Origin of the sequence: Blautia sp. AM29-29 (assembly GCF_003480555.1) — a bacterium.
Lineage (GTDB): Bacteria > Bacillota > Clostridia > Lachnospirales > Lachnospiraceae > Fusicatenibacter > Fusicatenibacter saccharivorans.
The window spans coordinates 115,343-172,812 of the sequence record NZ_QUJD01000005.1 but is presented as its reverse complement, the minus strand read 5'-3'; the positions used below and the strand labels follow the sequence as shown (position 1 = coordinate 172,812).

The 57,470-nt window shown below is 49.8% G+C and carries 55 protein-coding genes, 1 pseudogene and 1 other annotated feature (2 of these 57 running past the window's edge); of the genes and pseudogenes, 13 read left to right on the top strand and 43 right to left on the bottom strand.

The features are described 5' to 3' along the window. A protein-coding gene (ispG, locus tag DW769_RS05400; RefSeq protein WP_117509872.1) for a flavodoxin-dependent (E)-4-hydroxy-3-methylbut-2-enyl-diphosphate synthase crosses the window boundary here: on the bottom strand, positions 1-788 show its 5' portion. The gene continues 268 nt to the left of window position 1, outside the view; only the first 788 of its 1,056 coding nucleotides appear in the window; it begins with the start codon at positions 786-788; its stop codon lies off the left edge, out of view. Positions 789-956: 168 nt separating this feature from the next. Between ispG and DW769_RS05395 the strand changes: the two genes are divergently transcribed. After that, on the top strand, positions 957-1,544 hold the full coding sequence (locus DW769_RS05395) for an AAA family ATPase (protein WP_117802383.1): 588 nt from the start codon (positions 957-959) through the stop codon (positions 1,542-1,544). Positions 1,545-1,625: 81 nt separating this feature from the next. Here the strand turns inward: DW769_RS05395 and DW769_RS05390 are convergent, their stop codons facing one another. The 9 genes and pseudogenes from DW769_RS05390 to DW769_RS05350 form a co-directional block, all read right to left on the bottom strand. Further along, the gene (locus DW769_RS05390; protein WP_055219923.1) at positions 1,626-1,979 is read right to left on the bottom strand and encodes a hypothetical protein; all 354 of its coding nucleotides are present in this window, start codon (positions 1,977-1,979) and stop codon (positions 1,626-1,628) included. 3 nt (positions 1,980-1,982) lie between these two features. Further along, positions 1,983-2,984, bottom strand: coding sequence for an ABC transporter ATP-binding protein (locus tag DW769_RS05385; RefSeq protein WP_055219925.1), 1,002 nt, complete (start codon positions 2,982-2,984; stop codon positions 1,983-1,985). Continuing rightward, positions 2,984-4,015 carry an ABC transporter ATP-binding protein gene (locus DW769_RS05380; protein ID WP_022462667.1) on the bottom strand — a complete coding sequence of 344 codons (1,032 nt, stop codon included), beginning with the start codon at positions 4,013-4,015 and terminating at the stop codon, positions 2,984-2,986. Before DW769_RS05380 ends, DW769_RS05385 begins: the two co-directional genes overlap by 1 nt. 18 nt (positions 4,016-4,033) lie before the next feature. Next, positions 4,034-4,951, bottom strand: coding sequence for an ABC transporter permease (locus DW769_RS05375; protein WP_022462668.1), 918 nt, complete (start codon positions 4,949-4,951; stop codon positions 4,034-4,036). A gap of 10 nt (positions 4,952-4,961) precedes the next feature. Next, on the bottom strand, positions 4,962-5,918 hold the full coding sequence (locus tag DW769_RS05370) for an ABC transporter permease (protein ID WP_117509869.1): 957 nt from the start codon (positions 5,916-5,918) through the stop codon (positions 4,962-4,964). A gap of 116 nt (positions 5,919-6,034) precedes the next feature. Next, positions 6,035-7,786, bottom strand: a complete 1,752-nt coding sequence (locus DW769_RS05365) for a peptide ABC transporter substrate-binding protein (protein WP_118750071.1) — start codon at positions 7,784-7,786, stop codon at positions 6,035-6,037. 358 nt (positions 7,787-8,144) lie between these two features. After that, entirely contained in the window at positions 8,145-8,936 is a 792-nt protein-coding gene (locus DW769_RS05360) for a shikimate kinase (RefSeq protein ID WP_117761637.1), read from the bottom strand. A 183-nt stretch (positions 8,937-9,119) separates the two neighbouring features. Then, complete coding sequence (locus DW769_RS05355; protein WP_330425652.1) at positions 9,120-11,270, bottom strand: diguanylate cyclase; 2,151 nt, start codon at positions 11,268-11,270, stop codon at positions 9,120-9,122. A gap of 191 nt (positions 11,271-11,461) precedes the next feature. Beyond that, a pseudogene (locus DW769_RS05350) lies at positions 11,462-11,713 on the bottom strand (TIM-barrel domain-containing protein); the annotation flags it as partial. Positions 11,714-11,953: 240 nt separating this feature from the next. On the opposite strand from DW769_RS05350, the gene DW769_RS05345 reads away from it, so the two are divergent. Then, positions 11,954-13,168, top strand: a complete 1,215-nt coding sequence (locus tag DW769_RS05345; RefSeq protein ID WP_022462381.1) for a GNAT family N-acetyltransferase — start codon at positions 11,954-11,956, stop codon at positions 13,166-13,168. Positions 13,169-13,235: 67 nt separating this feature from the next. On the opposite strand, the gene DW769_RS05340 is transcribed toward DW769_RS05345, so the two are convergent. Then, complete coding sequence (locus DW769_RS05340; protein WP_117802377.1) at positions 13,236-14,462, bottom strand: dicarboxylate/amino acid:cation symporter; 1,227 nt, start codon at positions 14,460-14,462, stop codon at positions 13,236-13,238. 162 nt (positions 14,463-14,624) lie between these two features. After that, complete coding sequence (locus DW769_RS05335) at positions 14,625-15,956, bottom strand: MATE family efflux transporter (protein WP_118697619.1); 1,332 nt, start codon at positions 15,954-15,956, stop codon at positions 14,625-14,627. A gap of 212 nt (positions 15,957-16,168) precedes the next feature. Between DW769_RS05335 and rfbD the strand changes: the two genes are divergently transcribed. Together rfbD and DW769_RS05325 are read left to right on the top strand one after the other, a co-directional pair. Continuing rightward, positions 16,169-17,014, top strand: a complete 846-nt coding sequence (gene rfbD, locus DW769_RS05330; protein WP_117802376.1) for a dTDP-4-dehydrorhamnose reductase — start codon at positions 16,169-16,171, stop codon at positions 17,012-17,014. Continuing rightward, positions 17,014-18,312 carry a dicarboxylate/amino acid:cation symporter gene (locus DW769_RS05325; RefSeq protein ID WP_117802375.1) on the top strand — a complete coding sequence of 433 codons (1,299 nt, stop codon included), beginning with the start codon at positions 17,014-17,016 and terminating at the stop codon, positions 18,310-18,312. The genes rfbD and DW769_RS05325 overlap by 1 nt, the downstream gene beginning before the upstream one ends. Before the next feature lie 150 nt (positions 18,313-18,462). On the opposite strand, the gene DW769_RS05320 is transcribed toward DW769_RS05325, so the two are convergent. The 4 genes from DW769_RS05320 to DW769_RS05305 form a co-directional block, all read right to left on the bottom strand. Further along, positions 18,463-18,966, bottom strand: a complete 504-nt coding sequence (locus tag DW769_RS05320; protein ID WP_118750070.1) for an NUDIX hydrolase — start codon at positions 18,964-18,966, stop codon at positions 18,463-18,465. 74 nt (positions 18,967-19,040) lie between these two features. Next, positions 19,041-20,744 carry a proline--tRNA ligase gene (locus DW769_RS05315; RefSeq protein WP_022462387.1) on the bottom strand — a complete coding sequence of 568 codons (1,704 nt, stop codon included), beginning with the start codon at positions 20,742-20,744 and terminating at the stop codon, positions 19,041-19,043. A gap of 180 nt (positions 20,745-20,924) precedes the next feature. After that, positions 20,925-21,227: a binding site (T-box leader), on the bottom strand. 79 nt (positions 21,228-21,306) lie between these two features. Beyond that, on the bottom strand, positions 21,307-21,579 hold the full coding sequence (locus DW769_RS05310; RefSeq protein ID WP_022461797.1) for a hypothetical protein: 273 nt from the start codon (positions 21,577-21,579) through the stop codon (positions 21,307-21,309). Positions 21,580-21,599: 20 nt separating this feature from the next. Then, on the bottom strand, positions 21,600-22,430 hold the full coding sequence (locus DW769_RS05305; protein ID WP_055219937.1) for an alpha/beta hydrolase: 831 nt from the start codon (positions 22,428-22,430) through the stop codon (positions 21,600-21,602). A gap of 331 nt (positions 22,431-22,761) precedes the next feature. On the opposite strand from DW769_RS05305, the gene DW769_RS05300 reads away from it, so the two are divergent. After that, positions 22,762-23,577 (top strand): Cof-type HAD-IIB family hydrolase, encoded by an 816-nt coding sequence (locus DW769_RS05300; RefSeq protein WP_117804931.1) that lies wholly within the window; start codon positions 22,762-22,764, stop codon positions 23,575-23,577. Between the two features lie 55 nt (positions 23,578-23,632). On the opposite strand, the gene DW769_RS05295 is transcribed toward DW769_RS05300, so the two are convergent. From DW769_RS05295 to DW769_RS05240, 11 genes are all read right to left on the bottom strand, one after another. Next, on the bottom strand, positions 23,633-24,673 hold the full coding sequence (locus DW769_RS05295) for a YeiH family protein (protein ID WP_118750069.1): 1,041 nt from the start codon (positions 24,671-24,673) through the stop codon (positions 23,633-23,635). Positions 24,674-24,739: 66 nt separating this feature from the next. Next, entirely contained in the window at positions 24,740-26,089 is a 1,350-nt protein-coding gene (locus tag DW769_RS05290; protein WP_117509858.1) for an MATE family efflux transporter, read from the bottom strand. Positions 26,090-26,205: 116 nt separating this feature from the next. Next, a complete protein-coding gene (locus DW769_RS05285; RefSeq protein ID WP_117802370.1) occupies positions 26,206-26,763 on the bottom strand; it encodes a hypothetical protein in 558 nt (185 codons plus the stop codon). Positions 26,764-26,983: 220 nt separating this feature from the next. Beyond that, positions 26,984-27,466 (bottom strand): hypothetical protein, encoded by a 483-nt coding sequence (locus DW769_RS05280; protein WP_055219945.1) that lies wholly within the window; start codon positions 27,464-27,466, stop codon positions 26,984-26,986. 25 nt (positions 27,467-27,491) lie between these two features. Beyond that, on the bottom strand, positions 27,492-27,974 hold the full coding sequence (locus DW769_RS05275; RefSeq protein WP_055219947.1) for a hypothetical protein: 483 nt from the start codon (positions 27,972-27,974) through the stop codon (positions 27,492-27,494). A gap of 540 nt (positions 27,975-28,514) precedes the next feature. Then, complete coding sequence (locus DW769_RS05265; protein ID WP_055219951.1) at positions 28,515-29,234, bottom strand: N-acetylmuramoyl-L-alanine amidase; 720 nt, start codon at positions 29,232-29,234, stop codon at positions 28,515-28,517. Continuing rightward, positions 29,231-29,650: a phage holin family protein gene (locus tag DW769_RS05260; RefSeq protein WP_118640481.1), complete on the bottom strand. Its 420-nt coding sequence runs from the start codon at positions 29,648-29,650 to the stop codon at positions 29,231-29,233. Before DW769_RS05260 ends, DW769_RS05265 begins: the two co-directional genes overlap by 4 nt. A gap of 95 nt (positions 29,651-29,745) precedes the next feature. Beyond that, positions 29,746-30,231: a hypothetical protein gene (locus DW769_RS05255; RefSeq protein WP_055219954.1), complete on the bottom strand. Its 486-nt coding sequence runs from the start codon at positions 30,229-30,231 to the stop codon at positions 29,746-29,748. A gap of 81 nt (positions 30,232-30,312) precedes the next feature. Continuing rightward, positions 30,313-31,881 carry an RHS repeat domain-containing protein gene (locus DW769_RS05250; RefSeq protein WP_118750068.1) on the bottom strand — a complete coding sequence of 523 codons (1,569 nt, stop codon included), beginning with the start codon at positions 31,879-31,881 and terminating at the stop codon, positions 30,313-30,315. Positions 31,882-31,991: 110 nt separating this feature from the next. Then, a complete protein-coding gene (locus DW769_RS05245) occupies positions 31,992-33,545 on the bottom strand; it encodes a DUF3794 and LysM peptidoglycan-binding domain-containing protein (RefSeq protein WP_117761625.1) in 1,554 nt (517 codons plus the stop codon). A gap of 15 nt (positions 33,546-33,560) precedes the next feature. Next, the gene (locus tag DW769_RS05240) at positions 33,561-33,983 is read right to left on the bottom strand and encodes a protease complex subunit PrcB family protein (protein WP_117509843.1); all 423 of its coding nucleotides are present in this window, start codon (positions 33,981-33,983) and stop codon (positions 33,561-33,563) included. Positions 33,984-34,160: 177 nt separating this feature from the next. Between DW769_RS05240 and DW769_RS05235 the strand changes: the two genes are divergently transcribed. Further along, complete coding sequence (locus DW769_RS05235) at positions 34,161-34,892, top strand: lysophospholipid acyltransferase family protein (RefSeq protein WP_055228029.1); 732 nt, start codon at positions 34,161-34,163, stop codon at positions 34,890-34,892. A gap of 131 nt (positions 34,893-35,023) precedes the next feature. Here the strand turns inward: DW769_RS05235 and DW769_RS16790 are convergent, their stop codons facing one another. The 6 genes from DW769_RS16790 to DW769_RS05210 form a co-directional block, all read right to left on the bottom strand. Beyond that, on the bottom strand, positions 35,024-35,140 hold the full coding sequence (locus DW769_RS16790) for a putative holin-like toxin (protein ID WP_226906323.1): 117 nt from the start codon (positions 35,138-35,140) through the stop codon (positions 35,024-35,026). A gap of 81 nt (positions 35,141-35,221) precedes the next feature. Further along, on the bottom strand, positions 35,222-36,601 hold the full coding sequence (locus DW769_RS05230) for a UDP-N-acetylmuramoyl-tripeptide--D-alanyl-D-alanine ligase (protein WP_117509842.1): 1,380 nt from the start codon (positions 36,599-36,601) through the stop codon (positions 35,222-35,224). After that, on the bottom strand, positions 36,598-37,647 hold the full coding sequence (locus DW769_RS05225) for a D-alanine--D-alanine ligase family protein (protein WP_118750067.1): 1,050 nt from the start codon (positions 37,645-37,647) through the stop codon (positions 36,598-36,600). Before DW769_RS05225 ends, DW769_RS05230 begins: the two co-directional genes overlap by 4 nt. A gap of 55 nt (positions 37,648-37,702) precedes the next feature. Then, positions 37,703-39,121 (bottom strand): L,D-transpeptidase family protein, encoded by a 1,419-nt coding sequence (locus tag DW769_RS05220; protein ID WP_117802359.1) that lies wholly within the window; start codon positions 39,119-39,121, stop codon positions 37,703-37,705. A gap of 130 nt (positions 39,122-39,251) precedes the next feature. After that, complete coding sequence (locus DW769_RS05215; protein ID WP_118640478.1) at positions 39,252-40,538, bottom strand: aminotransferase; 1,287 nt, start codon at positions 40,536-40,538, stop codon at positions 39,252-39,254. Positions 40,539-40,755: 217 nt separating this feature from the next. Next, positions 40,756-41,622 carry a class I SAM-dependent methyltransferase gene (locus DW769_RS05210; protein WP_118750066.1) on the bottom strand — a complete coding sequence of 289 codons (867 nt, stop codon included), beginning with the start codon at positions 41,620-41,622 and terminating at the stop codon, positions 40,756-40,758. A 145-nt stretch (positions 41,623-41,767) separates the two neighbouring features. Here DW769_RS05210 and DW769_RS05205 point away from each other — a divergent pair, with 145 nt between their 5' ends. Both DW769_RS05205 and DW769_RS05200 read left to right on the top strand, forming a co-directional pair. Continuing rightward, complete coding sequence (locus tag DW769_RS05205) at positions 41,768-42,166, top strand: DUF3783 domain-containing protein (RefSeq protein ID WP_226911627.1); 399 nt, start codon at positions 41,768-41,770, stop codon at positions 42,164-42,166. A gap of 110 nt (positions 42,167-42,276) precedes the next feature. Then, positions 42,277-42,870 carry an ECF transporter S component gene (locus DW769_RS05200; protein WP_022461779.1) on the top strand — a complete coding sequence of 198 codons (594 nt, stop codon included), beginning with the start codon at positions 42,277-42,279 and terminating at the stop codon, positions 42,868-42,870. Positions 42,871-42,952: 82 nt separating this feature from the next. Here DW769_RS05200 and DW769_RS05195 read toward each other — a convergent pair whose 3' ends face one another. Continuing rightward, a complete protein-coding gene (locus DW769_RS05195; protein ID WP_082424949.1) occupies positions 42,953-44,065 on the bottom strand; it encodes an NUDIX domain-containing protein in 1,113 nt (370 codons plus the stop codon). Positions 44,066-44,343: 278 nt separating this feature from the next. Between DW769_RS05195 and proB the strand changes: the two genes are divergently transcribed. Together proB and DW769_RS05185 are read left to right on the top strand one after the other, a co-directional pair. Then, on the top strand, positions 44,344-45,426 hold the full coding sequence (gene proB, locus DW769_RS05190) for a glutamate 5-kinase (RefSeq protein WP_226906324.1): 1,083 nt from the start codon (positions 44,344-44,346) through the stop codon (positions 45,424-45,426). 175 nt (positions 45,427-45,601) lie between these two features. Further along, positions 45,602-46,804, top strand: a complete 1,203-nt coding sequence (locus DW769_RS05185) for a MalY/PatB family protein (protein WP_118750065.1) — start codon at positions 45,602-45,604, stop codon at positions 46,802-46,804. A 99-nt stretch (positions 46,805-46,903) separates the two neighbouring features. Here DW769_RS05185 and DW769_RS05180 read toward each other — a convergent pair whose 3' ends face one another. From DW769_RS05180 to spoVAD, 3 genes are all read right to left on the bottom strand, one after another. Next, entirely contained in the window at positions 46,904-47,566 is a 663-nt protein-coding gene (locus DW769_RS05180) for a methylated-DNA--[protein]-cysteine S-methyltransferase (protein WP_055220159.1), read from the bottom strand. A gap of 157 nt (positions 47,567-47,723) precedes the next feature. Then, complete coding sequence (locus DW769_RS05175; protein WP_117509897.1) at positions 47,724-48,080, bottom strand: SpoVA/SpoVAEb family sporulation membrane protein; 357 nt, start codon at positions 48,078-48,080, stop codon at positions 47,724-47,726. 13 nt (positions 48,081-48,093) lie between these two features. Continuing rightward, on the bottom strand, positions 48,094-49,113 hold the full coding sequence (gene spoVAD, locus DW769_RS05170) for a stage V sporulation protein AD (RefSeq protein WP_055219982.1): 1,020 nt from the start codon (positions 49,111-49,113) through the stop codon (positions 48,094-48,096). Positions 49,114-49,270: 157 nt separating this feature from the next. On the opposite strand from spoVAD, the gene DW769_RS05165 reads away from it, so the two are divergent. The 3 genes from DW769_RS05165 to spoVAC are packed head-to-tail and all read left to right on the top strand — an operon-like array spanning position 49,271 to position 50,811. Beyond that, a complete protein-coding gene (locus tag DW769_RS05165; RefSeq protein WP_118640476.1) occupies positions 49,271-49,939 on the top strand; it encodes a stage V sporulation protein AA in 669 nt (222 codons plus the stop codon). Further along, positions 49,896-50,318 (top strand): stage V sporulation protein AB, encoded by a 423-nt coding sequence (locus DW769_RS05160; RefSeq protein WP_055219986.1) that lies wholly within the window; start codon positions 49,896-49,898, stop codon positions 50,316-50,318. The genes DW769_RS05165 and DW769_RS05160 overlap by 44 nt, the downstream gene beginning before the upstream one ends. A 19-nt stretch (positions 50,319-50,337) precedes the next feature. After that, positions 50,338-50,811 carry a stage V sporulation protein AC gene (spoVAC, locus tag DW769_RS05155; protein ID WP_022461770.1) on the top strand — a complete coding sequence of 158 codons (474 nt, stop codon included), beginning with the start codon at positions 50,338-50,340 and terminating at the stop codon, positions 50,809-50,811. A gap of 1 nt (position 50,812) precedes the next feature. On the opposite strand, the gene DW769_RS05150 is transcribed toward spoVAC, so the two are convergent. The 6 genes from DW769_RS05150 to DW769_RS05125 form a co-directional block, all read right to left on the bottom strand. Then, positions 50,813-52,192: a DUF4129 domain-containing protein gene (locus tag DW769_RS05150; protein ID WP_118750064.1), complete on the bottom strand. Its 1,380-nt coding sequence runs from the start codon at positions 52,190-52,192 to the stop codon at positions 50,813-50,815. Then, entirely contained in the window at positions 52,183-53,313 is a 1,131-nt protein-coding gene (locus DW769_RS05145; protein WP_118741989.1) for a DUF58 domain-containing protein, read from the bottom strand. Before DW769_RS05145 ends, DW769_RS05150 begins: the two co-directional genes overlap by 10 nt. A 6-nt stretch (positions 53,314-53,319) precedes the next feature. Continuing rightward, entirely contained in the window at positions 53,320-54,264 is a 945-nt protein-coding gene (locus tag DW769_RS05140; RefSeq protein ID WP_055219993.1) for an AAA family ATPase, read from the bottom strand. A gap of 187 nt (positions 54,265-54,451) precedes the next feature. Continuing rightward, a complete protein-coding gene (locus tag DW769_RS05135) occupies positions 54,452-55,636 on the bottom strand; it encodes an iron-containing alcohol dehydrogenase family protein (protein ID WP_118750074.1) in 1,185 nt (394 codons plus the stop codon). 78 nt (positions 55,637-55,714) lie between these two features. Then, a complete protein-coding gene (locus tag DW769_RS05130; protein ID WP_055219995.1) occupies positions 55,715-57,238 on the bottom strand; it encodes an APC family permease in 1,524 nt (507 codons plus the stop codon). Positions 57,239-57,241: 3 nt separating this feature from the next. After that, a protein-coding gene (locus DW769_RS05125) for a cytidylate kinase-like family protein (RefSeq protein ID WP_118750063.1) crosses the window boundary here: on the bottom strand, positions 57,242-57,470 show its final stretch. Its footprint extends 392 nt past the window's final position; the window shows 229 of its 621 coding nt (coding positions 393-621); the start codon falls outside the window, past its right edge — the gene reads right to left on this strand; it ends in the stop codon at positions 57,242-57,244.

Below are 57,470 nucleotides of genomic sequence, written 5' to 3'. Positions count from 1 at the left end.
GATACGACCTCAATGCCGCCTTTTCGAAGTCCCAGGGTCTTTAAGATCCGTTTTGCGGATTTGATTTCCTCGAGCGGATCGCCGGTCAGGGAAACACGGATCGTATCTCCGATGCCCTGATATAAAATAATACCGAGCCCCACTGCCGATTTGATGTTGCCGGAATACAGCGTTCCTGCCTCCGTAATGCCGACATGAAGCGGATGATCCGTCTGGTTCGTGATCAGCTCATGCGCTTTTGCACACATCATCACATCAGACGATTTGATACTGATGACGAGATTGTCATAGCCCATCTCCTCAATGATCCGCACTTTGTCGAGCGCGCTCTCCACCAGGCCCTCTGCCGTTACGCCGTTGTATTTTTCCACCAGCTCTTTTTCGAGTGAACCGCTGTTGACGCCGACGCGGATCGGAATCTGGCGTTCTTTTGCTGCATCTACAACCGCCTGGATCCGGTCGCGGCTGCCGATGTTGCCCGGGTTGATGCGGATTTTATCGGCTCCGTTTTCGATCGCGGCGATCGCCAATCGATAGTCAAAATGAATATCTGCTACAAGCGGAATCGAGATCTGCTTTTTGATCTCGGACAGCGCCCTGGCTGCCTCCATGGTCGGGACGGCGCATCGGATAATGTCACATCCGGCTTCCGTGAGCGCCTGGATCTGCTTTACGGTTGCCTCCACATCTTCTGTTTTGGTATTCGTCATGGACTGGATCAGAATCGGATTTCCGCCTCCGATGACCCGGTCGCCGATTTTCACAACTCGTGTATTTGCTCTGCTCATTGTCTTTCCTCCATTTATTTTCTCCGTGATGGCATAAAAATCTTATTTTATTATAAGACAATTTTTTCTCTGGCACAACCGTCTTTTCTCTTGCAATTTTTTCCCAAATTTTCTATAATGCTAGGAGTGATTTTTTTTGATTCAGCTGGAAAGGAAGACATACAAACGATGAAAAAGATGATCCTCGTAACCTCGCCGCCGGCGTGCGGAAAGACATACATTTCAAAACAGCTCGCCAAGGAGCTGAAACACGTTGTTTATCTCGACAAGGACACAGTCATTCCGCTGTCGAACCGCGTTTTCAAAGCGGGCGGACAGGAAATCAACCGCAGTTCTGATTTCTTCGAGGAGAATATCCGCGATTATGAATATGAAGTAACGGTCAATTTCGGACTGGAAGCACTCGAGTATGACGATATTGTGCTGATCAACGCACCATTCACACGCGAAGTGCATGATGAGAAGTTCCTGAAAAACTTCTCCAAAAAGCTCGCTGACCATGGGGCAAAGCTTGTTGTGATCTGGGTTGTCACAAAACCGGAGATCTGCCACCAGCGCATGATCGACCGCAACTCCGTGCGCGATACGTGGAAGCTGGAGCACTGGGATGAATATGTGAAAACGATCGACTACTCCATCCCGGAAGCACTGAAGAAAATGAGCAGCTGCCTCGATCTGATGCTGTTCTACAATTCTTCGGATGAAGAATATCAGAAATCCATGGAGATGGTTATCTCCCGTCTCGAAGACGAATAACGACTAAACGAAAAAAGAGAATTTTGCCGGACCTCATTTTTACAGTCTGCAAAATTCTCTTTTTATTTATAGAAACTATTTTCACATCCGATACAAAAGATAATCCGCCGCTGCCGCCCACAGCACCCAGGAAACGCAGAGAACTGCGAACACACTCTTATATCCGAGCACGGCAAAGTGGACGCGCCATTTTTCCTTCTGCGTGAATTTCTCCGGGTTTTTGCCTTTTACCATCAGCATTCCGGCGATCACGAACATGCCGAGGGCCGCGATCAGCAGCAGGCCGTCTTTCGCCGCCTCAAGGGCAGCGCGGAACGTGAATCCCCCAAAGAGGAATCCTCCCAGCAGCAGCACAGCTGCCGCAGCGCCGCCGGAGAGCAGGCCGATTGTAAATGCTTTGCCGAGATCACGGCAGATGTTCTTTATCTTTTCCATGTTTTATAATTCCTTATTTTCTTCTAACGCATCGCAGAAATGACATGCCACAAAGTGATTGTTGCCCACGTCTTTTAATTCCGGCATCTGCTGTCGGCAGATGTCTTTTGCGTACTTGCATCTTCCCTGGAATTTGCAGCCCGGCTTCGTGTTGATCGGGCTCGGCACCTCGCCTTCGAGGCGGATTTTTTTGCGGTCGCGCTCTGCCTCTACTTTCGGGTCCGGAATCGGAATCGCGGAGAGCAGTGCCTGTGTGTACGGGTGGCGCGGGTTGGCGTACAGCTCCTCGGATGTCGTCAGCTCGACGAGCGTTCCCAGATACAGAACCGCCACACGGTCGGAAATATGTTTAACCATCGACAGATCATGCGCAACGAAAAGATAGGTCAGACCCATCTTCTTCTGTAAGTCCACAAGCAGGTTGACGATCTGCGCCTGAATCGAAACGTCGAGTGCGGAGATCGGCTCATCGAGAACGATGAATTCCGGCTGCACGGCAAGCGCACGCGCGATACCGATTCGCTGGCGCTGTCCGCCGGAAAACTCGTGCACGAAACGGTTCGCATGCTCGCGGTTCAGTCCGACCAGCTCCAGATATTTGTAGATCATCTCCTGGCGCTCTTTCTTATTCTTTGCCAGATGGTGAATGTCGATGCCCTCGCCGATGATGTCGGCAACGGTCATACGTGGGTCGAGCGATCCATACGGATCCTGGAAGACCATCTGTACCTGTTTTTTGAAGGCAAACCGCTCTTTTCCGTTTAACGCATGGACATCGGTTCCCTTGTAGAGCACCTGTCCGTCTGTCTTGTCATACAGGCCGATGCACGTACGGCCGCACGTTGTCTTTCCGCATCCGGATTCGCCAACCATTCCAAGTGTCTCACCTTTGTAGATATCGAAGGAGACATCATCCACGGCCTTTAAGGTCGCATGGTTTCCGACCTGAAAATATTTTTTCAGATGGGAAACGGAAAAAAGCACTTCTTTTTCGTTATTTTCCATTACAGTTCTCCTCCTTCCAGATTTGGCATTTCTACTTTTGGTGCCATCGGGTGATGGAGCCAGCAGGCAGCCTTATGCTCGCCGCCGAATTCCGTTGCCTCCGGCATCTCTTCCTTACAGATCGGCATACAATAGCTGCACCGCGTGCAGAACGGACATCCGACCGGCGGGTTTAAAAGATCCGGCGGAGTTCCCGGAATTGTCGCGAGTTCCTGCTTGTTTTTCAGATCCAGACGCGGTACGGAACGGATCAGCGCCCAGGTATACGGGTGACGCGGACGATAGAAAATATCCTCACACGTTCCGCTTTCCACGATAATACCGGAATACATGACAGCAATCTTCTGTGCGATATTCGCCACAACACCAAGATCATGTGTGATCATGATAACGGACGTCTGGTTTTTCTTCTGCAGATTCTTGATAATATCGAGAATCTGTCCCTGAATTGTCACATCGAGTGCGGTCGTTGGCTCGTCACAGATCAGAATTTTCGGATCACAGGCAAATGCAATCGCGATCATAACACGCTGACGCATACCGCCGGAAAATTCGTGCGGATACTGTCTGACACGTTTTTCCGGCTCCGGGATGCCGACCATGCGCAGCATCTCGACAGCCTCCTTTGCCGCTTCCTGTTTTGTCATGTTTTTGTGACCCATCAGATTTTCCATAATCTGTTTTCCGACACGCATCGTCGGGTTTAAGGAAGCCAGCGCATCCTGGAAAATGATTGCACACTCGCCGCCTTTGTAATGCTGCCACTGTTTTTTGTTGTATTTCAGAATATTCTCTCCATGATAGAGAATTTCACTGTTCTCTTTAATCTCACCCTGCGGCGCCTTGATGAGGCCCATGATGGATTTCGCCGTTACAGATTTTCCGCAGCCGGATTCGCCCACAATTGCGAGCGCCTGACCTTTCTCGAGAGAAAACTGTACACCGCGGACTGCCTTTACTTCACCGGCATAGGTGTGATAAGAGACTCTTAAGTTTTTTACTTCCAGAATCGGATTGTTTTGTTCGTTCATATCGTTATCTCCCACTTATTACTGGCGAAGTCTCGGATCCAGGGCATCGCGCAGGCCGTCTCCCAGAAGGTTGAATGCCATAACGATGATACAGAGCACGAGACATGGGAACAGAAGCTGTGACGGATAGAAATCCATGTTCTGCTGTCCCATCGAAATCAGGACACCAAGGCTGATCGACGGTGCCTTGAGGCCGATGCCGAGGAAGCTAAGACCTGCCTCCGTAAAAATAAACATCGGGATTGCCGTCGCCGTATCCAGAATCAGGATACCCAGCATATTCGGTACATAGTGTTTTAAGATGATGCGGAGCGGTTTTGCACCGAGCACCTCCGCCGCGTAAACGTATTCCGTCTCACGGAGCTGTTTGATCATACCGCGCACCTGACGTGCCGTGTTACACCATGCGGTGACACTAAGCGCGACCAGAAGTGCAAACAGGTTATTTCCAAGAATCATCATGATCAGAATCGTAAGAAGCAGAGACGGAATCGAGTTGATAACCTCGATGATCCGCATCAGAACCTCATCGACCCAGCCGCCGAAATGTGCCATCAGCGCGCCATATACCGTTCCGATGATGAGTTTGATTGCCGTTGCAACGATCGCGATGATCAGTGATGCCCGCGCGCCGACCCAGACTCTTGAGAAGAGATCACGTCCCAGGTTGTCGGTTCCAAACCAGTATTTTGACGATACGCCCTGGTTTTTCTCGGCGATATTCATGGATACATAATCATATCCTTTGATATGCGGTCCGATGATGACCATGACAAGCAGAATGCCGAGCACAACAAGAGATCCCATTGCGATCGGATTTTTGCGGAGCCGTCTCCAGGCGTCCTGCCAGTAGGAAATGGTCGGGCGGTCAATCCGGTTCGCATCTTCCTCGGTGTATCCTATTACTTTAAATTTTTCCGGTGTTAATGCTGCCATAATATCCTCCTTATCTGCTCTTTCCTGTCAGACTGATTCTCGGGTCAACGACCACGTACAGCAGGTCCGTGATAAAGAGAACACCGATGTAAAGTGCTGCGATAATAACCGTCTCTCCCATGATAATGGAAAGATCCTGGTTATTGACCGCCGTCACATAATACTGTCCGATTCCCGGGATGGAAAAGATGCTCTCGATGAAGAAGGAGCCTGTGATACACATGGCAACCGACATCGGAAGCTGTGTGATAACCGGGATAAACGAGTTCCGAAGGATATGGCGGCGGATAATCTGTCCGCGGCTTAAGCCCTTCGATTCAGCAGTCAGCACGTAATCCTGATTGATCACATCGAGCATCGAGGTTTTCAGCAGACGCGCATACGTTGCGATATAAGAAAAGCATCCTGTCAGGGTCGGAAGAATCGTGTATTCCCATCCTCCGAACCACAGATCCTTTCCCGCAGGCCAGCCGATCGTCGGCAGAACCTTCAGGTTACCTGCGAAAATTTTCTGAAGCATCAGACCAAAGATCAGGTTCGGAATGGAAATCAAGAGGACCGACAGGGCGATCACCATATAGTCCCAGAAGCTTCCCCTCCTCATTGCCGCAAGAATTCCAAGCAGCAGACCGATCGTGATACCGGCCAGCACCTGCTGGATACCAAGGCGGGCGGATACCGGAAGACGGTCATGAATCAGCTTCTGTACCGTCTGTCCCGCATAGACAACAGATTCCCCGAACTCTCCCTTGCAGATTCCCTTCATTGTGATCACATAGCGCTCCATCATCGGCTTGTCGAGACCGTAGCGCTTATAGAGGTTTTCCTTTACGGTCGGCGAGAGCTTGCTCGCACGCTCCGTCAGCGGATCTCCCGGAACCGCTTCCAGAAGGAAAAACGTGGCCGTTGCAATCAGAAACAGTGTGATCAGCATTTCCGCGAAACGGCGCAGTAAATATTTTGGCATAAAAATCCTCTCCCTGTCCGGTCTTTTCCGACCGGAAATTTTTATTATGATAGCGAAAGAAGAGCCTATTGTTTCATAAGCCCTTCTTCCCTCATTTCTTCTGTTTTGCTGCTTTTTTATTTCTGTACAGTTGCTCTGTAAAGCTCCTGGCTTGCGCCGAAGGAGGATGTGTAGAAATCTTTTACCCAGTTCTGATAATAGTAATGTTTATCAGAGTAGTACAGCGGTGCAACACCACAATCCTGTGCAACCAGCAGATCTTCCAGCTTCTGGTAAATCTCAAGGCGTTTTGCGTTGTCGTTCTCTCCGGTCAGAGAATCGATCAGGCTGTCGTACTCGCTGTTGCTATAGAGGCCGTAGGAATCATAAACGCCTGTCTTCATGATGTTCAGGAAATCCAGCGGATCGTTGTAATCGCTGAACCATCCGCCTACAAAGATATCGTAGTTCTTGTTGTCGCGCTCGTTTGCAAACATCTGGTAATCGCCAACGGTGTTCAGCTCTACCTTTACGCCCAGATTCTGGGAAATGGACTGCTGCAGGTACTCTCTCTCGAGCTGATTCTCGGTAGCAGAACCCTGGGACAGCAGTGTAATGGTGATGTCTTCCGGTTTGTCGGTGATACCAAGCTCATCAAGGCCTTTCTGGAACAGTGCTTTTAGCTTGTCTGCATCTCCTGCATACTGCTCATATTCCTCTTTCATGGTCTCCGACGCCTGCTTGCGGTAGGAAGTTCCGTCGAGCGTGATCGCCGGGGAAACGAAGCCGTAAGCTGCGGTGTATCTTCCGTAAACAGCTGATACCATCTCCTCACGGTTGATGGAGTAGGAAATTGCCTTGCGGATGTTTACGTTTTTCATCAGACCGGATTTTCCGCCCTCAGACTGCTCGTAGCACAGAACCATAGTTCCCGGGTACTCGGTGGTCATGGTCTGCATATTGCCTGCTTCTACTTCTTTGTCATATTTTGCAATGTAATCGCCTGCTGCATCGAAAACGTCCAGCTGTCCGTTATCGAACATGGTTGCTGCTGTTGCGTTCTCTGCTACACAGTACCAGTTTACCTGATTCAGTTTTACGTTGTCCTTATCCCAGTACTGGTCATTCTTTACCCATGTCATGGAGTTATCTTCTACCAGGTTTGTCATGGCAAACGGTCCGTTGTAGACACATTTTGTCCAGTCTTTTCCCCACTGGTCTCCGGCTGCCTCTGCGACATCCTGACGGGTCGGGTAAAGCGGAGTTGCTACCAGCTTGGACTGGAAGGTCGGATCCGCTACCTTTAAGGTAACCTCGAAGGTGTAATCGTCAACTGCTTTGATTCCGATCTCATCGGCAGAACCCTGTCCGTTATAATACTCCTCTGCTCCTACTACGTTAAACAGGAAGAAAGAATAGGAATATCCGTATTCCGGATTTAACAGACGTTTCCAGCCGTACTCATAATCTGCTGCGGTAACCGGCTGTCCGTCGGACCATTTTGCATCCTTTCTCAGATGGAAGGTATAAACCAGTCCGTCGTCGGATACGTCCATGGATTCTGCACCGGCGTACTCGAAACGGTCTCCGTTCTCATCTGCTACGTCACGCATCAGTCCTTCGTAGCACTCTGCCATCATCCAGCGCCATCCCATATCCTGTACATCGAAGTTGTTTCCAAAGGATACCGCGCGAAGATTGATCTGTCCGTCCACTTCACCTGCAGTCTCCGGTGCTGCTGAATCCGCTGCTCCAGTACTGGTTGATGCCGCTGTAGCATTGTCAGCAGTTGCTACCTGTGCCTCTCCGCTGCTTCCGCATCCGGCCAGAAGACCGGCTGCCATGCATCCTGCCAAAAGCAGAGAAACGACTTTGTTTCTTTTTCTCATTGGTGTTCCTCCTTTGTTTTCCGCAGACCCTCCCCGGCTGATCCGGCTATGTCTGCACACGGGCCATTGTTTTTCATATAATTATCCTGAATTTTTTCTCTTATTCGGACAATAGCACGAAATAATACCTTGTTTTTTCAATCTTTTCACGTGATTTTAGCCCAACTTTTATCAGAATATCGAAAAATATCTTTTTTGTCAATCTTTTTTCCTACACATTTTGTATTTTTTAAGTGCGCAACAATTCGGTATCAAAAGGAAAAGAAGGAGGCTGCCGTCGCACACAGCATTCTCCTTCTTCTTTTTCTTTCTTTTTCTTGCTTTTTCTTGCTTCTTCTTTTTCTTTGCTTTTTCTCTTTTATTCCGCTTTTGCATCCATCTGCCGCAGGCTGTGGATCAGCTCCTCACAGATCTCCAGCTCGCTCTTTCCGTCCGTCTCGATGATAATGTCGGCTGCGGCCTCATATTTCTCACGGCGCTTGCTCATCAGATCTGCGATAAACGGAACGGTTTTGTTGTTCTCGATCAGCGGTCTGTCGTGGCTGTCTTTGACACGGTCTAAAATCGTCTCCGGCTTTGCAGTCAGAAGAACAACGCGGCCGTTCTTTTTCATCTCCGCAACGTTACACTCACGCATCGGAGTTCCGCCGCCGCACGAAATGACAACGTTTGTTCTCGACTGCATTTCAATCAGAAGATTCGTCTCGCAGTCACGGAAATACTGTTCGCCGTAAGTCTCAAAAATATCGGAGATGCTCATACCGGCACGCTCTGCGATGATCTGATCCATCTCGATGATATCCATGGCAAACACGGTTTTGAGATAATCGGAAATGGTGCTCTTTCCGGCTCCCATGAAGCCAATCAGTACAATATTATAATTGAACAGCTTTCTTGCCTGAATCTTTTTACTGTTTCTTGTGATGCTCTCGAAAACATCCGCAACTTCGTTTTTATGGCGTTTTTCCTGCATCCGGCGTTCCAGCCATTCCTTCTGTTTTGCTTCCTGCTCCGGCTGGAGAATCGGCACGTTATTTGCTTCTTTATATACCATAATGTCCTCGACAATACGGTTTCTCATAAGCAGTGCATCCAGAATAATCTCATCGCACTGTCCAAGACTCTCTCGTAATACTTCCAACTGATTCATGATATTTATCCTTTCCAGACTTGTGTGTACTTGTTCGCACAGCCCTCTTCCGGTATTTTTGTCGTATTTTTTGACATTTTCTGTTATTATAGCAGTTGTCCTCCGGAATCACAACAAAAATTTGCACAAAAGTGCGAAAAGCCCATGGAATCTTTTCAGGAATCCATGGGTTTTGGTATATTTTTATTTAAAATCGTCTTTCGAATCCGCATGATACCTGTTCTCCCAGGCATCTTCTGTGGATAACTTCTCATCAGAGTTCAGAAAACTCAGCTCTGCCCCCCCCCCCGATTTCAGATTCTTTTTCAGCTTTTCAATCTGAATCGAAGTCTGTTTTTCTTCGGATATGGTGTTCAGCTCCTCGCAGATGGCATCTTTGATATCGAGCAGACACTCGAGCATCAGCGGGCTGAAGGCACCGCACTCGCCGTTCAGGATCATCTCGATGGCTTTCTCGTGCGTGTATGCCGATTTGTAGACACGCTCGCTTGTCAGCGCATCGTAAACATCGGCAATCGATACAACCTGGGCTGCAATCGGGATCTCCTCACCTTTTAAGCCGTCCGGGTAACCCTTTCCGTCGTACCGCTCATGATGCCAGCGACAGATCTGGTACGCAATCTGTACCAGCTTCTCGTCCTGATACAGTTCCAGGCTCTTCAGCATGGACGCTCCGATCAGGGTATGTTTCTTCATCTCCTCGAACTCTTCTTTCGTCAGCCTTCCCGGCTTATTTAAAATGTTCTCGTCAATGCCCATCTTTCCGATATCGTGCAGCGCGGATGCCGTTGTGATCATCAGCTGATCGGACCAGCTTAAGTGGTAGCGGTCTGTCTTCTGTACCAGACGCTCGAGGAGCATACTGGTCAGAACGTTGATGTGGTGGACATGAAGTCCGCTCTCGCCATTCCGGAATTCCATGATATGGCTCAGGATACTGATCATCATCTGATTGTTTTTCTCTTTTTCGTAAATCTGCTCGGTGACGAGCGTCACGAGACGGCGCTGTTTTGCATATAATTTGATCGTGTTGAAGACACGCTGGTAAACAACTTTTGCATCAAACGGACGACTGATATAATCGGATACACCCTGCTCATACGCACGGCGCACAAATGCGGTGGAATCCTCGCTCGATATCATGATGACCGGAACCTCTTCGATCCAGTGGTTGCGGTTCATGTAGTCAAGCACTCCGAAACCGTCCATGCCCGGCATGACGATATCCAGGAGGATCAGCGCAAGGCCTGTTCCGTATTCTTCCAGCAGACGCAGGCACTCTTCGCCGGTGGAAGCCTCGATGATATCGTATTCATCCTGCAGAATCTCCGAGAGGATGATACGGTTCATCTCGGAATCATCCACGATCAGGATGCGCTGTTTTTCTCTGCGGTTTTCCTGACGGACAACATCGTCCTGACAACCCAGGATCTGGTCTTTCTCGGTGACAACCATGTTTTTCCGTTGTTTTGCAAGATACATCAGCTGGTCGGCACGCATCGCAGCTTCGCCGATCGTCTCATCTCTTGTCAGAACACCTCCTACGCTGACGGAAAGACGCATCTTCGAGTAGCCCGGCACCTGTGCCTCATGGATCTGTGACTGAATCTGTTTTAATTTCTGTACAAAGTTTTCCTCATCCATCTCCGGCAGAACCAGCAGAAATTCGTCTCCTCCTAAGCGGATCAGACGGTCGGTACGTCGGGTGCAGCGGTTGACGGTCTTTACAATGGTGTCAAGCGCCATATCTCCGGCATTGTGGCCGTATGTATCGTTGTATAATTTGAAATCATCGAGATCGATCATGGCTACGCCGCAGCAAAAGCTGGCGTCCCGGATCTGGTCTTCGAAGTAGCGGCGGTTGAATACTCCGGTCAGCGCGTCACGATACAGCTCTTCGCTGTAGCTGTTCAGCTTGCTTACCAGATTCTGGCGTCCTTCGGAGTCCATCAGTGTTTCATCGTCGAGACGGTTGATCATCTCGATCACGCATGGTTCTCCTTCGATCTCCACGTATCTTGCAATGACCTGATACACATTCGACGCAATGCATTCCAGTTTTGATTTCTGCGATTTCTCCCGCAGGGCTTTTTCGGAAATACAGTTAAGGCACGGCATCGCTTTGTTCCATACTGTATAGCATTCACACAGCTTGCCATTCTCTTCATCGATAATAAAATCTCCGATCTCATCCGGACGGAGAACCCGCACATACATGAAAATATTCTTCAGATGTTCCACCAGACTGTCTGCCTGTTCCTGTGTCATCTGAACATCCTTAGAAGGCTCTTTCTTACTTATTTTTTCACATTCCGGCAATTCGGTCTGATTCATCTGTTTCCCTCTCTTCTCCCCGGTACACACAAAACTTCATTACCCCTTTGTGTGCTTCCGCGTTTTGCTACATTTTCCCATTTTAATTACAGTTATACATAATAGTGTAACGATTGTTTCCCGTTTCGTCAAGAAAAAAGTGTACAAAAACCGTCCTGTAATGGAAATTTATTCAAAAAAACCGACCGGTTTTACGCGGTCGGTTTTTTCTTCTTATCATAGAAGACACGGCTGTATAACTGCGGATAGATGTTGCTGCAGGAGAGCGCCGGTCCTTCAATATAGCGGTAATGATCGAAATCGTAAACACCGTAATCCGGCTCGGAGTTATCCAGCCAGAAAGCATTGATGCCGTAATCGTAGTAGTTCTTCTTGCATACGTTCCAGACATATTTTCTTGTCTCCGGATTGAACACGTCGATCTCAACGCAGTCACCCTGGAAATCGTATGTCTGCTTTTTCGCGCAGACTGTCCCTGTATGTTTTTCATTTTATTAGATTTTTTGTCTGTTTCTTGAAGTTTTTATCCGATTTCTAACACTATTTTGATCTTTTTACCAAATTTGCGGAATGGGCTTTATTTTTAACTGCACAAATTCCATTTCTTATGATAGAATATTTACGAAAAAATAAAGTATCTGATTCACTATACTTTGATTCACAATAAAATGAGGGAGTAATCCATGATTCAAACGAAAGATTCGAACTTAACCTTCCGCCCGCTGACCATCGACGACGCAGAGCAGTACAATGCACTTCTGCGCTACGCCTTTCAGGTTACAGAGCAGGAGCTTTCCGAAAGCGGATGGAAAGACGATGAAATCAAGCAGTCCAAATTCCCGGTTCTCGTCCGTGCCGATGTGCTCGGCTGTTTCTGCGAGGAGGATCTGGTATCACAGTTCGCGGTTTATCCGCTGGACATGAATATCTACGGTGTCCGCTATCCCGTTGGTTTTGTCACCAGCGTCTGCACCTACCCGGAATACACCGGCCAGGGCATCATGAAAAAGCTGATGATCCGGAGTCTCACGCGCATGCGGGAAAACCACCGTTCCTTTGCGCTTCTCTATCCCTACTCCATTCCGCTCTACCGGAATCTCGGATGGGAAATCATTTCCAATAAGATGACGTACACCATCAAGGACACGCAGGTGCCGCGGAAACTCAAAGCCCCTGGCTATGTGCGCCGCGTGGCATGGGATGACAAGGATTTCAAGGAACTACATACCAAATTTGCTTCGAAGACGCACGGCTGCCTCTACCGCAACAATCTGGCGTGGGAAGAATATTTCCGCTGGGATGAGGATGATACCGTCGTTGCGATCTACTATTCCGCTGATGATGTGCCGTACGGCTACATGGTCTATCTGATCAGCTCCGATATCATGCATATCAAAGAGATGATCTATCTGAACCGCGAAGCGCAGCTGGGACTCTGGGAGTATATTCATGCGCACGATTCCATGATCGATGAGGTCAAAGGAAATAACTACTACAGTGAACCCATCGCGTTCGAGCTTGAGGACAGCGATATCAAAGAAACGATTCGCCCATACTCGATGGGGCGTATCATCGATGTCGTGCAGTTTATGGAACATTACGCCTGCGACCCGGACGAGCCGGATGTGTGTATCCGTTTTGAGATCGAGGATGAGCTGCTTCCGTGGAACAATGACAGCTTCACATTCTTCTTTGAAAAAGGACACTGTGTGCCGACCGACCGCGAGCCGGACCATGTGATGAAAATGACGATCGCATCGCTCACGACACTGCTGCTCGGCTACAAGACGGCTTCCAAGCTGTATGAGATGGCGCGCATCGAAACGACGCCACAGACTGTGGAATGCCTGGATGACCTGCTCTTCCACCATATTCCATATGTTTCGGACTATATTTAATTTATTTTACGCATTGCAAAAGAGGGACTCCCGTGAAAGGAATCCCTCTTTTTCTATGTAACATTTTTTAGTTTTCTTCCAGTTTGATTTTCTCCTGCAGCACAACGCAGCCTGCCATATCGCCGATGACGTTGACGCATGTGGCACCCATGTCACACAGTGTATTGATACTGATGTAAACGCCCATGACGCCGGCCGGAAGACCTGCCATCGTGGCGAGTGCTGCGAACGATGCGATCGCACCGCCCGGGATACCCGGTGTTCCGACAGAAAGCAGGACGTTGGCAAGCAGAATGATCACCATCATCGAAATGCTGACGCTGATGCCGCAGGCATTTGCGAAGAACATGATCATAAACGACATCAGGATCGATACCGCATCCATGTTGACGGTGGCACCGAGCGGGATTGCAATACTGCTGATCTGGTTCGAAACGCCGAGTTCTTTCTCGACACAGCGCTTGCTGATTGGGATCGTCGCGGAACTGGAACATGTTCCGAATGCATTCAGGGCTGCCGGCATGATCGCCTTAAAGAACTTGACCGGACTCGTCTTTCCGATGAGTTTTACAGCGCCGCCGTAGACGACGATCGCAAATCCATAGAATGCCACATACAGAATGATGAGCTGGGTTGCCAGGGAAACGATGGTTTTGGTTCCGTTTGCCTCGACAACCGGCACGATCGTACAGAAGACACCGATCGGGGTGAAGTACATAACGGTGCTGATGACTTTTAAGCAGACCTCATTCAGGGAGTCGATCACGTTTAAGAGCGGCTGTCCCTTCTCTCCGACCGCAATCAGCGTAAAGCCGACAACGACAGCGAACACGAGTACCTGGAGCATGTTGCCCTCCGCAAATGCTTTCACCGGGTTGGACGGGATCAGGTTTTTGATCGTGTCGAGGATGCTGGTCATCTCGGTCGCCTGGATATCGGAAGTTGCCATCTCAAAATGGACTCCCTTTCCGAGGCGGATCAGTCTTGGAATGATAATGCCGACTGCACTTGCAATCGCGGTGGTGCACAGGAAGAAAATCATCGAGTAGCCGGTGATCTTACCTGTCGTTTTTGCATTTCCGATGCTGCAGATGCCCATGACAATTGAGCAGAATACCATCGGGAAAATCATCATATTCAAGGCGTTCATGTAGATGCCGCCGATGACGCCGGTTACGGTCAGAATCGGCGTAAAGCGGTCCGCCAGAAGAAGTCCGGTTAAAATACCGAGAAGCAGTCCGGTAAAGATCGCACCTGTAATATGCTTCTGATACCATGCATAAAACTTTTTCATATGTTCTCTCTTCTCTCCTTTTTCACAGAGTAAGAGGCAGGTGTCCCTGTATCTTCTACCTGCCTCTTCGCATACAGCCATCTTATCACACAACCGCGGATAATTCCACCTAAAAATGGATTTATCCGCGGTTTTTCTGGCTTTTTGTCTTTTTTCTCTTTTTTATACGGCTGCTGCCCGGCTGTGGACTTTCTTCCGCACAATCAGATAGCAGATCACCTGCAGGATAATCGTGATGATCCACGATCCCGGATACGAAATGAACAGCACATACAGCGAGCGGTGCTGCGGGAAAATGCCGAAGATCCACACGATTCGCGTTCCGACCGTTCCGATGACGGACAGAATCATCGGCACCGCCGAGCATCCCATACCGCGCAGGGCTCCCGGGAAGAGGTCCATGATGCCGCAGAGGAAATACGGAACCGTCGTGATCGACAGAATTTCCATACCGCAGCGGATAACCTCCGGGTCCCCGGTGTAAATCTGCAGGATTTCCGTACCGAACAGATACGCGCCGCCACCCATCACCAGTGCGATGCCGCTGGAGAGAATCAGGCAGTCGATCAGCACCTTATCCATTCGTTTGTATTTTCCGACACCGTAGTTCTGGCTTGTGAAGCTCATGCACGCCTGGGTGACGGAGTTGACTGAGGTGTATAAAAATCCCAGCACATTGTTGGCCGCCGTGTAGCCTGCCATTGCAATCGAACCGAAGGAATTGACGGATGACTGCAGCAGCACGTTCGAGAAGTTGATAACGGTACTCTGAATACCCGCCGGGATGCCGACCTGGAAAATCGGGATGATGTAATCCTTTTTCAGGCACAGCTTCGAGAACCGGAGCTGATAACTTCCCTCGCTCTTATAGAGGCACCGCAGAACCAGCAAGCAGGAGATCGCCTGCGAAACCACCGTTGCAATCGCCACACCTGCCACGCCGAGACTGAACACAATCACGAGGAACATATTCAGACCAGCGTTGATCACACCCGATACAATCAGGAAATACAGCGGCCGCTTCGTGTCGCCGACGGCACGCAGAATCGCCGCACCGTAGTTGTACAGCATGAAAAACGGCATTCCCATAAAGTAAATTCTCATATACAATGCCGACTGATCAATGACATCCGCCGGTGTATCCATCAGCTCCAGCGCGCCTTTTGCAAAAAATACGCCCACAAACGCCATCACAACGCCGCTGATCAGCGCCAGCATGATCGATGTATGTACCGTTTCCGACATCTCCCGGTCGCGCCCCGCCGCATAATACCGCGCCGCCAGTACATTCGCACCGAGTGAAATTCCCATAAACAGGTTGATGAACACGTTGATGAGTGCCGTTGTCGATCCGACAGCCGCAAGCGCCTGGCTTCCGCTGAACCGTCCGACGACGATGATATCCACCGCGTTGAACATCAGCTGCAGAATGCCGGACACCATCAGCGGCAGCGAAAAGGAAATCAGCTTGTCCATAATCGTGCCGTTGCACATGTCGATTTCATATTTGTTCTTTTTCAAAAATACTCCTCCTTCTTTTGTAGCAGATATGCAGTCTTACACCGCAGACATATACAGAAATGATACCACTTTTTTCCGGTTCTGCACAGAGACTTTCCATAATTTATTGACTTCTGTAAAGTCCACAGGTAAAATAAATACAATTACAGTTTTTCTGTATATAAATCAAGGACAGGAGAAAACCTATGAAAAAAATATGGATTACAGGTGCCGAAGGCCACATCGGTACTGCCCTTCTGGAACTGCTGGAGGGTGTGGAATATCAGCTTCTTCCGACGGATATTCACGAGGTTGATATTACCAAAATCGATGAAGTCACACAGTTTGTTTATGTCAACCGTCCCGACGTTATCATCAACTGCGCCGGTATGACCGACGTTGCCGAGTGTGAAAAAAACCTCGACGAAGCCTATCGTGTCAATGCCATCGGTGTGCGCAACGTAGCGCTTGCCGCCAATGATATCGACGCAAAGGTTATTCAGATCTCAACGGATGATGTTTTCGACAAGGAATCCCGCATCCCGTACAACGAGTTTGATACCGTGCATCCGCGTACGATCTACGGAAAATCAAAAGAGGCCGGAGAGAAAATCCTGACACAGCTTTTGAACCGCTTTGTCATCATCCGAAGCTCCTGGATTTACGGGATCGGCCGCGATTTTGTGGATGAAGTACTCCGCAATGCGGCAAAAGGCGGCACGATGGAGGTTCCAAACAACCAGTATGCGGCTCCAACCAGTGCTTTTGAGCTTGCGCGCGTGATCTGCCACTTTATCGACAGCGAGGAGTATGGTCTGTACCACGTTGTCTGCCCCGGAAGCTGCAGCCGCTATGAGTTTGCAAGAACCATCCTCGAGTATACCGGAAAAACCGGTGACCTTGATCTCTACCCGGTTGTCGCACGCGATGATGTCCGCCCGACCTATTCTGTTCTGGACAACATGATGCTCCGCCTGACCGGTATTCCTGAGCCGCTCGACTGGAAAACGGCACTGAAAGAATATCTCGAAGAAACCGGAGGAATCGAATAATGGTCCGAAACAGAAAAGAAACAACGGAAAAGTCAAAAAAGAAGCCCGGGCTTTCCACCCAGATTTTTATTGCCCTGCTGGCCGGTGCGCTGCTCGGCGTGGTGATTCACTATTGGATCCCGTCCAGCTATATCAAGGACACCGTCATCGTAGAAGGTGTGCTGTATGTCATCGGACAGGGCTTTATCCGCCTGATGCAGATGCTTGTCGTACCGCTTGTCTTCTGCTCCCTCGTCTGCGGAAGTATGTCCATCGGAGACAGCAAAACCCTCGGAAAGGTCGGCGTAAAAACGATCGGCTTTTACCTTGTTACCACAGCACTTGCCGTCTGCATCGCACTTGGAACCGCCCTGCTCATTCACCCGGGTCTCGGACTTAACATGAGTGCGGTTCAGAAAGCCGACCTGTCCTCGACAGCAGCAGATTCCAGCGTCAGCCTGGTGGATACACTGCTCAACATCATCCCGAAGAACCCGATTGGTTCCATGGCAAACGGCGATATGCTTCCCATCATCGTATTCGCCCTGTTTGTCGGTGTAATGCTGGCAAAGCTCGGAAACCGTGCTTCGGTCGTTTCCAACTTTATCAGCCAGTTTAACGATGTCATGATGGAAATGACCATGACGGTCATGAAGGTGGCCCCGGTCGGCGTTTTCTGTCTGATTGCACGTACCTTTGCAACGGTCGGCTTTTCTGCGTTCGCACCGATGCTGAAATACATGGGAAATGTAACACTGGCGCTGGCACTGCAGTGCTTCATCATTTATCAGGTTCTTCTGTTCGTATTCACACGGCTGAATCCGATTAAATTCGTGAAGAAATTCCTTCCGGTTATGGGATTTGCATTTTCCACCGCAACCTCCAACGCGACAATCCCGATGTCGATTGATACCCTGAACAAAAAGATGGGTGTCTCGAAGCAGATTTCTTCGTTCACCATTCCGCTCGGCGCAACCATCAACATGGATGGTACCTCCATTATGCAGGGTGTCGCTGTCATCTTCATCGCAGAGGCATACGGTATTCATCTGACTCCGGCAAACCTCGCAACGGTTGTTGTTACCGCAACACTGGCTTCCATCGGTACCGCCGGTATCCCAAGCGTCGGACTTGTTACCCTGGCTATGGTACTGAATTCCGTCGGACTGCCAACGGAGGGTATCGCTCTTATCATGGGTATCGACCGTATTCTCGATATGCTGCGTACCGCCGTCAACATCACAGGCGATGCTGTCTGCACAACGATTGTCAGCCATCAGGAAAAGGCGCTCAACCGCGAAGTGTTCAATCGCGATTAACCGCAATGAACCGCTTACGCGCTTACGAAAAGCCCTTTTCAGGCATGCCTACGGCAAGAAAGAATCCTGTAAATTACAAAAACGCGTTCCCGTTTTCGGAAACTCCTGTGGTTTCCGGCGGGAACGCGTTTTTCTTATCTCATTTCTCTGTTACAGTTCAAATGCCTGGCGGATGCTGTCGTAATGCAGGAATTTTCCTTCTGCGGCGTATCCTTTGATTTCGTCCAGCGTAGCAAAACGGTAGCCGTCCGTTTCTTCCTCCTGAAGGTGAAGATCCTCGTCTTTGACATCCATCACGAAGCGATAGACATCGACAAAGTAGTTGTCTCCCTCATCCGGGTTGATACGCCGGTAAGTGAAGAGGTAGCCGCCGTCTGCCTTGCTCACATCGAGTCCGATTTCCTCTCTGACCTCACGGCGCACGGCCTCCCAGGAGCTCTCTCCTGCCTGTGCCGCGCCGCCGGAAACCTCCCACCAGCCCGGTGCCCAGGCTTTCGTCATGACACGTTTTGTGATAAGAAAGGTCCCATCCGGTCTTGCGATTACGCCGAGTACGGTCAGGTGAAACTCGCCCGGCTTCATATGCCAGTCATTCCGTTTCATCGTGCGGCCGGTCGGCTGTTTGTTTTCATCATAGATATCCCAGAGTTCCATATCGTGTTTTCTCCTGTCGAACTTCTTCCGAGCCCCATCTCGATTTTTCTTCCCTTTCGCATGGTTCTGAATCATTACAGATACTGTTTAATCTCTTCCATCACATTTTCCAGCGGAATCTGTGTTTTCAGAGTCTTATCGCGGGATGCAACCTCGACAACGCCCTGTTTCATGTTTTTCGGGCTTACGATGATGCGCAGCGGAATGCCGAGCAGATCGGCATCGGCAAACATTACGCCGGCTCTGACGCTTCTGTCGTCGTAGATCACTTCGATGCCTGCATTCTGCAGATCCTCGTACAGCTTGTCCGCATATGCTCTGACTTCCTCGTCATCGACGCGGACTGCACAGAGGTGTACCTGCCACGGAGCGATAGCTTTCGGCCAGATCGGGCCGTACTCATCGTGATGTGCCTCGCAGACCGATGCTGCCAGACGGCCGACACCGATACCGTAGCATCCCATGATCGGGGTCTTGCTCTCGCCGTTTGCATCGACATAGGTCATATTCATGGATTTTGTATATTTGGTTCCAAGCTGGAAGATATTTCCGACCTCGATACCTCTGGAGATCTTCACGGTCTTTTTGCCGCATTTCGGGCAGATGCCGCCCTCCTGGATTTTTGCAAAATCGTGATACTCGGCATTCGGAACGTCGCGCTCCATGTCGAGTCCTTTGTAATGATGCTCTGCCTCGTTGGCTCCGCAGGAAAGGTTATTTCTTCCCTCGAGGGATTTATCGTAGAGAACAACGGCATCTCCGTTCACCTTCAGGTTCACAGGTCCGATATAGCCTGCGTTCAGTCCGCATTCTTCGGTGATCACGGCTGCGTGAACCTGCTCGCCGAGGAAGTTGACCAGCTTCGTCTCGTTGACTTCGAGATCGCCGCGGATGAAAAGGACAACGTATTTATCATCAACATTCTGCTGATAAACAACGGCTTTGCAGGAGTTCTTTGTCTCGTCTCCGAAGAAATTGCAGACGTCTTCAATGGTGTGGACGTTCGGTGTATAAACCTTTTCGAGTGCAGCGGATTCTGCATCTCTTGCGATGTCGGAAATGTTCTCAGCTGCCTCCATGTTGGCTCTGTAATCGCAGGAATCACACAGAACGATGGAATCCTCTCCGACCGGAGTCAGAAGCATGAACTCGTGGGAGATATTTCCGCCCATCATACCGGAATCGGATTTGACAGATACCACCTCCGGCACGCCGACACGCTCGAAGATGCGCTCGTATGCTGCGTGGCATTTCTCGTAATACTGCTCCAGATCTTCCTGGCTGGTATGGAAGGAGTAAGCATCCTTCATCGTAAACTCACGCACACGGATCAGTCCGGCTCTCGGACGGGCCTCATCACGGAATTTTGTCTGGATCTGATAGATCATAAACGGATATTTGGTGTAGCTCTGTGCATACTCGCGTACAAGGTGTACGGCTGCCTCCTCGTGGGTCATGCCGAGTACCATTTTGGCATTGTTGCGGTCGGTGAAGCGCAGCAGCTCATCGCCGATGCTATCGTAACGGCCGGACTCATCCCACAGAGAAGCAGGCATGACAACCGGAAACTGCACCTCCTGGCCGTCGATTTTGTCCATCTCCTCGCGCAGGATCTGCTCGATTTTGCGCACAATGCGGCGCAGCGGCAGATAGGAAGAATAGATTCCGTTTGCCATATATTTGATGTATCCGCCTTTTACCATAATAGCATGGCTGTCGATGACACAGTCAGCAGGTCTTTCTTTGAAGCGCTCTCCTACTAATTTTTCAAGTTTCATTTTCTGATTTCCTCCTTATTCTTTGGGTTTTCAACATCTGAAATCTTCCAGACGCGAGAACATTCCAGCCTGTCCGATTTTAAGCTTTTATACAACATTTTACGCATCTAACTCATCACTGAAGTAACGAGTTAGATGCTTCGTTTTCAAACAGAAAAAAGCCCTAAACCGCAAGCTGCAGTTTAGGGCGAATTTTTTTATCCGCGGTACCACCTAAATTCAGGAAAACTCCTGCACTCTGACACAAAGCATTTGTACCCCACGATTTTTGTATTTTGTAATACGCGTGATCTCTGCTCTCTGTACCTTCTCTGTAACGGGAGATCCCGGTGCAGCCTACGAAATAAATTTTTCCTGATGGATTTTCTTCTCTTCGGTGCACAGCTCCAAGACCGGTTCACGATAGATTCTGCAAAAAGCTTTCACCTGCCGCTTTCTCTCTGAATGCGCTCTGTCGCTACTGTTTCTTTTCGTCGCTTTTTCACTGCACTGATTGTAGCAGAAACCGGAAAAGAATGCAAGCCCGTTCCTTCTGCTTTTTCTGCATAAACGCCCGCCCAGGTTACAGGCCTTCCCGATACATTCTGCTGATTGCCGCCTGGGCTTCCTCAGACTGTTTTTTCTCAATCCATGCTTTGCGGTCACTCAGGATAGCCAGCATCTCATCGACAACGTCCTCGGCGCGCGGGCTTGTGACGCGGTAGAGATAGCCGAGCATCCGCGTGGCGGTAAAATCGGTGTTCATCTGGCGGTATGCAATTTCCCGGCAGAAGTCGTCCGGGTAACCGTTGTGTTTTAACGCACGGTACAATTCGTCATTTCTCGTTTCTGGCATTGCCTGTCTCCCTTTTTCCTTTAAACATTTACGTTTCCGCTGTTCAGACCTTCCGTCTTTTCCTCAAGTGGCAGCCAGTCCAGTGCCTTTTTGATCCACTCATCCCAGAAATCCCATTCATGGCCACCCTTGCTCTCATAGTAGACAATGTCCATGCCGCTCTCTTCCATCCGTTTATGGTAGAGACGGTTTACTTCCAGAAGTCCGTCCTCTGTTCCGCACGCCTGGAATACGGTCGGCACATTGACAGACGGATCTTTTTTCCGTGCTTCCTTTAACTGCTCGATAAGAACAGCCGGGTTTTTGTCACTCTTTGCTGCTTCGACCAGATTTCCGAAATAACCTTCTTCATGTGCAAAGCTGTCCGCTCTGCTCTCTTCCGGATTTTCCAGCACATGAAGTGCACCGGACAGGCAGATCACAGCCCCGAAGGTATCGTGATATTTCAGGCCATTTCTGAGTGCGCCAAAACCACCCATGGAAAGGCCTCCGATAAAGGTGTCTTCTCTTTTTCTGGACAGCGGAAACATTTTTCTTGTAATCTCAACCAGTTCTTCTCCGATAAACTGTCCGTGCATGGCACCGATGGACGGCTGATCCACATAAAACGCATTCTCGCCGGCCGGCATGACAACGGCAAGGTTTTTCTCCTCTGCCCATCTTTGGATTCTGGTTCCATGAACCCAGTCTGTCTCATTCCCAAAAATGCCATGCAGCAAATACAGCGTTTTAAACGGTTTTTCCTCGCGCTCCGGCTGCCCAAAGGTAAATTTGTCGACCGGCAGAATAACCTGCAGCGGTACGGTGCGCATTAAAGTTTTTGACATGAAGCTTACCTGAATAAATGCCATAATAAAAATCCCCCTGTGGATATATATTTTTCTTTATTTTACGCCTTATTTCCGCATTTCGTCAATGTGGAGTTTTGCGTTCCTCCGGTTCCGGCTTGCACCCCGAAGCAATTCACGATATAATCATGTTTATAGCAATCCCAGAAAATAATGCAAAAAATTCAGCACTGCAGAACGTGAATTACTGCGTCACGGATTTTCGTCGTACCCCGGTACGCCTTCAAATCCGTTCCTTGTAATTCGCGCCCTGCAGCACTGTCTTTTTTGCGTTATTTTCTGGTCTTGCTATAGTTTGAATTTTTTCTGTGACAAGATAAGGAGATTTTCTATTATGATAAAGTTGATTGCAACCGATGTCGATGGAACGCTCGTCAAAGACGGCACACTTCTGATCGACCCGGAATATATGACTGTTGTTTCCAGGCTTGTCGACCAGGGCATCCATTTTGTTGTCTGTTCTGGCCGCCAGTTTTCCAGTGAACAGAAGCTTTTCGCCCCGATCAAGGACCGCCTGCTCTACATCTCCGATGGCGGAACTGTCGTGCGCACACCGGAAAAGATTCTGAAAACATATCCGATGGAAACGGCACTCTGGAAATCCATGTGCCGCATGGTACACGACGAACTTCCGTCCTGCGACTGCTTTGCCGCCACCCCGGACTACTGCCTCGCCGAAGATGCCGGAAGCCGCATGTTTCACTGGCTCCGCGACTCCTACGGCTTCGATGTCCGCGAAGTACCGGATCTGTCGAAGGTAGAAAACGAGGACATTATCAAATTCACGATCTACCATCCAACCTCCTGTGAAGAGCTTTGCTCCCCAAATTTCATCCCGGCGTGGAAACATCAGGCAAAACTCGCTGTCGCCGGTAAGGAATGGTTGGACTGCAACGCCCGCGGCGTCAGCAAATGGACCGGTCTCTCATTTCTGATGAACTACTTTGGCCTTACCCCAGACGAAGTCTGCTGCTTCGGCGACAACCTGAACGACATCGAGATGCTTCAGAACGCCGGCGAAAGCTACGCCGTCTCCAACGCCCGAGCGGAAGTCATCGCCTCGGCAAAACACACCTGCCCGCCGTACTGGGAGAACGGGGTGCTGCAGGTTCTGAAAACGTTTTTGAAGGAAACGACAAACCCGTTTTGAATCAAAAAATCCAGGCATCCTATACGGATGTCTGGATTTTTAATTCTCTGTTCCTTTACAGTACCCCATGCGGCGCAATGCCGATAGCAAATTCAACAGCGATCGCCACAATGACTACCAGCAGCGAAATAATAAATCCGTGCAGCATCGGCTTTGCGCCGGAGCGGCAGAGGGATTTGAAATCGGTGTTCAGACCGATGGCCGCAAGGGCGGCTACCATCAGAAATTTGCTGATGGTTTTTAATGCGGCTGCTGTGCCTGCCGGGATAAGACCTAAGGAGGTCAGTGCTGACATGGCGAGAAAGCCTAAGATAAACCATGGAAAAATGGATTTGATGCTTACCTTTACGGCGGTTCCTTCTGCTGCCTGTGCCTTTCGTTTCAGATGTACGTTGATGGCGGCGAATGCCAGGACGGCTGGAATGATGGCAAGGGTCCGCGTCAGTTTTACCATGGTTGCGAAATCACCGGCAGCCTCGCTGAATGCGTAACCGGTGGCAACGACGCTTGAGGTATCGTTGACCGCAGTTCCGGCCCAGAGGCCAAACGCGGCATCTGAAAGGCCCATCCAGTGACCGAGGATCGGGAATACGACGATCATGACCGTATCAAATAAAAACGTTGCGGAGAGGCCATAGGCAATGTCCATATCGGTCGCCTCGATGACCGGCGCGATTGCCGCGATCGCGGAACCGCCGCAGATACCCGTGCCGGCGTTGATGAGGCTGCTCGTCTTCCAGTTCAGTCCCATTGCTTTTCCGATCAGCGCGCCAAGGCCGAAGCACGTTGCCAGGGTAAATACCATAACCGTCAGGGAAAATCTTCCGACCGTCAGTACCGTGCGGATATTCAGGCTCGCTCCGAGCAGAATAATCGCAAATTTCAGGATCTTCTTCGATGTAAATTTAATTCCCGGCGCCGTCACGCTGTTCGGCTTGTAAAAGGCATTCACAATCATACCGATAAACATGGCGATGACCGACGCTCCGATAAAGTGCAGGCCGGCGCTCTCCTCCAGGCTTTCCAGGAATTTCGCCGCAGCGGCAATCACCAGCGCAATCGCCGCTCCGGGAATCAGTTTCTTTGCGTTTTTCATAATAATAACTTCCTCCAGATGTATCGTTTTTTCTTTCTCTCTCCCCAAAACATTCCGTATTTTTCATCACGTCTGATGCTGCCACTTCCCGCTTCGATAGCGAAGGACAAAGAAAATGGCACGAACAACCCAGTCCATCGTCATGGCGACCCAGACACCGAAGACGCCGAATCCCATACGCACACCGAGCACATAGCTCATGCCGATTCTGCAGATCCACATGGAAAGAATCGAGAGAATCATGCAAAATGCCACATCATTGGACGCGCGGAGTACATTCGGCAGATTGAAGGCAATTGGCCAGATTATCATACAGCAGATGCCGTGGTAAACGATGATATCTTCCGTCATGGCTGTTGCCTCCGCAGACAGACTGTAAACGTGAAGCACCGCCGGAAGTGCCGCGATGACACCGAGACAGCAGACGATCATCATGCCATAAATGATGATGTGCAGCTTTTTCGCATAGTATTTTACCTGCTCATAGTCTCCCGCTCCCGCGCACTGTGCGCTTACGGTCAGCACTGCATTTCCGATCGCCATACCGGGCAGTGTCTGGAAGACAGCAATCGTGTTGGACACCGCATTTGCCGCGATCGACGCTGTTCCGAACTGTGTGATCATACTTAAGACCATAATTTTGCCGAGCTGGAACATACTGTTCTCGAGGCCGTTCGGAATGCCGATGCCAAGGATTTTTTTCAGCATATGGAAATCCGGTTTTAATTTCACCGGATAAGAGCACCGCACTGGATACCGCTTATTATGTACGAGAACAAATGCTGCCGCAGCCGCGTACATACGTGAAAGCAGCGTCGGAATCGCAACGCCGTCCACGCCGAATTTCAGCGCATAGACCAGAAGCGCATTTCCCGAAATATTGATCAGGTTCATGACGATGGATATTTTCATCGGCGTTTTCGAATCACCCTGCGCACGGAAAATGGCCGCACAGCCGTTGTAAACCGCCAGAAACGGAATGGAGGCCGCTACGATCATCAGATAAATATTGCAGTTTCTTTCTACCTCTGCCGTAATGTTTCCAAACACAACATGCAGAATAAACGGCTTTAAAAGATAGACCGCCGCCATGATCACAACTGACAGCGCCGTTGTCACCAGCAGAAGCTGGTCAGCTGCCTCACATGCTTTGTGTGGCCGCTTCTTTCCGATATACTGGCCGCACACGACGGCTCCGCCGGTTGCAATCGCGGTGAACATGTTGATCAGCAGAATAAAGATTGTATCAATCAGCGACACACTCGACACCGCCGCCTCGCCGACACTGGATACCATAATTGAATCCGCCATGCCGACTGCGATGGCAAGAAGCTGTTCAATCAGAAGCGGCACAATCAGCCGTTTCAGATCCGCATTGGAGAACAGGTCACCATCCCGTTCCTTCAGATAATTCATCTTTTGTTTCCTCCATTTTCATACCTTCTCTGTTGATGATTTTTCACGCATGTGTATTACACTCATGCTGTTTTTATCTTACCTGCATTTTTACGTAAAAGCAAGAAGAACCGGCATCATTTCTTTACCGGTTCTCCATTGATTGCCTGTACCAGGACTTTGTCAAATCTTGCGTATTTTTTTACTTCTTTCATCAGCGTATCGAGGTCTTTCACAATCTGCTCGCGCTTTCCTGTCGGTCCTATGAAATATTCTCTGCTGCCCATTTCCAGCAGATTTCCTGTCGTTCTTGTCCGTACGCCGAAGGTAAGTCTTCTGCTTCCCCGCTGGTAATAAATCGTATAGGTACGCGGCACGTAGTTGAACAGGGAGCTTTCGATTTGGGAAATCGTGTAAAATTCACCGCTCTCTTTCGCCGCCGCATACCGCCGGTCTTTCAGGCAGTCCATTTCGGCTACGGAAATAAAGCAGATCAGATAGTCCAGAAACGAAAACACAACCAGAATCATTGCTTCCACAATTCGTCCCAGATTTGTTCCATCCAGAATATGAACATAGATGTCACCGTAAAATACCGCAAAGAAAAGAACAATACTTAAAATAATCTTGATCCACGGCCAGAGACGGGATTTAATTTTCCGATTTACCTTAAAAACATTAATCCATTCAAGCAACTGTTTATCCTCCATCAATGTAATGATGTCTGTATTTATTTTACACTCTTTTCTCCGTAAAAACAACAGGGAAGCAGAACACTTTCTGTTATAGTTCACTGGTATCCAACGAACTATAATTCTAAAACATTTCCTTCTTTCTTTTTCCAAATTTGCGTATAAAAAGGGAAGTGGCTGGTAATTCGTGGGATCTTACGGCCACTTCCACTCTTCTCATGCTTTATTTACTTTCCGTATACTTGACACCGTATGAAGTGAGGAGGTCACAAAATTCGTCGGCACTGATTGGCATAGTACGGACACAACTAAATTGTGACTTATCAAATATCACAAAGCTAGTAAATGGATGATATGTTGAAAAAAACAGACCACTATCTTTTTGTTTTGATACGTTAAAGAAAAAATGATTTTTATATCTTTGTATAACGGAAAAATCCTCCCATACAATTTTTTTCTTATATCCCAAAAAGGCAAGTTCCATTCCCCACTTATGGATGTAAATACGTGTTAAAGCATCTACACTTCCCCATGACACTATCCCACAAATAAACATTATTCCAAATATTACCCAAAGCTTTTGAGGCAAATTATATAATTCACATTGATTTTTTGCATCTTCCCAAAATCTTGTCATAAGATACCCGATGCCTATTAATGTAGCAACTTGTGCAAACATAAAAAACTTACGATATCCTGCTCTCATATTTTCTCTTTAATTCCTTCGATCTTTATTTTCTTTCCGTGTACTGAATACCATATGAAGTGAGCAGTTCACAAAATTCGTCGGCGTTAAGCGGCATGGTATGAACAGAACGATTTCGCGAATTATCGAATATTACAAAACTGGTAAAGGGATGAAACATTGCCCAATACGGACCTGCATCTTTTTGTTTTGACATATTGAAGAAAAAATGATTATGATATCTTCGTATAACAGAAAATTCTTCCCATTCGATTTTTTTCTTATATTTCAAAAATGAGATCTGCATTCCCCATTCATAAATGTAAATACTGGTTAAAGTATTTATAATTCCAGCAGCCGTACCAAAAGTATAAATCATAAACCACAATATCATAAGTGCTTTATCTTGCATGTTATAAGAACTAATTTGACCTTTTCCCTCTTCCCAAAAATTCAGCATAAGGTATCCGCAGCCCATAAATACCAATATACTAAAATATTTATAAAATTTACGATATCCTGCCTTCATATTTGCCACCTACTAATTTAACTTTTTGAACATTTCCGCTTTTACAACATCAAAGTTGTCTGCGCAAAGGAATCTGCACAATTCCAGATCGTAATAGCGGCTGGCGGTGACATAGAGCTTGGTGTCGTCATCGTAGCAGTAAGCACGATAGCGGAATGGATTGAGCTTTCCGATATTTTCTCCGCTGGTATCGGTCAGACCGGTCTGTTTTCCCCATATTTAAAACGAGCATTACCTCTATTAGAAATATAATACTTGTTTTTAATGAATATGCATGGAACTCATCTTTTCCATTTACCCATATACTCACCACATAGTAATTAATAATAACACACAGAATCAAATCTACACCTGTACCAAATTTTCCCCATATTACTTTCATACAATTTTCTCCTCGTTATTTCTTTCGACTGTGCAATATTCGCACCACTTGTATCCATGGTATTTACCAGTTCTCCCCCTGCATCGTAAGAATAGTTTACTCCCTGCTTTCCATCGCTGTCAATCCGTCCGATGACATCGTTTTGCAAAGATGGGATTTTATACTCTTCCCCCGTAAAAACAATATGCTTTATGGCAGTTGATCCATCCCGCTCCCGACAGCAGTCTGCCCCAGCTTTTGTTTCTGATTTCTGTGATCGTATAGCTTCCCTGGTCTTTGATGACTCCCACCACCGGGTATTCTACTCCGGGACCTGTGCGGATGTTGAGCGCCGGGTCTGTTACACGGTAGATGCCGGGATTGTATTCACTTTTCTCACTGCCGTCTTCTGTTTCCCGAATCAGACGCTGGAACCGCTCCCAGTCTCCCCGCTTCTGAATCTGGGACGGGCAGTTTTTGCTGCAGATGTCGTAATGCCGGTAAACTGCATCTGACGGAATCCCCGTCTCGTTCATCAGGTTTTTCACCAGCTCCACCGTATGTAAAAATGCGGTTTCGTAATCATATCCTTTCTGCACGCACATCTCAACCGCGATGCTGTTCCGGTTTCCATATCTGCCGAATAGATTTTTACTTCCATAATTTCTCCCGACATGCCAGCATCCTCTGCTGTGCGGCGCAGCCTGATAAGCGATCTCCCCGTCATCTACGTAATAATGCGCCGACATAATCTGAAAATTTCCCTGGTACTGCGCTCTTGCATGCGCGCGGGCATCGGCTCCGGCGGCAAAATTATCTGTATTGTGTACCACAATACACTGCGGATGATTTTCCGACCATGTATTCTGGTTGCTACAATAGCTTCTGTCAACCCTCATTTACTCTGCTCCTCCTTTCTCAGCACATCAATCCTTGACCGCAGAACCTCAGGGATTTTCACACCCATCAGCCCTGCATTTTCCAAGATCGAAACCGCTTCATTTAAAATAAATCCAATGCAGACGGCATCCCGCAGGTAATTCGTCTGTGTGAGCTGATCCAGTTTTTCCGCGACCAGCACAAAGAACAGCATCATCCCTTTTCTGCAAAGCCCTTTCCATCCCGCACGGCTCTCCAACGTTCCGTTTTCAGATTTCGGACTCTTTTTAAAAACAACAGGAAGCAGAACACCTCCTGTGATCCAGTCAATTGCCATGAAGCAGACCAGCGTTTCCAGCGCAGCATCCCAGCCTCCAAACTGTGCCGCAAGGAAGCTGCCTGCTACGGCAAGGATCGTGCGATAAATTGATTTCATTGGCATTTCCTTCTTTCTTTTTCTAAATTTGCATATAAAAAGGGAAGTGGCTGGTAATTCGTGGATCTTACGGCCACTTCCACTCTTTTTGTATGTTATTTACTTTCCGTATACTTGACACCGTATGAAGTGAGGAGTTCACAAAATTCGTCGGCGCTGAGCGGTATGATTCCCCAGCCCGGTCCGCGGAACTTGTCGAATATCATGATACTGGTAAATGGGTGATAGGTACACCAGAACAAACTGTCATCTTTCTGTTTCGATATGTTGAAGAAAAAATGATCATTGTATCTTTGTATCACAGTAAAATCTTCCCATTCTATCTTTTTTTCATAGCCCCAAAAAGATAACATTATTCCCCATTCATAAATATAAATTCGTTTTAGTAGAAATGTCACAGTTCCATAAGCTGCTATGCTTAAAAAGAACATTATTCCTAGAAACACTATGATACTTGTTTTTAATGAATAGGCGTGGAACGCATCTTTTTCATTTACCCACAGGCTCACCCACCAATAACTACTAATAGCACACACAATCAGGTCTACGCCGGTACCAAATTTTCCCCATACTACTTTCATACAATCTTCTCCTCGTTATTTCTTACGCTTTGCCTTTGTACAAAACTATTTTTCTTCGCGCAAAGGCATCTTAAAACTTTTCTATCTAAGCGCTGGAAGTCCTATATTTTGCATTTTTCTGGAAATTGCAGGCTTATTACTCTGCCAGTTCTTCTTTTTCCCCCCAACTTTTTTTGTACTAAAGTTGATGTTGCTGTTTTTCTTAAGTGTTGATCCATTTTTATTTGCCTGTTTCTTGGGTTTTCCAAACACTCCATCCAAAACACCGCTTTTGGGATAGCTCAGTAATGGAGACTGAAAAAAGTCTGTAAAAGCACCCAATGCATTCTCAATAGTTTCATTTTTTACATATGCGTTATACGTTTTAGGTTCTAACAAGGTCATTATAGCATCGTAAAATCCTGCCCCCATTGCTCTTGCCATATCTCCTGATTCCTGATACTCTAAATATCCTCCTTTCAAACCACTTACTACTACTGAAAAGATAATTCCTTGGCTATCTCCCAAAACACTACTGATTGCACTTTCTATGGCCACCTCTGCAATTCCTTCTAAGGTTACTTTCTCATTCGCCATTCCGCACTGTACCGCATATACAAATACATCTTTTAAGATATTCCATGCTACTTTTCTGGGATCGATTCCTGGGAATGCCAGCATTAAAATTCCAAAATCACCATCATCATCTACCGCATTCACCGGATTGTTGCAACAGTACACATAAAGGTTCTTTCCATTCATGCTAAACATTTTCGCTTTTACAGCATCAAAGTTGTCCGCACAAAGGAATCTGCACAATTCCGGATCATAATAACGGCTGGCGGTGACATAGAGTTTGGTATCGTCATCGTAGCAGTAAGCACGATAACGGAATGGGTTTAGTTTTCCGATATTTTCTCCGCTGATATCGGTCAGACCAGTCTGTTTTCCCCATGCATCGTAAGAATAGTTTACTACCTGTTTTCCATCGCTGTCAATCAGTCCTATGACATCATTCTGGCTGTTGTACAAGTAATAATACTCTTTTTCTCCCTTTTTCAGCATCAGCGGGGATTTATCCGCACCGTAAACAAACTGAACCAGTACATCTCCATACTTCGTTCCCATCAGTTTGTTTCCGCACCAGTAGTTCTTATGGCTGATTCCGTTCAGGTCTTTCCACTGGACTCTGTATCCTTCGCTGTCGTAATGGTAAACTGCTTTCTTTCCGTTTAAGGTCAGACTCTGCAGCAGGCTTCCTCTGTACCAGGTCAGTGTTCTTCCCTGATAAGCTGTAATGTTGCCGACCGCATCATAGGAAATGCTGCTGCCATTATAGGAAATAAGCTGATCTTTCCATCCTGAAGCACGGTAGGTAAGCAGATCTGTCTTTACCGCATTGCCCAGTGTTCCCGTTGTATAGGAATACTCTTTTCTGGACGTCATATTCATTCCGGCATCGTAGGTATACGTAATACTCTTATTTTCCCATGCAGAATCCACACGGGTCAGTTCACTCAAAGCATTATACATATATTTTACTTTCTGAACACCATTCTCGGAAATCGTAACAATATTTCCTACTGCGTCATAAGTAAAGGACAGTTTCTTTCCGTTATTGTTGATTTCTTTGAGAAGCAAGGTTGTAATTCCTGCTTTTCTTCCCGGCACAAAAGTGTACCTGTTCTTTCTGCAATGCAGATCGGCATGGAACTCGCAAAAAGACAGCCTGCTGCCTGATGGATTGACTCCATTCTTAAGGCAGTAGGCTGTCTTTTCCGCTATACCCGCTCCACTAATAGCTGCTGCATCGGTGTGAGTGTTTCGGTTTTCAGTTCATTTAATTCCCTGATCTTATCTGTCGTCGTATAGAATTTCTTTGCGATATCCCACAGGGTATCCCCCGGCTTGACGAAGTAGCAGGTGATGCCCGGGAGGCTCTGCAGTTCTTCCGGATCTCGGTCTTTTTCTTCGACGTACTGCATTACCATCTCTTTTCTGCGGCGGAAGACGAGGGCGTTCAGGTTCAGTACGACTTTGGCTTCGATGTCGCTGCTGTCCGGCATGGTTGTGGAGAGCTGGTCAATGGAGGACTGGAGTTCGTAGCGGCAGTCCGGTCCGATTCCCGGGACTTCGATGGTGTGGCGGAAGGGTATGGCGGTTTCGGCGGCGTAGAACGGCATTTCGTCGTCACTGACCACGTAGAGCGCCCTGAGTTCCACCACGCCGGTTACTTCGATGCCGTTTTCTACGATTCTTTCCTCGTCGATCTTGATTTTGCCGTCGCTGTGGCAGATCTGCAGAATTTTATTTTTCGGCACGCGCATCTGCAGTTTGTCGGTCAGGCGGCATTTGGAGGAATTGCGGATCAGAAGGCTCTCCAAAGTCTCCTCCTGCACTTTTGGAATGCATTCTCGGTGCGGATGGTAAACGTCCTGCAGAAGTGATACGGTTTCTTCCTGATACAGACAGATGTCAAGTTCGAGTACGGCCTCCGCCTGCAGGACCCGCTCCTCGCCGTCGGAATCGGGCTGGATTTCGAGTGTGGTCTGGCCGAGTGTGCTTTCGATCCGCGGGATCATCTCGGAGATGCAGCCCTGGCATTCCACTTCTGCCTGGAACGGGAGCGCCTGCTCCACCCACTGCAGCGGGTGATCCTCCTCGCCGTCGCTGTACAGACAGAAGACAAAGAGTTCTCCCTGCGCACTGACCCGCCCCTCCTCAGAGCGGAGATCGAGACCGCGCACTTCCAGATCCTGCCAGAGAATCTCGTGCAATTCCGGCTTGCCGGACGGAATCGTAAGCTCCTTTTTGACACGCAGCACATCTTTTTTCTGCACTGCAAGCTCAACCACGCGGTATTCCTGCCTTTTTACCGCGACGTCGCTCTCCCCGCGGATTTCCATCGGCACGGCAAGGTCGCACAGTTCCTCGATCCACGCGTGCAGCGTGACGATCGCGCGCACGCCCAGCTTCCGCGAGTTGATGAGATGCAGGTTCAGATCTTCCACTTCCCAGGTGATGCAGACCTTGTCGCCCCCTGTCAGACCATCGAGATGGATCGTCTCGTCGATCGGAAGCTCGCCGGAGAGCTGGCAGATCCGGCGCCGTTCGCCGTCGGAGACGTACAGCAGATGAAAGGTGAGGCCGCCGAATACACGCGCTTTTCCTTCCGAAATCTGCACATCCCCGATCGTCACCTCGCCTTTTTTCTGAATCATCCGCCCCACATCGGGCCGTGCGTCCGGCACATTGTAGTCCTCATCAAACGTAATCTGTGACACCGCTTCGCTTTTTCTGCTGATCTGATGCAGAATCTTTTTTACAAAATCCATAAGGCTCCTCCCACTCTAATCCTCAAATACGACTGAGATTCCCGCCGCCGCTTTCGTTTTCAGCACGACGTAAGGGCAGGAGGCGGCGCCTTTCTGCTCCTCCTTTGCGGCAGGTCCGACGAGTTTTGTCCGCACGAAAACGGCGTTTTCCGATTTCGATACTTCTTCGATCTGTATGGAAAAGCCTCCGCTTTTCTGCTTTCCGTAGCCGCGCAGTATGTAGAGATCGTCCCCGCTCTCGTACGCCATCTGGAACGCGGATTCTTTTTTCTTACGCAAAATCTGATCGATTTCCGGCGGAAAATCGCCCGGCTTTACAATCGCATACGACAGTTCTTTCCGCTCGCCCTCGCTCACATCTGTGATCCGGCACGATGCTAGGAGCATCAGGATCACCGCCGCCAGAAGAACTCTTCCCCGTCTCTTTTTCTTCATCATTCCAAACGCCGCTTCCCGCTCTTTCTATCCATTGTATGACGGGCCACAGTCTTCTATGACGCAAAATCTTTTTCCGAAAAAGACGAAAGTTATTGCAACCCGCCCCATATATGACGTATACTGAAAAGTACGCAATAATTGAATATCACTATTTTTACCAAGAGGAGAAAAAGATTCATGATTCGTTTTATTCTGGTCATTCTGACCGCTTTTCTGTATCTGATTCTGTCGATCCCGGTGCTTCTTGTTCTGCTTCTGATCCGGAAGAAAAAGCCGGAGGTCTGTGACAAGGTAAGCCGCTCCCTGATCCGCTGGATTTTTCGCGTAATTCTGTTTTTTTCCGGCACGAAGATCACCGTAAAAGGTCAGGAAAATATTCCGAAGGACCGGGCTGTTCTATACATCGGCAATCACCGCAGCTATTTCGATATCCTTGTAACCTATACAACGGTTCCGGGTTCCTGCGGATTTGTCGCCAAAAAAGAACTTTCACGCATTCCGCTGTTAAAGAACTGGATGGAACTCATCCACTGCCTGTTTCTCGACCGTTCCGACATCAAGCAGGGTCTGCAGATGATTCTCTCCGGATGTGAGGAGATCAAGAGCGGCACTTCCATCTGTATCTTCCCGGAGGGTACCCGCGGCAAGACGGAGAGCGAGCTGGAGCTCGGCGAGTTCCACAACGGTTCATTCAAGATGGCAACGAAAACCGGCTGCCCGATCATTCCGCTTTCGATTTCCGGATCCAGAGAAATTCTGGAAGCACATTTCCCGAAGATCCGCGGTACCCACGTTACCGTAACGTACGGCAAGCCGATCATTCCGGGCGAGCTTACGAAGGAAGAGAAAAAAGAGATTGGAAATTATACGAAAAACATTCTATTAGAACAATTGAAAGAAAATGCTTGAAAATGCCAGACCCCTGCGATATAATAAATATATAAAAAGAAAGCACCCACTCCAAAGTGGATGCTCTCGAGAAAAGGGTTAAATGTTCTTACGAACACCGCCTATCCCGTTTGCCGACGGGGTAGGCATTTTTATTTTCGCTTATTTCTCTTATCGAGAAAGGTAAGCAACGCAATGATGAAGCCTCCGAAGGAAATCAGTAAAGCTAAGATTCCCAGAAAAACCATAATAATTTCGTATGCTGTCATTTACGCCACCTCCCTTCCTATGTATTCATTAGCTCGGGAGGCTACCACCCTGTCATGGGTACTTTCCAGTTTAAAATTTTATCATAATTTCTGTGCTGTTTCAAGCATCTCCACAATCTTTCCATATTCCATAAAATGCGATGCCTTTACCAGAATCTGATCGCCGTCCTGTAAGAGCTTCGGCAGTTCTGCCATCAGGCTCTCGCGGTCTGCAAAGTGGCGTACCTCAAGCTTCGAATCAGCCTCTTTTGCCGCTTTTGCAAGATGCTCGCAGAGCGGTCCCGCACAGTAGAGGGCGTCAATGCCGCAGGTTCCGGCGTGTGTGCCGACTTCGGCGTGAAGTGCTGCCTCATCGGTTCCAAGCTCGCCCATATCGCCGAGTACAGCCACTTTTCTTCCCTTCGCCTCTTTCAGAACATCGAGAGATGCCTTCATCGAAACCGGGTTTGCGTTGTAGCAGTCATCGACAACGGTGTATTTTCCTGTCTCGATGATGTGGAATCTTCCGCTCACCGACTGCAGTGTCTCGATTCCCTGTTTGATCTGCTCCAGCGTCAGCCCGTACATGCATCCGACTGCGGTTCCGGCCAGCGCATTGTAAACCATATGGCGTCCCGGAATCGGAATCAGTGCAGAAAAGCTCCCATGCGGGGTATGAATCCGGCAGGAAATGCCGCGGAAGCCCTGGCTCTCGATCTCATCGGCATAATATTCGTTTTTTTCATCCAATCCGAAATGAACCGGCTTGATGCCGTGAACCGTTCCAACAGTAGACAGCTTATCATCGTCCCCATTGATGATAATGTGCCCGTTCTCACGCAGATGATCAAAGATCTCGGTTTTTGCCTGTAAAATACCGTCTCGCGTCTTCAGATTTTCCAGATGGCACCAGCCGATATTCGTAATGACTGCGGTCTCCGGGCGTGCGATCTTCGCCAGACGGTGCATCTGGCCGAAATCGTCGATTCCCATCTCGAGAACCGCCATCTCATCTTCCTCACGCAGACGGAAAACAGTGAGCGACAAGCCCAGCTCATTGTTGAAGTTCGCATCCGTTTTCAGCACACGGTATTTCTGCGCCAGCACCGACGCGATCGTCTCTTTCGTACTGGTCTTTCCAACGCTTCCCGTAATGCCGACAACCGGAATATTGAGCTGCTGCATATAGTATTCTGCCATTGCTTTAATGGCCTCCATGGAATCCTTCACGAGGATATACGGGCATGGCGGTGTTTCAAGTTTCTGCTCGGAAATGACAGCAAGTGCGCCCTGGGAAGCCACGTTCGGGATAAATTTATGGCCGTCCACACGCTCACCCGGAATTGCAACGAAGAGACTTCCCTCTCCCGCTTTCCGGCTGTCCGTCACGATATCCGTGACTTCCGCTGTTTTCTTTTCTTCCGGTCCGAAGTAGATTCCGCCGCACACCTCTGTGATGTGCGCAAGTGTCATATTTTTCATGCGTTGTTACCTCTTTTTCTGAGAGAAAGCTGGATCAGCAGCTCGCAGAGTTCCGGATAGGAAATGCCGAGTACCTGTGCCTCCTGCGGCAGAAGGCTGGTCGGGGTCATGCCCGGAAGGGTGTTTGCCTCGAGGCAGTACATTCTTCCGTCCTTGCGCATCATAAAGTCGAGACGGCAGTAGTTTTCGATACCGAGAGCGGCAGCGCCGTCCTCTGCGTGCTTCTGCATTTCTTTCGTCTGCTCCTCCGTCAGTACGGCCGGGCAGGTATCAACAGTAGCTCCGGCTTTGTATTTGTTCGTGTAATCATAGAAGCCTTCGATCGGTGCAATCTCGATGATCGGGTAAGCCTTTCCGTCTACCACGCCAACGGAGAACTCTCTTCCCTCGATATACTCCTCAACGACAACCTTCGGTTCGTAGGAGAAAGCATCCTTCATAGCCTGCCAGTATTCTTCGTTCGTGTGTGCAATATAGACACCGACACTGGAACCGCCGCAGCACGGTTTTACGACAACCGGAAGCTCCAGGCCAAAGCCGGACAAAGGCTCGCTCTCCTGGCCTTTTTTCAGGGTCACGCCGTTCGGGGTCGGCACATGGTGTGCACGGAAGAACTGTTTTGTGATGGATTTGTCCATTGCGAGGGCGCTGCTTAAATAGCCCGTTCCGGTATACGGAATGCCGAGCAGATCGAACGTAGCCTGTACCTTTCCGTCCTCTCCGTTTGCGCCATGCAGGGCAAGGAAAACAACATCCGCTGCCTCGCAGAGTTCCAGTACGTTCGGTCCGAAAAATCTGCGGCGGGATTCGATCATTTCGTTTAATCCTGCATCAAAGCTGTGCATATATTCTGCTGCTTTGTCTATATCGTACGCCTCCTCTGCAAATACATCTTCCAGGTTCCCCTTCACATCGATACCGCAGAAAACGTCTACCAGAACTGCCTGATGGTTTTTCTCGCGGAGTGCCTTGCAGACCATAGTTCCCGATGTAATGGATACCGAACGTTCCGTGCTGGTTCCTCCAGCTAATACTACTATTTTCATCTATCAAAATCTCCTTTATTTGATGTGCTTCTGCTGTGATGCTTAAGCGTTTTTCCTACAGGCTGTTTTTCTGTGTAGGCTGCGGCCCGGTTACATCATCCAGGCTATAGTATACGATAACCGGGTCACCAATTTCAATAGCATTGAACACTTTTTCTGCTTCTGTGTATGGGGTATTCACACATCCGTGGGATCCGTTCGTCAGATAGATGTCCCCGCCGTACTCGGTACGCCAGCTCGCATCGTGGATTCCGACGTCGCCGTTAAACGGAAGCCAGAACATGACATGGCTCGGATAGAGCTTGAAATCACAGTCACTTTTTTTCGCATCCACCGCCCAGACACTGCCTGCCGGAGTGTCATAGCCCGTCGCATGATTGCCCGTTGTGACCGGTGTTTCCGTCACCAGAACGCCATCCTTGTAGCACCACATTTTCTGCTGGGAAATGCACACCTCGACGTATGTATTTCCGATATCATTCGCCGAACGGTCATTTGCCGTATAAAGGTAAACCGGATCGAGATTTCCCTGTGTTTCGTCCTCGATCGCCTGCAGAAGTGCCTGCGTCGTCTCCTCCTTGTCGATGCACCAGCCGTAATCGCCGCCCGCATTCAGGTTAATGGTCGCGCCAAGACTCGTTTTGAAGGTATGCGCCAGCCCGAAGGTGTCCGTCTCATACGCCATATGGCGCACAAAAGCTGCCGCTTCGTCCTGCGAAATCGTGTAGGTTCCATCCTCCCCCTGTACGAGCCAGCTCTGTAAGGTCGCCCGGTCTATGGCATAGCTGTTTTCACCGATTGCATACGTGATCCGCGCCGCTGTCAGGTGGTTCAGTTCCGCCATTTTCCCATTCAGTGCTTCATCATCCTGCGTAATGTCCGGTTTCCGGTAAACATCTTTTTCTTCCAGATCCACGCTCGCCGCTCCGGCATCCAGCGCCTCGATGACAGCCTGCTCCGCCTTCTCATAGTCCACCTGCTCGCCCTCTGTTTCCGGCACAATAACGTACGAGGTTCCGTCATCCGTCAGATACGCATCCGTCGGCGCTTCCTGCTGTTCTTCCTGAAACCCTTCCATCGTCTGCAGTTTTTCCTGCACCATTTCTTTGTCATAGACAGAGTCCGCCGCCACCTGGTTTTCTTTCTCTTTCCAATAGAATGCAGGCCATGCAAGAGTATTCTGGGACTCCAGCAGTTTTTCCACCGCGTGGTCGTCCACATACGTGAGGCCGATCTCCGTGCCGCTTAATGTCTCTGTTTTTCCACCGCGCTCGGTAATGCTGAGTGTATAATCCACAATGTGCTTCTGAATTTCCTCTTTGACCTGCTCTGCGGTCAGCCCTGCGCAGTTCAGTCCGTTGATCGCGGTTTTCGGGAAAAAGTGGGATGCATAGTAATGCCCCACGCCCGCGTAACCGCCTGCGGCCGCAAGGAGTATGATTCCTGCGGCAATTCCTATTACTTTCTTTTTCATGTTTTTCCTTTCTGTCCCATAGAAAATTTCTTTTTAACTTTCTAATAGAAAAAAGCCGGAACTCCCACACCAGAGTTCACAAAAACTGTGTCCCCCGGGAGAATCCGGCTTTTGTATTTTTACTTATCTGTTATTTGCTTTCCAGAATCTTATCCACGCTGACCAGTTTGACACTCAGCACGAATACCTGACCTGCGATTTCCAGCTCTTCCGGTGTCGGGAAAGACGGTGCAATACGGATGTTGGAATCCTGCGGATCGTTGTGATATGGATACGTTGCGCCCGCGCCTGTCATGGTAAGACCGGCCTCGTTTGCCTTTGCAACGATCTTCTTTGCGCATCCCTCCATCGCATCGAAGGAGATAAAGTATCCGCCGTTCGGTTTTGTCCAGGAAGCGATGCCAAGGCCGCTCAGCTCCTGATCCATTACCTGCAGAATTGCCTCGAATTTCGGTCTTAAGATCTCAGCATGCTTTTTCATCTGATTCATCACGCCGTCCAGGTTCTGGAAGAATTTTACATGGCGCAGCTGATTCAGTTTATCATGACCGATGATCTGGAAGTTCATGTACTCCTGTGCCTCTTTGATGTTTGCCTCAGAAGAAATGAGAGCTGCAATTCCGGCTCCCGGATAGCTTACTTTCGAGGTGGATACGAACTCATAGACCATATCCGGATTTCCGGCTTTCTCGCACTCCTCGATGATGTTCAGCAGGTGATCCTGTCTGTCATCATACAGGTGATGGATGATATATGCATTATCCCAGAAAATACGGAAGTCTTTGGCTGCCGGTTTCAGGTTTGCAAATCTTCTGACGGTCTCATCGGAGTAGGTGTAGCCCTGCGGGTTGGAGTATTTCGGTACACACCAGATTCCCTTGATGGCGTCATCTTCTGCAACGAGTTTTTCTACCATGTCCATGTCCGGTCCTTCTGGTGTCATCGGAACATTGATCATCTCAACGCCGAAGTACTCGGTTACACCGAAGTGACGGTCATAGCCCGGTACCGGACAGAGGAATTTTACTTTGTCCAGCTTGTTCCACGGAGTGCAGCCTGCAACGCCCTTCAGGAACGAACGTGCTACGGTATCAAACATAATGGTAAGGCTGGCGTTTCCGTAAACGATGACGTTTTCCGCCGGAACCTCACAGATATCTCCGATCAGTTTTCTTGCTTCCGGAATACCGGTCAGCACGCCGTAGTTCCGGCAGTCGGTTCCATCTTCTGCGAAGGTGTCTTCATTTTTCGAGAGAACGGTAAGCATTCCTTCCGTGAGATCTAACTGGGCTGCTGCAGGTTTTCCTCTGGAAATATTCAGATTGAGGCCTTTTGCTTTTACCTCTGCAAATTCCTGCTCCAGTCTGGCTTTCTCGGCAACTAATTCTTCTTTGGTCCATTCGATATACGGTTTCATGAAACGTCCTCCCTTGTACTTTCCTTACCCGTTTTTCAGGTTTCTTGCTCAACTAAAGACCATTTTACCAGATCATGAGTTTCTGTCAAGGAGAACTTGCATGTTTTATGCACTTTTCGGCATTTTATCCCACTTTTTGCAGTTTTATACTTCATTTCCTGCAATTCAGCCAAATGTTTTTCGTATGACGGACATACGTCCGCTGCCAAAAGATGTTTTAAATGTTGTCAGACTGCCATCTTCCCGATGCACCGCACGGCAGAACAAGGCCGGTCGACTTGACCGGAAGGCCGATTTCCTGTGCTTCTACGTGGCCTTTGTACCGTTTTAATTCCAGGGAAATCATGTACGTCAGGACAGCCGGTGCAAGTCCTGTCGTGTAAGAATTCACAAGGAAGAACAGCGGGTCATCGCTTAAGAGCTGCGTGCAGAGCCTGATGAACGGATGAATCGACTCCTCGATTTTCCAGATCTCGCCCTTTGGTCCTCTTCCGTAGGACGGCGGGTCCATGATGATCGCGTCGTAGTGGTTGCCTCTGCGGATCTCGCGCTCGACAAATTTGGTGCAGTCATCCACAAGCCAGCGGATCGGCTTGTCCGAAAGGCCGGACACGGCAGCGTTCTCTTTTGCCCAGTTGACCATGCCTTTGGATGCATCGACATGTGTGACGCTTGCGCCTGCTGCGGCCGCTGCGAGCGTTGCGCCTCCCGTGTAGGCGAACAGGTTCAGCACTTTAATCGGGCGGTTGGCACGGCGGATCAGATCGCCGAACCAGTCCCAGTTCGTTGCCTGCTCCGGGAAAAGGCCGGTGTGTTTGAAGCTGAACGGTTTCAGGCGGAAGGTCAGTTCTTTATAGTTGATCTCCCACTGCTCCGGCAGATGGAAAAACTCCCATTCTCCGCCGCCCTTGCTGCTTCTGTGATAATGGCCGTTTTTCTTTTTCCAGCCCGGATTTTCTTTTTTCGTGTTCCAGATGACCTGCGGGTCTGGTCTTACCAGAAGGTAATCTCCCCACCGCTCCAGTTTTTCTCCGTCGGACGTATCCAGCACTTCATAATCTTTCCATCCATCTGCTATCCACATTTTATTGGTTTCCTTTCTCTTTTATCTCAAAATTTATCGTGTTCTGAATTGTACGTTCCTATGATACCATAAAAGTATTGTTTTTCCAAAACATTTCTTATATCATAGTTCTGGGCATCCGCGCATTTGATCCGGAAATCTGCCCGTGGAAAGGATTTTTCTCATGGAAACCGTACTCTTATATCAGATCAAAGGAACGAAAACAGCTGTGCTTTTAAAGCCGGTTCTCTTAAAGCTCGGTATCCGCGTGCGCATTGTGGAACCGGAACAGTATCTCCAGTCGATCGGATTTCTTGCCGGAAATAAAGCATTTGCAGAATCCCCCGAAGCCTATGACGGCGCCGGATTTGATGAACCAATGATGGTCATGGCCGGCTTTTCCGAGCGGAAACTCGATCTTTTTCTCACCGAAATGCGCCGGAAAAAAGTGCCGCCGATCGCCCTCAAAGCCATCGTCACAACGCAGAACCAGGCGTGGAATTCGCTGCAGCTCTACAGAGAATTAAAAGAAGAACACGAAAAAATGAAATCGTACCGGAAATAACTGGTCTGGTCAAAAAATCCGGAATTGGAACTTTTTCTTCATGCCACCACTCCCTATAATAGGGTGCAATCAAGGAACGAAAGTTCCAGATACCAAAGGAGTGCGTTGTTATGAAAAATGAAAAAGTCTGGAAAATCGCAATGACAGGTGTCTTTGCAGCCCTTTCCTACGTTGTCTTCACCTTCCTGCAGTTCAAAATCTGGCTGCCAGGCGGAGATGCCACCTCGATCCATTTCGGAAACGCTGTCTGTGTGCTCGGTGCACTGATTCTCGGCGGTGTTTACGGCGGAATCGGCGGTGCGATCGGCATGACCATCGGAGATCTTCTCGATCCGGTCTATGTGGTATACGCACCAAAGACCTTTATCTTAAAATTCTGCATCGGCCTCATCGCAGGACTGATCGCACACAAAATCGGTAAAATCAACGAGCAGACCGATCAGAAACAGATCTTCAAATGGGCACTGCTTGCAGCCATCGGCGGACTTCTGTTCAATGTGATCTTCGATCCGCTCATCGGTTACTTCTACAAACTGGTTCTTCTTGGAAAACCGGCAGCAGAGGTTACCTTAAGCTGGAACGTAGCGGCAACTTCCATCAACGCCGTACTTTCCACCATCGCTTCCGTTGTCATCTACATGGCACTGCGTCCGGCTCTTCAGAAATCCGGACTGTTTAGCCAGGTAAAGGCAGCAGCGAAATAAAAAAACAAATTTCATTTACGCGATATCCAAAAAAGTCACCATGTTCTATTTCGAACCGGTGACTTTTTTCATGCATTTCTTTTTATTTTTCAGCGGTGGCTGCTGCCTCTTTTTCTGCCTCATCTTTTGTTTTTTCTCCGGCGAACCACGCTTTTTCAATCATTTCCAGTTCCCGTATATCAATACAGTTGGGAATGCTTCCTTCTCTTACCGCCTTCTGGCACTCTTTGAGATCCATCCAGCGGACTGCTTCTACTTCCGACTCCTGTAGATGCAGTTTTTCCGCCTCGACCGGCTTCGTGTAAAGATACACGGCGCTGACCTCATGATCGTGGAACGGTTTTCCGTAAAAAACACCGTGTGATACTTTTTCCAGCAGGCCAAGATCCCTCAGCTCCTCTGCCTCTGCGTGGATGCCGAGCTCCTCGCCGATTTCCCGCAGAGCCCCTTCCAAATATGTATCGCCCGCCGAAAGATGGCCGGCGCTTGAAATATCGTAGCAGCCCGGATTCGAATCTTTCCAGGCACTCCTTTTCTGCAGCAGTACCTCACAGCCGCTCTTCTCATTCGCCCGTGCAATCCAGATATGTGCCGTTCCGTGACACCGTCCCTCACTGTGCGCCACGCCGCGTTCTACGATGGTTCCGGTCGGCGTGCCGTCGCCTGAGCGCTCCTCAAAAAGTTCCATCTGTTTTCCGTTCAGCACCGCTTCTGCGAGCGTGTCGCCCACATACCGCAGCTTCAGGGAGAAAAACGGCTCGTCTTCATTCAGAAGGCGGAAAAAGATTTTGTCTCCCTCCCACAGATTCAGGTGCAGGACGTCCTCTTTTTTCACCCAGGCGAGTTCGCCCTCATCACATGCAGTCGGTTCTCCCGTGAATCCGTCTGCCGTGTAGAGACACATATACTCCATGTACTCCACCGTTTTGCTGTTTTCTGCCTCTGTCACAAAGGTAACGAGACCGCGGAAACGCCAGCTCGTCAGCGTGTAGCCGGTTTCCTCTTTTACTTCACGCAGCAGGCATTCCTCCGGGCTTTCGCCAAGTTCCGCATGGCCGCCGACGCCGATCCACTTGTCCTTGTTGACATCGTTCTTTTTCACCGTGCGGTGCATCATCAGATAGCTGTCATCCTTTTCGATGTAGCACAGCGTTGTCATGCAGCCTCTGCCTCTTTCTTCTGTTTTTTCCTCCATCTTTGACTCCCTCCGTCGTGTGCCGGACTTCTTTCCGCTTCTTTTGTTTTTCAGGAAAAATGTATTTCTGCACACACCTTTTTCTCGTTTTCTATTCTACCATACTTTTTCAGAATTCCAGCAACAAATTTCTATCTTTTTGCAGATCTTTCACGAAAAATGTAACGACCATTCCGCATCTTCTTGACTCTCACACAGTACTGTGTTAAAGTGTCTGTAATTGATGTTTTGTCACCCGTAAACAACGTTTCTTATCATTTCTTACATTTGAGGTTTTCATGATGGAAAAACAGACGATAGTTGTGAAAGTCGGCACCAGCTCCCTGACACTCTCAGACGGAACCATGGATGCTGAAAAAATACGGAACATTACGACCCAGCTTGCCGCGCTGCAGACGGCAGGCCACCATGTGATTCTCGTTTCCTCCGGTGCGATCGCCGCAGGCTTTTCCCGTCTCGGCTTTAAAAAACGGCCGACGAAAATTGCCGATAAACAGGCTGCCGCTGCTGTCGGCCAGGGCCTTCTGATGGAGGAATACACGAAAAATCTGATGGCGTACCAGATTCCGTGTGCGCAGATTCTTTTGAACCGCAGTGACTTTGAGGACCGCCGCCGCTATAAAAACATCTTCGGCTCCCTCTCCGTCCTGCTCGGGCGCGGTGCGATTCCGATCATCAATGAGAACGATACGATCGCGATTGAGGAGCTGAAGGTCGGCGACAACGACACGCTCTCTGCCCAGGTGGCTGCGATGCTGCATGCATCGCTTCTGATTCTGCTGACCGATATCGACGGGCTCTACACTGCCAATCCAAAGAGTGACCCGAATGCGCGCCATATCGACGTGGTAAATGAGATCACGCCGGAGCTCACTGCTGCGGCAGGCGGTGCGGGATCGGGCAACGGAACGGGAGGCATGACAACGAAGCTCTCCGCCGCTTCGCTTGCCACAAGAGCCGGTGTGCCGGTTCTGATCTGCTCCTCGGCGGAGGAAAACAACATTGTGCGTGCGGTGAAAGGAACCGCAAAAGGAACGTACTTTACCGCCAGCGGCCACAACATGAAAACGCGTCTGCAGTGGATGGCATTCTATGCGCCGAGTGCGGGCAACCTCTACGTCGATGAGGGTGCCGCAGAAGCACTTGCTGTTCAGGCAAAGAGCCTGCTTCCCAAAGGCATCGTGGCAGTCGAAGGCGATTTTAAGAAAGGCGATGTCGTCAGCGTCTTCCGGCGCGGCAGCCATGAATATCTCGGAAAGGGCATTGTCAACTATGACCGGCCGGATCTGCAGAAAATCATGAACGAAAGCACCAGCCACACGGAAGCAATCAACCGCGATAACTGGATCGGCGCGGAATAAATGGTGCCGAATAAAGCATTCTTTTGTTTACGAAAATTCCCCTCCGTGTTATAATATTTGTATTCAGCCGGCTGCAGGTTTTTCTTTCAGCGAGGAAAGGAAGCTGCATCCGGTTTTCCATGTGCTTTTGGTTTTACTTCGAGAGCACAGCAAACACAAAGGAGGGTTTTTACCAATGAAATACGATTTTACATCTCTGATGAACCGCAGCGGCCACGATTCGATCGCTGTCGATCAGATCCCGATTCCGGGTGCGGAAGTCAAAGAGGGCTTCTCCCGCATCCCGATGTGGGTGGCCGACATGAACTTCCCGTCTCTTCCGACCATTCAGGAAGCAATTCACGCGAGAGTCAACGAACCGCATTTTGGCTACTTTAATCTGCCGGATGCATATTTTGACAGCATCATCCGCTGGCAGAAAGAGCGCAACGGTGTGGAAGATCTGCCGCGTGAGGCGATCGGCTATGAGAACGGCGTGCTCGGCTGTGTTGCTTCGGCTGCTACCGCTTTTACATCCCCGGGCGAATCCATTCTTCTGCATTCCCCGACATACATCGGTTTTACCGGTGTTCTTGAGAACTGCGGACGCAATATCGTTCTCTCCGATCTTGTTCAGGATGAGAACGGCGTATGGCGTATGGACTACGCCGATATGGACCGCAAGTTAAAAGAACATAACATTCATTTCGCGATTTTCTGCTCTCCGCACAACCCGACAGGCCGTGTCTGGGAGCGCGAGGAAATTGAAAAGGCGATGGAAATTTACAAAGCAAATGAATGCGTTGTCATCTCCGATGAGATCTGGTCTGACCTGACACTGCCGGGCTTCAAACATATCCCAACGCAGTCCGTTTCGAAGGATGCACGCGAGCGCACCATCGCACTTTATGCACCGTCCAAGACCTTTAACCTGGCTGGCCTTGTAGGCTCCTACCACATCATCTACAACCGCATGCTGCGCGACCGTGTGGAGAAGGCTTCGTCCCTTTCTCACTACAATTCTCCGAACGTACTCTCTGTTCATGCGCTGATCGGCGCTTACCGTCCGGAGGGATACCAGTGGGTGGATGAACTGCGCGAAGTGCTGAAATCGAATGCGGATTATGCGTACAACTACATTCTCGAGCATTTCAAGGGCGTGAAGCTTTCCAAACCAGAAGGAACGTACATGCTGTACCTCGACTGCGAGGAGTGGTGCAAGGAGCATGATACCGATATGGATACACTGCTGAAAGCTGGTGTTGCTGTCGGCGTGATCTGGCAGGACGGACGGCCGTTCCACAGACCGTATGCGATCCGCCTGAATCTGGCACTGCCGCATGTGCTTGTGAAAGAGGCATTTGACCGTATGGATAAGTATGTATTCAATGCGAAATAATTGTATTTTCTAATTTTATAAGCCAAACATAATGAAAGACCGAAACGGACATTTTCCTCTGCCGTTCCGGTCTTTCGCTGTTTTGTGCATCCTATTTTTTCAGTTTTGCTCCAGCTCCCGCTGTGCCAGCATCTCTTCCACGTTGATGCCGTACTTCTTTAAATTGACGCGGCCGTTTTCCAGCACAATGCCGTCTGCCTCCAGCATATCCGCCTGTTTCCCGGCGCCGCCGAAGACAAATTCCGCGGCCAGTTCGCCTTTGGAGTTTACCACACGGTAGCATGGAATGTGCTCCGGATCTGTGTTTTTATGTAAGGCGTTTCCCACGGCACGCGCCATCTTCGGCTCGCCTGCAAGCGCTGCTATCTGGCCGTATGTCGCCACTTTTCCGCGCGGAATCTGCTTTACCGCCTCATAGATTCTTTTGGTCGGGCTGTCCGTGATGATGTCGTAGCTCTCGGCGATCATGGTACGCACAGCGTCATCGGGTACGGTTCCGTCGAGGAGAATCGTGTTCCAATGTTCTTTGTTCTGATGATATCCCGGGATAACTGACGCGAATGCATCGCGCCAGTAGTCCCGCCATTCCGGGTTTGCTTTTACATTCAGCTGAATGATTCCGTCCTTTTCATAGACCCACAGAAATGCCTTTTTGCTTCCTTTCACGCGGATGAGCTGCCAGTTGTCATCGTGGAACGGTGCTTCCTGATATGTGTCCGGGAAGGAAAGGCCATAGGATAGCGCTTCTTCTCTTGTCTTCATTGCAGACTTCCTTTCTTCCTGTCGCGGGTGTTTTGATGTTTTTTCCGCAAAACACCCGCTTTTTTCTGTATTCGTCCTGCCGCTGCGATTCTGCTTTTTTCTGCGGCATTTTTCTTTATTATATCAGTCCGCCTGCTTCTGCGCAATTTTTCACCTGCTATTTTTTCATCTTCGGCTGGAAAATCCAGCTTGCAAGATACGCGAAAATCAACGCCGCTGATGTTCCGACAGCCCCCGCCTTTAATCCGCCCTGGAACACTCCTAAAAATCCGCTTTCTTTTACGGCATCTTTTACTCCCTGAAACAAAAGATGCCCGAACCCGAGCAGCGGCACCGACGCGCCTGCCCCGGCGTATTCTGCAAATGGATCGTAGAGTCCCAGAAAGCTCAACACCGCGCCCGTGCACACAAGCGTTACCATAATTCTTCCCGGCAGCATTTTCGTGCGGTCGAGCAGAATCTGGCACAGGGCACAAATGAGGCCGCCGACCCAGAAGGCATTGAAATATTCCATGAACGTTCCCATTTTACACATCCTCCTCCCTCTCGATTACAACCGCCTGTGCAATACCAGGCACGCTGCTGCCCTCCTGAAAGCTGACCTTCGACATCAGCGCACCAGTCGGTACAAACAGAATCCTCTTCCACTCTCCGTTTTCCAGCTTCGGCAGCAGATACTCCGCCAGCACCGATGCCGCACAGCCGCAGCCGCTTCCGCCCGCACCGGTGTCCTGTTTTGCCGGATCGAAGATCAGCATGCCGCAGTCACTGTGCTGTTCCGAGATATCGTATCCTTTTTTCTTCAGCAGCTCCAGCAGAATTTCCCGCCCCACAACGCCGAGATCTCCCGTCACAATGCGGTCGTAATCGGCCGGTTCCCGGTTGAAATCGACGAGGTTCTGTGCAATCGTATCGCACGCAGCGGGGGCCATGCAGGCGCCCATGTTCTGGTTGTCTTTCAGCCCGTAATCAATGATTTTTCCCGTCGTAGCGCCCGTGATTTTCACTCTGCTCTTCGTTTTCCCAAGCACACACGCGCCGCTTCCCGTCACCGTCCAGCTCGCGGACGGCGGGCGCTGGTTTCCGTAGGCGAGCGGAAAACGGAACTCCTTCTCCGCCGTTCCAAAATGGCTCGATGTCACCGCCAGCACCCGGTCACCGTATCCTCCTGCGACTGCCATCGCGCCAAGCGAAAGCGCCTCTCCCATCGTCGAGCAGGCACCGAACAGGCCGTAGAGCGGGCAGTTCAGATCCACCAGGCCGAACGATGATGCGATTGACTGTGCCAGAAGATCGCCCGCAAAAATCATGCGGATCTGCTCTGGCCTCACATTGGCTTTCTGCATTGCCAGCTTCGCGGTGGCAAGCTGCAGTTCACTCTCGCCCTCCTCCCAGCTCTCCTGCCCGCACATCGGGTCCGAAAGCGTGTGCGAAAAGTATTCGCCCAGCGGTCCATCCTTTTCCTTTTCTCCTACAATCGCCGCGCTGCCCTCGATATAGACGGCTTTGGCAAACGAGATGCTCTGCTTTCCTGTCATCTGTCTCATCGGCAAATTCCTCCGTTTTCTTATTTTGCGTCTTACCATTTCTGACCTTCAGTATTTCCGTTTTTTCCATTCTTACGCATGATTTTCCTGTTTTAGGGAACTCTGTACGCTGTAGCACAAAAATCCTGTTTCAGAAACTTTTAGAGGAATGTTTTTCATGAGTGAAATGCTGTATCTTCAGACGGAGCGGAATATCAAAATCACCAGTCCCGTCGTGACGCTCGGCGATGTGGCGCAGCTTTCCTGTTCAGACGGCGCTGTCCTTGCCCGCAATCAGGTCCGCCGCGTGGCGCATCTTCCCGATGACGGATACGGACGCTACGTCTGCTCCGCCTCCACCCTCGTCCGCCTCGTCACGGAGGCCGAGGAGCACGTCGATGTCACCCACATCGGCGAGCCGAATTTTATTTTAACGTACGAGGATCCGCGTCAGAAAAACACCTGGATCAGCTGGTGCAAAACGATTCTGGTCGGCATCCTTACGTTTATCGGAACTGCGTTTTCCATTATGACCTTCCACACCGACATCGGCGTCCGCGAGCTGTTTTTGGATGTTTACACCCGTTTTCTCCCGCAGATGACGCCCGGATTTTCGGTGCTGGAAATTTCATATTCCATCGGCATCGGCCTTGGCGTCGTGCTCTATTTCAACCATTTCGGACGGCGGAAATTCACGCAGGACCCGACGCCGCTCGAGGTGGAAATGCGGGTCTACGAGGATGATATCGATACGACCATTCTCGAACAGAACGACCGCTCCGGTAAAGGAAAGGAGGCTTTTCATGCGAATCCTGCCAGAGATCCTGCTGATCACAGCCGGTCTTAGCCTTGGCTTTTTCATCGCGAGCGGCCTTGTCGCGCTTGTGATCGGCCTTGGCATCGTGACACGGTACGCCGGCATCACAAAGACAGCAGAGAGCCTGCGTTTTTACGAATGCTGCTGTATGGCCGGGGCGCTGTTCGGCGATCTTTTCTCGCTTGGCACCTTCTCGTTTTCCCTGCCCTCCTGGACGGCCGGTGTGTTCTGGCTTTTTGCGGGCATTTATCTGGGAAGCTGGATCATCGCGCTCGGCGAAGTCGTCAACCTGTTTTCGATCCTCTGCCGCCGGATCGGACTGACGCGCGGACTGCCGTTTGTAATTCTCTGCATGGCGGCAGGGAAAATCGCGGGCTCTCTCTATTATTTTGCAAGTGGATTTCAATAAGAACTGGAGGTAAGATGTGATGCAGAGTTTAAAAAGTGAACGGGCAAAAAAAGAATACGAACAGTTTGTCAAAGAGGTGACGCCAAAGCAGAATCTCTTCTGCAATATGGCAAAAGCCTTTATCGTCGGCGGTCTGATCTGTGTCGTGGGGCAGATTCTGCTCCATATCGGCAAAACGCAGTTCTCACTCAGCAAAGATGACGCCGGCTCCTGGTGCTCGCTGATTCTGATCCTTAGCAGTGTGATTTTAACCGGCCTCAACATCTATCAGAAAATCGTCACCTTTGCCGGCTGCGGTGCGCTCGTCCCGATCACCGGCTTTGCCAACTCGGTTGCAGCTCCTGCGATTGAATATAAAAAAGAAGGACAGGTCTTCGGCATCGGTGCGAAAATTTTCACCATCGCCGGACCTGTCATTCTGTACGGTGTCTTTGCAAGCTGGCTGCTCGGCTTTCTCTATTGGCTGTGGACCGCTGCCGGGAACTGGTTTTAAATCAGTTCCGCAGCGCTTCCGCCTCTTCTTTTGTGCAGCCCTCGCGGCTGTAACGGGCTTTTTCATAGCCGTCGTGCAGCCGTCTCATGCCGTCGCCGGAAAGCTCGTTTCTCTCTTCCAGCTCCGCCGGGGTTTCGGCTCCGGTCGGCTGGTATTTTCCGGCTTTTTTGATCGTTTTTTTATACTGCCGGCGGATACGCATATTCGGGGAGAGATAGCCCTCTTTCTTTTCCCGCCGCCACGGCAGATTTTCCCGTTCGTCGTTTCCCTGATGCAGGAAGAGAACTTCGTCCTCCTCATCCTCTGAGAAGGCTTTTCCCGCATTTTTTACGCTCTGGTAAATCGCCCGCAGAACCGCGGTTCCGACGGCAACCATCACAAGATACATGACCGCCGTAAAAAGATTCTGGATCCACTGCGGCATCGGTTTGTACTCTTTGTCCCCCAGCATATCGGACAGATCGGCCTGCTCCATGCCCTGCGGCGTCTCGGCCTCCGGTGTTTCGATCGTAAGATCGCTTTCCAGCTCTTTCGGCTCATATCCTGCGATCGCCTCCGCAATCGGATCCTTTCCGTAGAGCGCCGATGGGAGCACGAACAGTACCAGAAGGAGTACTGCAATTTTCAGGATCAGTTTTCCCGTCCGCTGCATCATCTCCACCGGGAGATTGGCGATTTTCTGATGGTCACGGATGAACCCGTGCATGCCGTCGAGGTACTGGCAGAAGAAGCACAGGAATACATCTGCAAAGAAAAACCAGTAGATCAGATGCCAGTAGAACGGCATTTTCATCAGCACACCGATCACATACTGTATCATAAACCAGAGAAAATGAAGGGGCTTTGGCTCATCGAGGAGCGTCGGGATCTCCCACGCTTCCATATCCGCCAGCGGCATTGAGCCGGCCGGCAGTTCCTGCGCTGCTTTCTTTAACTGGCCTTTGCGGATTCTGACATAGCCGCGGATCAGGAAAATCACAGCGGCCATAAGACCCGTCATCACGCCGGAAAGGCTCTCCAGAAATGCAGGAGAAATACCGTTCTCAAACTTGTTTTTTCCATCGTTTGCCGCCGCAGCCGCTTCAATTACCGCTGCCGCCTGCACACTGAACAGGGAACAGAAAAATTTCGCTGCCAGATACGTCACCGCGCAGACCGCAATTCCGCCAAGCAGAAACTGCCAGAGTGCTTTCGTTTTCCGGATCAGAATCCAGCTTGCGGCGGCCGGAATCAGCAGCAATAAGGATATGGCGCAGAAATACAGCGCCTCCCTTCCCGTCAGCTCCAGAAAACTGGCGGCAAAGCCATAGATGCCGGCGAATAAAAGCCAGACATGAAGCCAGGTCAGCGGGATCTGTACCGGTGTCTTTTTTATTTCCATGGTTTCACCTCCCAGCCGATTGCGGTGTACGCACGGTTCTGCTCTGACGGAACTTCTTCGCCCGGCAGATACGGAATCACCCACAGCACCTGGTTCTGCGCACCGGAGAGCAGATGAAGCGCCTCACGGACCTCATCGGTTCTGTTTTTGGATACGACAACGTAGGTGTGGCCGGTGAGCTCTTTTTCCGCCTCTTTGTGCAGAAACTCCGCGCTGCCTGTGAGATTGCCCCCAAGCTGCACGCACGCCAGTTTCCGGTTCAGCTCCGCTGTTTTTCCGGCGCCCGCTGCCAGATGGACACGCAGCTCCTCGCCGGTCTCCTCATCTTTCGCATTGCTCTTCACCCACAGATTCATCTTGTTTTTCACCATCCGCGCCGCAAGCGAAGACGTGATGCGGATGCTCTCCTCGACCTGCGCTTCCTCGCGCAGAATGTTGGCGTCCTCGATATCGAGAAGCACCGTAACTTCCACGCTCGTCGTCGCGTCAAACTGATTGACCATCAGATCTCCCATCCGTGCCGACGATTTCCAGTTGATGCGGTTCATCGGGTCTTCTTTCCGGTAATCGCGGATACCGGAAAATTCAAACGGGTCCTCGTACAGGCGATTCCGTGACAGAACCATGCCCGACACGGCACGGCAGATCATCTGAATCCGTGCAGTATCGACCTGGCGCGGGTAAACGTACATCTGTGTCTGCTGCGGGTAATCGCTGTAAAGACCCTCCCGGAAAAAAAGATCGTACGCTACGGCATGCGCACCGGTGATCTCGTAGAATCCTCGTTTTTTCGCCTGAAACGGCAGTGTTCTCGTGACCTGCTGATGAAACAGGAACGAAAAGACATCGCGTTTGTAGCTCTGGTCGGTGATGCTCGCGTTTGCTTTTGCCTCGCGGTCGAATTCCAGATTGCGGCTCATCGAAATGCCAAGCTCGAGTGCCGGAATCGGCAGCAGTTTGTCGTTTACGATAACCTCTTTTAACGTACTCTCCTCGCCCTCATAGATCGCGGAATCCTGGAAGCTGACCTGGATTTTCAGATTTTTCTGCCAGTTTTTCTGGTACAGCTTTTTCTGCAGAAACCAGGCGAGCGCCATTCCAAATAGTAATAAAAGAAGCATAGTCCGTTACCTTCCTGACCAGTTTTCGGTCGGCAGATCGATGCGGTTTAAAATTTCCTCGATCACCGATTCTGCGGCTCTTCCGTCGTCTGCGCCGATCTGCATGGTGAGACGGTGTGCGAGTACCGGAACAGCCACGGTCTTGAAGTCCTCCGGCACAACGTAGTTTCGTCCCTGCACCAGCGCGTGGCCCTGTACGGCACGTAAAAATGCGAGTGTTCCACGCGGGCTCACACCGCTTGCAATTTTGCTGTTGACTCTCGTCTCCTGTACGATGCGGACGAGATACTGTACCAGTTCCGGATGCAGGTAGACTTCTTTACACGCCTCCTGCAGGGTACGGATTTCTTCTTTTTGGCAGACAGACGACAGCTCGGCGAGCGGCTCCTCGGTCAGGAAACGGGCGATCATCTGCGTCTCTTCCGCCGGGCTTAATGCTTCCATCGAAAGTTTCATTAAAAAACGGTCCATCTGCGCCTCCGGCAGCGGGAAGGTTCCGAGCGTCTCGAGCGGGTTCTGCGTGGCGATGACGAGGAACGGCTCCTCGAGCGGCCGTGTCACACCGTCCACGGTGATCTGGCGCTCAGCCATGCACTCGAGAAGGCTGCTCTGCGTCTTCGGCGTTGCACGGTTGATCTCATCGGCAAGCAGAATGTTGCAGAAGGCAGGGCCTTTCGAAAAGACGAACTCTCCGCTTTTGGCATCAAAATAATTGAGACCGGTGACATCGGACGGCAGTAAGTCCGGTGTGAACTGGATGCGGCCGAACTCTGCCTCGACGGATTTCGCAAGGGATTTCGCCATGACCGTTTTTCCTGTTCCCGGGACATCCTCGAGCAGGATATGACCTTTGGCAACAAGGCAGGTCAGGACAAGCTCGATCGTGCGCTCGTTTCCGATCATGACCTTTGCGATATTTTCTTTTAATTGCTGCAATACATTATTTTCCATGTTTTGCTTCCTCCAATAGTAAGATTTAATAAAAAAATCCACCCCTCGCTGCTCTGTTTTGTAAGAACAGCACGATAAATTTATTTTACAGCACATATTTTCGGAAGACAAGCAGAAAAAGGACGATGCTGTACATACTTTTCACAGCATCGCCCTTTACGGTTTCTTCTATAAATTAGCTTGTCTCTTACAGTGCTTTCCGGTACAGCGCCTCGATGTCCTGCTGACGGGACACTCTCGGGTTGACGGCGATGTTTCCGCTCTTCATCGCATCTACCGCCATCGGCACGATTTTGCTCTCGATCTCCTCTGCTGTCACTTCTTTTCCCTTTGCCGCCTGGCGGATCGCATCGGTCAGGCTGGCCGGGATTCCGATGGCTGCGGTCAGCTCGCGGATCGCGCCGACCAGCATCATTGGCTCAAATTCATCGGCGTATGCCGGGATTTCGCTGATGTAGTTGTAGATCTTCAGATATCTTCCATGGTCTGCCAGTGCATTGTACTCTGCGATGACCGGAAGCAGAACGGCATTTGCCACGCCGTGCGGCACATCGAAGAAGGCGCTCACAGGATGACTCATTGCATGGACATTTCCAAGTCTTGCGTAGGAAAATGCAATACCCGCGAACAGCGAACCGGTCAGCATCGCCTCTGCGGCTTCGAGATCGGTTCTGCGCGCCACGAAACGGCGGATATTTTTACCGATCAATTCCATCGCTTTTTCTGCCATGGCATCGGAGAACGGAGATGCGGCTGTGGAAATATAAGCCTCCTCCGCATGGATAAAGGCATCAATACCGCACGCTGCTGCAACGGATGCCGGAGCGGAAGTTAAAAGTTCCGGATCGAGAATCGCGTACTCTGGAAGAAGTTCATAGCTGAATACGGTCAGCTTGTAATCTCTGCTGTGGTCGGTGATCACGGAAAATGCGGTCACCTCGGAGCCGGTTCCCGCAGTCGTCGGAATGGCAATCAGCGGGACAATTTTTCCCGGCACTTTGTGTGCGCCTTCGTATTCCGTGATGCTTCCGCCGTATTTTGCCGTCACACCGACGGCCTTTGCTACATCCATCGGAGAACCGCCGCCGAGTGCTACGAGAAAGTCTGCGCCGGAAGCAAGATAGCTCTCGGTTGCTTTTTCTACTGTCGTCACAGACGGATTCGCCTCAATATCTGTGAAAATATCGGCTGCGATGCCTGCCACTTTCAGGCTGTCCGCTGCTTTGTCCACAACGCCCATTTTTTTCAGGGTAGGACCGGAAAGAATCATCGCATGGGTTCCGCCCATCTTCTTGGCACACTCCGGCAGTTTGGCAAGCGTTCCTGCTCCGACAATAATATTCTGTGGAATCGAAAATTCGAATGGATTCATCTTATTTTTCCCCTTTCTTTCAGAAAGCGTGCCGAAAATTTTTCTTTCCGACACGCTTTGTTTTATCCTATCTCAGCTTCAGCCAGCCATTTTGGCAAGAACACGGTCGATCGCTGCATCGATAACAACGTCGAGTTCCGCATCGTCTGCCTCCGGCATCAGGGACGCTGCGTCCTCGTCGGAGATCAGCTCGATCAGGCTGCCGAACTTCTCTTTATATTTGAACTTGCAGACTGCAAAGAATACAACACCGAGGAGGCTCCAGCCGCCTACCATCAGCCACTCCTGCCATACCAGCGTTCCGCCGGAACCAGGAATGCAGTAAACAAGTACCATACATCCGGACATCAGAACCGCCATGGTTCCAACAAATTTGTATGCCGGAACACGGTACGGACGCGGCATATCCGGCTCTTTCTTCCGCAGGATCAGGAAGGAAAGAGATACCATACAGTAGGCAAGACAGCATCCAAAGTTACCTGCATCACAGATCCACACCATCATGCCTCGTCCTGCAAACGGAGCCAGCATAGTCAGCGCGCCGATCAGGAACAGGGCGTTGATCGGAGTTTTGTGCTGCGGATGAAGCTTTGCGAACATCGGCGGAATCATGTAGGATTCAGCCATAGAGTACAGGGCACGGGAACCGCCGATCATAAAGGAGTTCCAGGATGTGATGATACCGCACATACCGCCGACGATGATGACTTTTGCCATAACCGCTGTACCGAACGCTTTCGCCATCGCATCTGCTGTGACAAGTCCGGTTCCTGCTTCCGAGCTCAGGATTTCGGACGGGTTCAGCACATAGCCGACAGCCAGGATAACACAGGAATAGAAAACAACAGCGAGTACAACGGAGAGAATCATCATTTTACCGATTTTCTTTAACGGAACGTTGATTTCCTCTGCTGCCTGCGGGATAACGTCAAAGCCGATGAAGAAGAACGGGGTAACAACAGCAACTTTGATGATGTTCTGGAACATCGTTCCGGTGCTCTCGCCGACGAACATCTGTCCCTGCAGATTGCTGGAATCTCCGTTGATCACGGATGCCACAATCAGAAGGATACCAGCGCCGCCGATGATACAGGTAAGGACCGTCTGCAGAACGGCTGCTGTTTTTGCGCCCAGCACATTGATCAGTGTGATGAGGAACGCTACAATAACGGCTACGGCTACCCAGGAAGCATAGATATCAAATCCTGCCACGCTGTACATATAGCCTTTCAGGAATCCCGGCCACAGATATGTGATGATGGTTGGGAAGGCGCACGCCTCGAAACACGTAACACTGACGTATCCTAAAATAATCGCCCAGGTACAGATGAACGAACCGTTCGGGCCCATCGCCTTGTAGCTGAAGACGTGCTCGCCGCCGCACTGCGGCATCGCTGCAGTCAGTTCTGCGTAAGTCAGTCCGATGAAAAAGATCATGACACCGCCGATCGCAAACGCAATTGAAGCTCCGACAACGCCGCCTTTCTGAATCCAGCTTCCTGAGGATACGACCCAGCCCCAGCCGATCATGGCTCCGAAAGCGATGACGAGAATATCCCATGCACCTAATACTTTGTCAAATTCTGATTTTTTCTGTTCCATGGCTTATCCCTCCCCGCTTCCGTATTTCTTCTGAATCAGTTCCTCGAGATACTCCGCTGTGCCCTCCACACCAAGGAATGCACTGTTGATCAGAATGTCTCGGTTGTGCCGGTCTCCGCGGTTGCTGCCGGTCAGCGCCAGATGACGCTTGTGATACCGTTTGTCCTTCTCGAGCAGCAGAATTTTTGCATCGCTCTCGGAAAGGCTGTGGCTCTTCATGATATTCTGAATG

What these genes read in the sequence shown, in the direction of transcription:
- DW769_RS05395 (WP_117802383.1), top strand. Translation starts at nt 957, where the DNA reads ATGAAAAAGATGATCCTCGTAACCTCGCCGCCGGCGTGCGGAAAGACA.
- DW769_RS05390 (WP_055219923.1), bottom strand. Translation starts at nt 1,979, where the DNA reads ATGGAAAAGATAAAGAACATCTGCCGTGATCTCGGCAAAGCATTTACA.
- DW769_RS05385 (WP_055219925.1), bottom strand. Translation starts at nt 2,984, where the DNA reads ATGGAAAATAACGAAAAAGAAGTGCTTTTTTCCGTTTCCCATCTGAAA.
- DW769_RS05380 (WP_022462667.1), bottom strand. Translation starts at nt 4,015, where the DNA reads ATGAACGAACAAAACAATCCGATTCTGGAAGTAAAAAACTTAAGAGTC.
- DW769_RS05375 (WP_022462668.1), bottom strand. Translation starts at nt 4,951, where the DNA reads ATGGCAGCATTAACACCGGAAAAATTTAAAGTAATAGGATACACCGAG.
- DW769_RS05370 (WP_117509869.1), bottom strand. Translation starts at nt 5,918, where the DNA reads ATGCCAAAATATTTACTGCGCCGTTTCGCGGAAATGCTGATCACACTG.
- DW769_RS05365 (WP_118750071.1), bottom strand. Translation starts at nt 7,786, where the DNA reads ATGAGAAAAAGAAACAAAGTCGTTTCTCTGCTTTTGGCAGGATGCATG.
- DW769_RS05360 (WP_117761637.1), bottom strand. Translation starts at nt 8,936, where the DNA reads ATGAATCAGTTGGAAGTATTACGAGAGAGTCTTGGACAGTGCGATGAG.
- DW769_RS05355 (WP_330425652.1), bottom strand. Translation starts at nt 11,270, where the DNA reads ATGAATCAGACCGAATTGCCGGAATGTGAAAAAATAAGTAAGAAAGAG.
- DW769_RS05345 (WP_022462381.1), top strand. Translation starts at nt 11,954, where the DNA reads ATGATTCAAACGAAAGATTCGAACTTAACCTTCCGCCCGCTGACCATC.
- DW769_RS05340 (WP_117802377.1), bottom strand. Translation starts at nt 14,462, where the DNA reads ATGAAAAAGTTTTATGCATGGTATCAGAAGCATATTACAGGTGCGATC.
- DW769_RS05335 (WP_118697619.1), bottom strand. Translation starts at nt 15,956, where the DNA reads ATGTGCAACGGCACGATTATGGACAAGCTGATTTCCTTTTCGCTGCCG.
- rfbD (WP_117802376.1), top strand. Translation starts at nt 16,169, where the DNA reads ATGAAAAAAATATGGATTACAGGTGCCGAAGGCCACATCGGTACTGCC.
- DW769_RS05325 (WP_117802375.1), top strand. Translation starts at nt 17,014, where the DNA reads ATGGTCCGAAACAGAAAAGAAACAACGGAAAAGTCAAAAAAGAAGCCC.
- DW769_RS05320 (WP_118750070.1), bottom strand. Translation starts at nt 18,966, where the DNA reads ATGGAACTCTGGGATATCTATGATGAAAACAAACAGCCGACCGGCCGC.
- DW769_RS05315 (WP_022462387.1), bottom strand. Translation starts at nt 20,744, where the DNA reads ATGAAACTTGAAAAATTAGTAGGAGAGCGCTTCAAAGAAAGACCTGCT.
- DW769_RS05310 (WP_022461797.1), bottom strand. Translation starts at nt 21,579, where the DNA reads ATGCCAGAAACGAGAAATGACGAATTGTACCGTGCGTTAAAACACAAC.
- DW769_RS05305 (WP_055219937.1), bottom strand. Translation starts at nt 22,430, where the DNA reads ATGGCATTTATTCAGGTAAGCTTCATGTCAAAAACTTTAATGCGCACC.
- DW769_RS05300 (WP_117804931.1), top strand. Translation starts at nt 22,762, where the DNA reads ATGATAAAGTTGATTGCAACCGATGTCGATGGAACGCTCGTCAAAGAC.
- DW769_RS05295 (WP_118750069.1), bottom strand. Translation starts at nt 24,673, where the DNA reads ATGAAAAACGCAAAGAAACTGATTCCCGGAGCGGCGATTGCGCTGGTG.
- DW769_RS05290 (WP_117509858.1), bottom strand. Translation starts at nt 26,089, where the DNA reads ATGAATTATCTGAAGGAACGGGATGGTGACCTGTTCTCCAATGCGGAT.
- DW769_RS05280 (WP_055219945.1), bottom strand. Translation starts at nt 27,466, where the DNA reads ATGAGAGCAGGATATCGTAAGTTTTTTATGTTTGCACAAGTTGCTACA.
- DW769_RS05275 (WP_055219947.1), bottom strand. Translation starts at nt 27,974, where the DNA reads ATGAAGGCAGGATATCGTAAATTTTATAAATATTTTAGTATATTGGTA.
- DW769_RS05265 (WP_055219951.1), bottom strand. Translation starts at nt 29,234, where the DNA reads ATGAGGGTTGACAGAAGCTATTGTAGCAACCAGAATACATGGTCGGAA.
- DW769_RS05260 (WP_118640481.1), bottom strand. Translation starts at nt 29,650, where the DNA reads ATGAAATCAATTTATCGCACGATCCTTGCCGTAGCAGGCAGCTTCCTT.
- DW769_RS05255 (WP_055219954.1), bottom strand. Translation starts at nt 30,231, where the DNA reads ATGAAAGTAGTATGGGGAAAATTTGGTACCGGCGTAGACCTGATTGTG.
- DW769_RS05245 (WP_117761625.1), bottom strand. Translation starts at nt 33,545, where the DNA reads ATGGATTTTGTAAAAAAGATTCTGCATCAGATCAGCAGAAAAAGCGAA.
- DW769_RS05240 (WP_117509843.1), bottom strand. Translation starts at nt 33,983, where the DNA reads ATGATGAAGAAAAAGAGACGGGGAAGAGTTCTTCTGGCGGCGGTGATC.
- DW769_RS05235 (WP_055228029.1), top strand. Translation starts at nt 34,161, where the DNA reads ATGATTCGTTTTATTCTGGTCATTCTGACCGCTTTTCTGTATCTGATT.
- DW769_RS16790 (WP_226906323.1), bottom strand. Translation starts at nt 35,140, where the DNA reads ATGACAGCATACGAAATTATTATGGTTTTTCTGGGAATCTTAGCTTTA.
- DW769_RS05230 (WP_117509842.1), bottom strand. Translation starts at nt 36,601, where the DNA reads ATGAAAAATATGACACTTGCGCACATCACAGAGGTGTGCGGCGGAATC.
- DW769_RS05225 (WP_118750067.1), bottom strand. Translation starts at nt 37,647, where the DNA reads ATGAAAATAGTAGTATTAGCTGGAGGAACCAGCACGGAACGTTCGGTA.
- DW769_RS05220 (WP_117802359.1), bottom strand. Translation starts at nt 39,121, where the DNA reads ATGAAAAAGAAAGTAATAGGAATTGCCGCAGGAATCATACTCCTTGCG.
- DW769_RS05215 (WP_118640478.1), bottom strand. Translation starts at nt 40,538, where the DNA reads ATGAAACCGTATATCGAATGGACCAAAGAAGAATTAGTTGCCGAGAAA.
- DW769_RS05210 (WP_118750066.1), bottom strand. Translation starts at nt 41,622, where the DNA reads ATGTGGATAGCAGATGGATGGAAAGATTATGAAGTGCTGGATACGTCC.
- DW769_RS05200 (WP_022461779.1), top strand. Translation starts at nt 42,277, where the DNA reads ATGAAAAATGAAAAAGTCTGGAAAATCGCAATGACAGGTGTCTTTGCA.
- DW769_RS05195 (WP_082424949.1), bottom strand. Translation starts at nt 44,065, where the DNA reads ATGGAGGAAAAAACAGAAGAAAGAGGCAGAGGCTGCATGACAACGCTG.
- proB (WP_226906324.1), top strand. Translation starts at nt 44,344, where the DNA reads ATGATGGAAAAACAGACGATAGTTGTGAAAGTCGGCACCAGCTCCCTG.
- DW769_RS05185 (WP_118750065.1), top strand. Translation starts at nt 45,602, where the DNA reads ATGAAATACGATTTTACATCTCTGATGAACCGCAGCGGCCACGATTCG.
- DW769_RS05180 (WP_055220159.1), bottom strand. Translation starts at nt 47,566, where the DNA reads ATGAAGACAAGAGAAGAAGCGCTATCCTATGGCCTTTCCTTCCCGGAC.
- DW769_RS05175 (WP_117509897.1), bottom strand. Translation starts at nt 48,080, where the DNA reads ATGGAATATTTCAATGCCTTCTGGGTCGGCGGCCTCATTTGTGCCCTG.
- spoVAD (WP_055219982.1), bottom strand. Translation starts at nt 49,113, where the DNA reads ATGAGACAGATGACAGGAAAGCAGAGCATCTCGTTTGCCAAAGCCGTC.
- DW769_RS05165 (WP_118640476.1), top strand. Translation starts at nt 49,271, where the DNA reads ATGAGTGAAATGCTGTATCTTCAGACGGAGCGGAATATCAAAATCACC.
- DW769_RS05160 (WP_055219986.1), top strand. Translation starts at nt 49,896, where the DNA reads ATGCGAATCCTGCCAGAGATCCTGCTGATCACAGCCGGTCTTAGCCTT.
- spoVAC (WP_022461770.1), top strand. Translation starts at nt 50,338, where the DNA reads ATGCAGAGTTTAAAAAGTGAACGGGCAAAAAAAGAATACGAACAGTTT.
- DW769_RS05150 (WP_118750064.1), bottom strand. Translation starts at nt 52,192, where the DNA reads ATGGAAATAAAAAAGACACCGGTACAGATCCCGCTGACCTGGCTTCAT.
- DW769_RS05145 (WP_118741989.1), bottom strand. Translation starts at nt 53,313, where the DNA reads ATGCTTCTTTTATTACTATTTGGAATGGCGCTCGCCTGGTTTCTGCAG.
- DW769_RS05140 (WP_055219993.1), bottom strand. Translation starts at nt 54,264, where the DNA reads ATGGAAAATAATGTATTGCAGCAATTAAAAGAAAATATCGCAAAGGTC.
- DW769_RS05135 (WP_118750074.1), bottom strand. Translation starts at nt 55,636, where the DNA reads ATGAATCCATTCGAATTTTCGATTCCACAGAATATTATTGTCGGAGCA.
- DW769_RS05130 (WP_055219995.1), bottom strand. Translation starts at nt 57,238, where the DNA reads ATGGAACAGAAAAAATCAGAATTTGACAAAGTATTAGGTGCATGGGAT.